The following is a 43,463-nucleotide window of genomic DNA, read 5'->3' on the forward strand; positions in this document are numbered from 1 at the left end:
CCCGCGCCCGGGGCTCCCGCGCCCGGGGCTCCCGCGCCCGGGGCTCCCGCGCCCGGGGCTCCCGCGCCCGGGGCTCCCGCGCCCGGGGCTCCCGCTCCCGGAAGCGCCCCGGCCCTCCAGGACGGGCTTTTGAGGCCCCTCGGAGCACCGGGCGCTATAGGGTCGAAGCATGGGCAGACACCCCGACCTCCTGCCGTCCCCGAGCACCCCGGCCGGCCGTGAAGGCCTCGCCGCGATCCTCGCCCGGCCCGACCGCGCGGTCGTCGCTCTCGACTTCGACGGCACGCTCGCCGACATCGTCCCGGACCCCGAACAGGCCCGTGCCCACCCCGGCGCCGTCCCCGCGCTCGCCGCACTCGCCCCCAAGGTCGCCTCGGTCGCCGTGATCACCGGACGTCCGGCCGCCGTCGCGGTCCGCCACGGCGGCTTCGCCGGAGTGCCGGGCCTCGACCACCTCGTCGTCCTCGGGCACTACGGCGCCGAGCGCTGGGACGCCGTCACCGGCACCGTCCACGCCCCCGCCCCGCACCCCGGAGTCGCCGCCGTCCGCGCGGAACTGCCCGGAGTGCTCCAGGAGTTCAACTCCTGGCACGGCACATGGGTGGAGGAGAAGGGGCAGGCGGTCGCCGTCCACACCCGCCGCGCCGCGGACCCGCAGGCCGCCTTCGAGTCGTTGCGCGGGCCCCTCGGGGAGCTGGCGGCCCGGCACGGTCTGATCGTCGAACCGGGGCGCCTGGTGCTGGAGTTGCGCCCGCCCGGCATGGACAAGGGGGTCGCGCTGGCGGAGTACGTACGGGAGCTGGACGCCGAGTCCGTGCTCTACGCGGGCGATGACCTCGGCGACCTCGCGGCGTACGCGGCCGTGGAGAGGCTGCGCACCGAGGGCGCGGACGGCATCCCCGGTCTGCTGGTGTGCAGCGGCAGCGCCGAGGTGCCCGAACTGGCCGAGCGGGCGGACCTGTCGCTGCCGGGGCCGGAGGCCGTCGTCGGCTATCTGGCGGCCTTGGCGCAGCGCCTGTAGCCGGGGGGGCGCGGTGCCGTACCCGGCTCAGCCGCGCAGCGCCTCCAACTGGTCCAGGAACCACTGCTGCGGCGGCAGCGCGGTCGCCGCGGCGGCCAGCCGCTCGGTGCGTCCGGCCCGTTCGCCGCTCTCCATCGACAGTGCCTCGTGCAGGGCGTCGGCCGTGGCGGTCACGTCGTACGGGTTCACCACGATCGCGTCGGCGCCCAGCTCCTCGTACGCCCCCGCCTCCCGGGACAGCACCAGCGCGCAGCCGTGGTCGGAGACGACGGGGACCTCCTTGGCGACCAGGTTCATGCCGTCGCGGATCGGGTTGACCAGGGCCACGTCCGCCAGCCGGTAGGCGGCCAGCGAGCGTGCGAAGTCGTCCTTGACGTGGAGGACGACCGGGGTCCAGCCGGGGGTGCCGTGGGCGGCGTTGATCTCGTCGGCCAGGGTCTGCACCGCCGCCGTGTACTCCCGGTACACCGCGAGGTCCTGCCGGGAGGGGTAGGCGAAGGCGACGTGGACGACCCGCTCGCGCCACTCGGGGCGTTCGTCGAGCAGGGCGCGGTAGGCGTGCAGGCCGCGGACGATGTTCTTGGAGAGTTCCGTACGGTCCACCCGGACGATCGTCCGGCGGTCGCCGTCGCCGCCCACCTGCTCCCGCAGCGCGGCCATCCGTTCGTCCACGTCCGCCTCGTGCGCCCGCCGCCGCAGGAAGTCCGCGTCCGCGCCGAGTCCGTGCACCCCGATGCGGGTGCGGCCCGTGCCGCCCAGGATCTCCGTACAGCAGCCGACGAAGGCGTCCGCCCAGCGCCGGGTCAGGAACGCCGCGCGGTCGGCGCCCAGGATGCCGCGCAGCAGCTGCTCGCCGATGTCGTCGGGCAGCAGGCGGAAGTAGTCGACGGGGGCCCACGGGGTGTGCGAGAAGTGGCCGATGCGCAGGTCGGGGCGGAGTTCCCGGAGCAGGCCGGGGACCAGCGCAAGGTGGTAGTCCTGCACCAGGACGGCGGCGCCCCGCCCCGCCTCCTCGGCGAGCGCCTCGGCGAAGGCCCGGTTGTACGCCTCGTACGAGGCCCACTGGCGCCGGAACTCCGCGTCGAAGACCGGCTCGACGGGGGTCTGGTAGAGCAGGTGGTGGACGAACCAGAGCACGGAGTTCGCGATGCCGTTGTACGCGTCGGCGTGCACGTCGGCGTCGATGTCGAGCATCCGTACGCCCGGCTCGGCGACCCCGCGCCGGACCGCCTCGCGGTCGCCGTCGCCCAGGGCCGCGCACACCCACAGCTTGTCGTCGACGGCGCTCAGACCGGAGACGAGACCGCCCCCGCCCCGCTTCGACGCGAGCGAGCCGTCCTCGCTCAGCGAGTACGACACCGGGCCGCGGTTGGACGCGACGAGAACCTGGGCAGCGTGCTCGGAGACCATGTAGCGGAACCTAGCCCTTCCGGGAAGCCGTCAAACGCGAATCGCCGGGCGGGGCGCCACTGTGCCCACTCCGGGCGCTCACCGTGCCCACTCCCGCGCGCCGCTCACCCTGCCCGCTCTCCGGTGCGTCACCCCGCGTCACCCCGCGTCACCCCGCGTCAAGCCGCGCGGTGCGAGGTGTACTCCGCGATCTCCCGCATCGGCGGTCGTTCCTCCGTGTCCACCGCATGGGTGTGCGGGACGAAGCCGTTCTCGCCCCGTTCGAACTGGGTGAGCGCGGGCCGCACCAGATGTCCCCGGGAGAGCCGCAGTTGCGCGGTGCGGTAGATCGCCGCCGCCATCCGGCCCAGCGCCTGACCGTCCTGGTGGCGGTGCTTGCGGACGCCGACGTCGACCTGGGCCAGCGCGTCCAGGCCCACGGTGTGCAGCGCGTCCACGAGCAGCCCCAACTCCACCCCGTAACCGACCGGGAAGGGCAGCCGCTCCAGCAGGGAGCGCCGCACCGCGTACTCGCCGCCCAGCGGCTGGACGAATCCGGCCAGCTGCGGCCAGTGCAGATTGAGCAGCGGGCGCGCCACCAGTTCCGTGACCCGTCCCCCTTGACCTGCGGTGTCGCCCAGGGGGCGGTCGTACATCGCCTTGACGAACTGCACGGACGGGTCGGTGAGCAGAGGGCCGACGATGCCGGAGACGAAGTCCGCGGAGAAGTCCTTGAGATCGGCGTCGACGAAGCAGACGATCTCGCCGCTCGTCACCATGAGTGAGCGCCACAGGACCTCGCCCTTGCCGGGCAGGGCCGGTATCCGGGGGAGGATCTCGTCCCGGTGGACCACCCGGGCGCCGGCGTGGCGGGCGGCCTCGGCGGTGGCGTCCGTGGAGCCGGAATCGATCACTACCAGCTCATCGACGAGCCGGACCTTCTCCATCAGCTCGCGCCGGATCGTCGACACGATCGCCCCGACCGTCGCCTCCTCGTTCAACGCGGGCAGGACGACACTCACGCTCGCCCGGCGCGGATCCCCGGCGCGAGCGGTGATGAGACGGTCCAGCGGGCGGTCGGCTGCCGACCAGGAACGCCTGGTCAGCCAGCGTTCCACCTCTTCCAGCACGGTCGATACTCCCTGTGTGTGATCCATCTCGCGGTTCGGACGACTATCTCAACGGTCCGGTGCTTCGGTTACAGTCTTGAACAACGCGGATGACCGTCGCATGTCGGGGTCCGTCCGCCAATAAACGCCTGGATCGAAGATTCCAGTGCCACAGCGCTCATCCAGAGGGACTGAGGGAACGGCCCGTTGAAGTCCCGGCAACCCTCCCGCCGACCGTCGAGGTCTTGGTGGGGAAGGTGCCAATTCCGTCTTGCGGCGAAATGCGCCGCAAGGAAGATGAGGAGAAAGGGACCTCCGCCATCATGGCTGTTCAGGCTGTTGCTACATCCACCGATTCTTCTGTTTCGTCCGTGGATCTCGGTCCCGCCGCAGCACTTTCCTGCCGCGAGTGCGGCGAGCGTTTCGCCCTCGGCCCCCTCTTCGCCTGTGCGTCCTGTTTCGGACCGCTCGAAGTGGCGTACGACCTGCCGACCGGCACTCCCGACGAGCTGAAGAAGCGCATCGAGGCCGGGCCGAACAACATCTGGCGCTACGCGCCGCTGCTGCCGGTCCCCGCCGACGTCGCGGACAAGCCCAACATCAACCCCGGCTTCACCAAGCTGGTCAAGGCCGACAACCTCGCCCGTGAGCTGGGTGTCACCGGCGGCCTGTACGTCAAGGACGACTCCGGCAACCCGACGCACTCCTTCAAGGACCGCGTCGTGGCCATCGCCGTCGAGGCCGCCCGTGCCTTCGGCTTCACCACCCTGTCCTGCTCCTCCACCGGCAACCTCGCCGGCGCGGTGGGCGCCGCCGCCGCCCGCGCCGGCTTCCGCTCCTGCGTGTTCATCCCGCACGACCTGGAGCAGGGCAAGGTCGTCATGGCCGCGGTGTACGGCGGTGAACTGGTCGGCATCGAGGGCAACTACGACGACGTCAACCGCTTCTGCTCGGAGCTCATCGGCGACCCGCTCGGCGAGGGCTGGGGCTTCGTCAACGTCAACCTGCGGCCGTACTACGGCGAGGGTTCCAAGACGCTGGCGTACGAGATCTGCGAGCAGCTCGGCTGGCGGCTGCCCGACCAGATCGTCATCCCGATCGCGTCCGGCTCGCAGCTGACCAAGATCGACAAGGGCCTCCAGGAGCTGATCAAGCTCGGCCTGGTCGAGGACAGGCCGTACAAGATCTTCGGCGCCCAGGCCGAGGGATGCTCCCCGGTCTCCACCGCCTTCAAGGCCGGCCACGACGTGGTGCGGCCCCAGAAGCCGAACACGATCGCCAAGTCCCTGGCGATCGGCAACCCGGCCGACGGCCCGTACGTCCTGGACATCGCCCGCCGTACCGGTGGTGCCGTCGAGGACGTCAACGACGAGCAGGTCGTCGACGCGATCAAGCTGCTGGCCCGTACCGAGGGCATCTTCGCCGAGACGGCGGGCGGGGTGACGGTCGGTGTGACGAAGAAGCTGATCGAGGCCGGGCTGCTCGACCCGACGCTGACCACCGTTGTCCTGAACACCGGCGACGGCCTCAAGACGCTGGACGCGGTGGCCGCGACCTCGCAGGCGACCGCGACCATCCGGCCGAGCCTGGACGCGTTCCGCGAAGCCGGCCTCGCCGCCGCCCTCTGACCACCCCGAGACCGAAGGAAGGCACCCCTATGAGCGTCAAGGTCCGTATCCCCACCATTCTCCGCACCTACACGGACGGCCAGGCCGAGGTCGCGGCGGAGGGCACGATCCTCTCCGAGGTTATCGAGTCCCTGGAGGCGAACCACCCGGGTATCGCCGCCCGCGTCCTGGACGACCAGGGCAAGCTGCGCCGCTTCGTGAACGTGTACGTCAACGACGACGACGTGCGCTTCGAGGGCGGCCTGGAGGCCGCCACCCCGGACGGCGCCGGCATCTCGATCATCCCGGCCGTCGCCGGAGGCTGACGACTTCGCCGTGTGACCCCTGTTGCCCCCTCCGCGAGAGAAGCGGAGGGGGCAATTCTGCATGGTTGAGCACGGTACAGTTGGGGAAGCCCCCTCCGCTGCCCGTGTCGCCCGCATATGAGAATGCGCCCGGCCGCGATAAGAAGCAGCCAATATGGTTGAGCACCTTGCGTCATAAGTGCCCTTTGTCGGGCCCGACTTGCCCGGGAATCCCATGTATTCCTCATATTCGCGTGTTCAGCCATGCCCAGAATTCTCGTCCGATTGACCTGTTGCAGAGGGCAGTTGGACAGATACATTCGGCCGCGGTCGACGCGCTACGGCGCACACAACCTCTCCTGTCGGAGGGTGAGTTCTGACCCGGGCCCGCGAAGTGCGGTCCTGTGCAAGGGCCAGTAATAGGGGAGTTAGGCATGGCTCAGGGCACCGTCAAGTGGTTCAACGCGGAGAAGGGGTACGGCTTCATCGCGGTCGACGGTGGTGCGGATGTTTTCGTCCACTACAGCGCGATCCAGATGGACGGGTACCGCACCCTCGAAGAGGGTCAGCGAGTTGAATTCGAGATCTCGCAGGGCCAGAAGGGGCCGCAGGCGGACATGGTCAAGCTCGCCGTCGGCTGAGCTCGGCGCGGTCGGCCAACGACACCACTCACGCACTGAGGGCCCGTACCCCCTGGGGTACGGGCCCTCAGCGCGTCCGCGTCCCGCCCGGTGCTCCGGGGGCGCGTGAGCCCCCCCGTTCCGGGCCCGCGGGGTGTCCACAAACCGTGGCACCTGCTTGCACTCGCAGGGGTCGAGTGCTAATCATTGGCGTTAGCACTCTCCAGGTGAGAGTGACAGAAACTTGGACCGGGCCGGTGAGGCCCGCAGGCGCGGTGGGGCAAGGAACCACCGGGCAGGCAGGCCGTCCGTCGCGGGCGCCACTCGGTCCGGAGAAATCCACCCCTGTCCGGGAGGACCACTTCACATGGCCAAGATCATCGCGTTCGACGAGGAGGCACGGCGCGGTCTCGAGCGCGGGATGAACCAGCTCGCCGACGCCGTCAAGGTCACCCTCGGCCCCAAGGGCCGTAACGTCGTCCTCGAGAAGAAGTGGGGCGCGCCCACGATCACCAACGATGGTGTTTCCATCGCCAAGGAGATCGAGCTCGAGGACCCGTACGAGAAGATCGGTGCGGAGCTGGTCAAGGAGGTCGCCAAGAAGACGGACGACGTCGCCGGCGACGGTACGACCACCGCCACCGTTCTCGCTCAGGCGCTCGTCCGCGAGGGCCTGCGCAACGTTGCCGCCGGTGCCAACCCGATGGCGCTCAAGCGGGGCATCGAGAAGGCCGTCGAGGCCGTCTCCGCCGCTCTGCTGGAGCAGGCCAAGGACGTGGAGACCAAGGAGCAGATCGCTTCGACCGCCTCCATCTCCGCCGCCGACACCGAGATCGGCGCCAAGATCGCCGAGGCGATGGACAAGGTCGGCAAGGAAGGCGTCATCACCGTCGAGGAGTCCCAGACCTTCGGGCTGGAGCTTGAGCTCACCGAGGGTATGCGCTTCGACAAGGGCTACATCTCGGCGTACTTCGCCACCGACATGGAGCGTATGGAGGCGTCGCTCGACGACCCGTACATCCTGATCGTCAACTCGAAGATCGCCAGCGTCAAGGACCTGATCCCGCTGCTGGAGAAGGTCATGCAGTCGGGCAAGCCCCTGCTGATCATCGCCGAGGACGTCGAGGGCGAGGCCCTGTCGACCCTGGTCGTCAACAAGATCAAGGGCACGTTCAAGTCCGTCGCCGTCAAGGCTCCGGGCTTCGGCGACCGCCGCAAGGCCATGCTCGCGGACATCGCCATCCTCACCGGTGGCACCGTGATCTCCGAGGAGGTCGGTCTCAAGCTGGAGAACGCCGGCCTGGACCTGCTCGGCCGCGCCCGCAAGGTCGTCATCACCAAGGACGAGACCACGATCGTCGACGGTGCCGGTGACAGCGACCAGGTTCAGGGTCGCGTCAACCAGATCCGTGCCGAGATCGAGAACTCCGACTCGGACTACGACCGCGAGAAGCTCCAGGAGCGCCTCGCGAAGCTGGCCGGCGGCGTGGCCGTCATCAAGGCCGGTGCCGCGACCGAGGTCGAGCTCAAGGAGCGCAAGCACCGCATCGAGGACGCGGTGCGCAACGCCAAGGCCGCCGTCGAGGAGGGCATCGTCGCCGGTGGTGGCGTGGCGCTGCTCCAGGCCTCGGCCGTCTTCGAGAAGCTCGACCTGACCGGTGACGAGGCCACGGGCGCCAACGCCGTGAAGCTCGCGCTGGAGGCCCCGCTCAAGCAGATCGCCGTCAACGGTGGTCTTGAGGGTGGCGTCGTCGTGGAGAAGGTCCGCAACCTGCCGATCGGTCACGGCCTCAACGCCGCGACCGGCGAGTACGTCGACATGATCGCCGAGGGCATTCTCGACCCGGCGAAGGTCACGCGCTCCGCCCTGCAGAACGCCGCGTCCATCGCCGCGCTCTTCCTCACCACCGAGGCCGTCATCGCCGACAAGCCGGAGAAGGCCTCCGCGGCCGCTCCGGGCGGCATGCCGGGCGGTGACATGGACTTCTGATCCTTCCCGGGAAACCGGAGGATCGGACCTGTCCGACATACCGAGGGCGGCATCCCCTGCGAAGGGGGTGCCGCCCTCGGGCGTTCCCGGCTGCCGCCGCACGCCGGGTGCGGCGGGTCGGGCGCCGCCGAAGCGGCGCGCCACGCGCACGACCGGGGCGTGTCGGTGGCCCGCTGGTCGTCCGGCTGCCCGACGTCTCGATGATGATGTCCATCCAGCCGGCCTTCCCGGCCGAACTGCGCGCCTCCCTCGCGTACGTGGAACAGGACTCCCCGGTTCTCGCCGGGACCCTCAGGGAGAACCTGCTCTTCGCCGCTCCCCGGGCCACGGGCCAGGGCGGCAGAGCCCCACGGCTCCTACGGGAGTGCCGTGCTGACCGCGTCGACCGCCATCATCCACATGGGCTGGCCACCTGTTCCGAAGGCCGCCGACAGCGCGTATCCGATCGCCGCGTCGAGCGGTTCGATCGGGGCCCCCGCCCGCCACTCGGCGATCACCCGCCTGTCGCCGTCCGACGAGAAGTCGCCGAGGTGCTTCCCGTCGCGGGTCAGCCGGCTGCTGGGGATGGAGTCGGGAACCAGCCGGTAGGACGTGCCCGCGTGGGTGACATCGACCCGGTAGGAACGGCGGCTGAGCCTGCCCTTGGCGGGCAGGACCGTCGCGTCGTGGCCGTCCACCGTGAGCGTGAGGTGTGCGGGGTCACGGGTGCCGATGACGATGTGGTCATCGACCTCGGCGCCGGGTGCGCGGGTGAGGGTGATGCGAGGAATGTTCTCGCCGCTGACGACCAGTGTCCCGCCGTGCTCGCCTTCGAGTTCGACGGATATCTCCCCGTAGCGGTCGTCGTCGGTCGCGGAGGATGCCGGGGCGTCGGCGTCGGGCACGGGGGCGGCGTCGGGCAGGGGGGGCGGCGTCGGGCATCGGGGTTCTCGGTCCTTCGGTCGTACGGCTTGGGCGGGCGCGGTCAGCGGGCGGCGCGCATCCGGCCGGCGCGCGTCCGGGCCCCATCGGTGCGCCCTCTCCGACCGGGGGACCATTCTCCTCAACTCCGCGGACTGGGGGGATGGGGTGGGGCAACGGGCCTCCCATCCACGGTGGGGAGCGCCCGGATCTCGACACTTGGGCTCCGGGACGTCTCCGTGCGCCCGGCCCCGGTTTGGCAACTCACCGTGACATATGTGTGTTTGCTGGAACTGCGCCTCTTCCGGGCTCGCCGCGCGTTGGACACGCTGGGTAGGCATTTTCGTCACTCAGCGTGGAAGGTGTGCAGCATGGATTCGATGGAGCGGCGCAAAGCGGCGGCGGAGAGGGTACGGATGGCGGAGGACGCGGTGGAGCGGCTGAAGGGGGGTCTCGCCGGGGTCGGTGTGACGCTGCCCTCGCTGCGGATCGACCCCGTGTCGTGCGCCGGGAACGAACCGGTTCCGCTGGTCGATCTCGGCCGCTGCAACCTCGACACGGCCTTGCGGCTGTGCAGGGTGCTGGCGGAGAAGGAGAGCGGGTATGACGAGTGAGGACAACGAGCCGTGTACGCCCGAACCGGGGTCGTTCGCGGTGGACGCCCGCGACGGGCGGGTGGGCCGCGTGATGGGCCGGGTCGGACCGTACGTACAACTGAGGCCGCCGGGCGGTGGCGCGGAGTGGGACTGTCCGCCGGAGGTGGTCCGGCCGGCGCCTCCGGGTGTGGTGCTGCGGGCCCGGGTGACGGAGATCAACAGGGAGGGGCAGCTGCCGCGTTGAGAGCGGGGGCGCCGGCCCGGTGGTCGATAGGCTGCCGCCGTGATGACCGGTGCGGGACAGCGGGCGGGTGCGCGGGCAGCGCGTCGCCTGGCGGAGATCGGCGGCTTTGTGATGCGGCCGGGACTGAGCGAAAGGGAGTTCGGCCGCATCGAAGCGGAGTACGGAATCGAGTTCGCCGACGACCACCGGGCCTTCCTGGCCGCAGGGCTGCCCGTCGGGTCCGCGTCCCCTCCGGAAGAGGGCGCGTCCGCGCGTCAACCCTGGGTGGACTGGCGCGACGGTGATCCGGCGGACATCCGCGACCGGTTGTCGTGGCCGGTCGAGGGGCTGCTGTTCTCGGTGGAGCACGGCTGGTGGCACGGGGACGCCTGGGGACCTCGTCCGCCGGAACCGGAGCGCGCCGTGGCCGTCGCCCGTGGCGAGCTGGCCACGGTGCCGCAGCTGATTCCCGTGTACTCCCACCGGTACCTTCCGCCGGGCCGGGGGGTGTACGGCCACCCGGTCCTGTCGGTGTCCGGCGCCGACATCATTTGCTACGGGCGTGACCTGTGGGACTACGTGGCCCGTGAGTTCGTGGGGTGGGACGCGGCGGAGGGCGACGCCTCGGACGTATCGCCGAGTGTCCCGTTCTGGACGGACCTGGTGAGTTGACGGGGCGACCCATGACCAGCGGCAGCGGCAGCGGGAGTGGGAACGGCAGCGGGAGTGGGAACGGGAACGGGAACGGGAATGCCCGAGGCCGGGTGGCGTTGTGGGCGGCGGGCGCCGTATGCGCGGTGATCCCGCTCGCGCTGCATGTGGTGGGCGGCTACTTCGTGCTCTGCGCGCTGCTGACCGGGTCGGAGGGCCCATGGGACCGGTCCGTGACCGACACGGTACGGACGTGGGGCACGCTGGCCGTGGTGACCGAGCTGCTCGGGGCGGCGGCGACAGTGGCGTTCGTGGGGATGCGGCGCTTGCGGCGCTGGTGGTTCGGGGTGCCCGCCGTGCTGATTCCGGTCGCGGTGGTGCGCATGGTGTTCGCGCCTGTGCCGTGAGCCCGGTGAGCCGGGCGGGACGGGGTGGGCGTCGGGTTTCTCTGTGGACATGCCGGACGGCGGGCCCGGCCCTTCTTCAGGGTCGGACCCGCCGTCCGGGGTGACACGAAACAGGCCGATGGATCACATGATGCGGAAGGCGTCGTAGTAACCGCCGACCTGTGCGTGATAGCCGGGATCGGCCGTGTGCTTGTGCCGGTCGAACTCCGGTGCGTCCTTGATCTGTTCCTTGGTCAGGTCCACGAAGACCTTCCGGTCCTCCGTGTCTATGTGCGTGACCGTGCCCGCGGGGAGCAGGATGTCCTTGCCGAAGATCCACACTCCGGTGTCGACCACGAGATAGGCGGATCCGGCATCGTCGGAGTGCTTGTCGACCTTGCCGATACCTCCGTCGGTCGCCTCGACCGAATATCCGGTCAGATCGGCCCCGGCGGTGTGTCCGCTCGAAGGCCGGTAACCCCACAGGGTGTCGCTCATGAAAAGGCTCCTTTCCGGACGGTCCATTTCGGCGTGAGAGCCCCAGGGGAATGATGTTGAACGGCTCTCGATTTATCGGGTGCCCGGGTCCGGGGGTCGCATGCGTGATTTCTCGTGATCCATGCGATCCGGGTTCACCCGCGTCTTTGCCGGTGAGGCGCGCCTACCAGCGGTACCACCGGCCGCGCCTGCCGCCGCTCGCGGCCGGGCGGACGATGAAACCTATCGCCCAGACCACCAGCACGATGATGGCGATCCACCACAGTGCCTTGAGCGCGAAACCGGCACCGAAGAGAATCAGGGCGAGCAGAAGAACGAGTAGCAGGGGAACCATGTGTATCAACCTCCGAAACACCGGGTGCCCTCGAAGACGTTCCCCAAACGCTCACCGTGCATGAGCCCGGTAGTGGCCCCCTGAATGAAGTGGACGGTGCGCTCGGCCCCACGCTCTTGGGATCGGAAGGAGCGGATGCTTTCCGTCGCTCCGGCGAGCCCCACCGGGCCACCGGCATCGCGAAGGCCACCCTCGTCCCTAAGGGCTGTCCCGCAATTCCTGGCGGGCGCACGACGACAGCTACGGCACCTCGCCACGTTGTCGAAACGCCCGAATGCATCCAGTATGCGGGCGCCTCTCCGCCTTGCGATGCACCGCATCCGACGCCGCGCGCTGATCCACCAGGAATTGCGGGACAGCCCTTAGCCGCGTCTCGACCACCAGGATTACGGGCAGCCCATAAGGAGAATGCTCAGCGTCGCCGTTCGTCAGAACCGAATCCCCGGCCCGATCCGGGGTTCATGTTGAAAGCACGTACGTCATTGCGTATCTGCTGCGCCCGCTTCGTCGCGTCCTGCTCGATGAGCAGCCCCTCGATGTTCTCCGTACTTTTTCCTCGATTGCGTCGCGCAAGGATGAAGACGCACCATCCGGCCAGGCCGCCCATTCCGACCAGAAGCCATGTGTACGTTCCCATTCTTTCCCCCCATTTCGTTTTGCTATTCATTTTGCTGGTGGAGGTGGCATATTTGTCACATGGTATCCCTTGGCGGTTGCTGACAAAAGCGCGCCTGCGGGATGATTTTTGGCCAGTTGGCCGAACATATTTAGACATGGGAATGGGAAGGGGGTCGATTTCTTGGTGCGGCAACGACACGGCGTGGCGTGGTGCCCGACCGTGGATCGCGTACGAGGACTTGTCGGCGCTCCCGTCAGCGAAGCCATCCATGGGATTCGCCGGACTCATGCCGGGATGAAGCCCGGCCACCAGGGCGGGACGTTGGCCGGGCACAGCGGGGCGGGATAGAAGTCCGGCATTCCGAGCCATGTGATGAGGAACCAGGTGAACCACAGGGTGAAGATGAGCCCTGCGGCCAGCGCCGCCCCACGATGACGTCTTCCGAGGGTGTTGAGCAGGATCGCCCACGGAACCGCAGCGGCGATCCACAGCAGAGGCGCGAGGAACAGCAAAGTCATGCTGTTGGCCGCTGCTCCGCTGCCGATGTCACAAGCAGCCCATGCCCTTCCCATCGCGGCAATGGTCACCACCGTGGTCAGCCCGCCGGCGAGGACCCCAAAGCCAGTTCCTCCGAACCAGTGGCGCGGGGGACCCGACGGCTCTGCTCCCACGATCGTCTCCCCCGCCTCGCCGTAGACGCGGAGAGTACCAACGCTCTGAAGCAGCCCGCCGGGCCTGGCCTGCCCGACCGGCGGTGGCCTGCCCGACCGGCGGTGGGCCGGTGCCGGATCCCTCTGTTCGCGCGGGGGCGGGAACCGTCCACGCACGCCGGGGACCGGTCGAGTTCGCCGGCCGCGTTCCGCTCCGCAGGCGGAACCGGTGGAGCAGGCCGAGGGCATCGGCCTTCCGCCACCGAAAGCGTGTCGCTCCGCCGTATCGCCGCCGGTCAGCGGAGTCCCGGGCCGGCGGCGACGCCGTGACCGTGTGAAACGCCAACGGCACCGGGCCGCGCGGTGAGCGCGACCCGGTGCCGTTGACGTACGGGGGTCGATCAGACCCCGGCGGGTTCCTTCGCCGGGGAGCCGGGGCCCGTCTCGGGGCCGGGGCCGGGGCCGGGGGACGTGGCCGGGGAGGTGGCGGGTCCGCCCGTGGCGGTGACCGTGGACGCGGCGGGCTCCTGGGAGACGTTGAACTCCGTCAGCAGGTCCTTGCTGAAGCCGAAGAAGTACGTGGCGACGAAGCCGGCGACGTACCCGACGAGCAGGCCGCCCGCGTAGATCGCGATCGTCGAGCCCAGGCCGTGGTTGCCGTCGAGCAGCGGGAACAGGGCCCAGCCGGACGGGCCGATGGCCGTGGAACCGACCGTGTCGCCGAGCTGGTTGAACAGGCCGACGAAGCCGCCGCCGAACGCGCCGCCGACGCACGCCGTGATGAACGGGCGGCCCAGCGGCAGCGAGACGCCGTAGATCAGGGGTTCGCCGACGCCGAGCAGGCCGGCGGGGAGGGCGGACTTGATGGTGCGGCGGATCGACTCGTTGCGCGGGAGGCGGAAGTAGACGGCCATCGCCGCACCGACCTGGCCCGCACCGGCCATCGCGAGGATCGGGAGCAGGACCGTGTAGCCCTGCTGCTCGATCAGGGTGGTGTGGATCGGGATCAGAGCCTGGTGCAGGCCCAGCATCACCAGCGGCAGGAAGAGACCACCGAGGACGAAGCCCGCGCCCGCACCGCCGTTGGACAGCAGCCAGTCGGCGAACGTACCGATGGCGGAGGACACCTCACCGGCCACGTACATCAGGCCGAAGATCGTGACCAGACCGGAGACCAGCACCGTCAGGGTCGGGGTGACCAGGACGTCCAGGGCCTCCGGCACCCAGCGGCGGCACCACTTCTCCACGTACACCGCGAGCACCGCCGCGCCCAGCGCGCCGAGCACACCGCCCTGCCCGGGGGAGAGGGTCTGACCGAACGCGTCGATGTTCGCGACGCCCGGGAAGACGATGATCGCCGCGACCGCACCGCCCAGGATCGGCGTACCGCCGAACTCCTTCGCCGTGTTGTAGCCGACGAACACCGCGATCAGAGCCATGAAGCCGGAGGCAATCGCGGCGAGCGCGGGGGTGACGGAGGGCAGCCATTCCAGGTTGACCAGGAGACCGTTGAGGCCGGCGATGATGCCGCAGCCGATGAGGGCCGGGATCAGCGGGACGAAGATGTTCGCGATCTTCCGCAGGAAGAGCTTGAACGGTGTGGCGTTCTTCGCCTTCTGCTGCGCCTTGATCGCGGCGCCCTGCGCGGCGAGTTCATCGGCGGAGACGGGGCCGGTCGCGGGGGCGGGCTCCGGGGCGGCGGCCCGGCCCTCCTCGACCAGTTGCTCGAACTCCGGGGTGACACGGGCGACCGTGCCCGGACCGAGGACGATCTGGTACGTGTCGTCGTCGACCACCCCCATGACGGCGGGGAGCGCCTTCAGGGCCTCGTCGTCGACGAGGGAACGATCGTGCAGACCGAGGCGGAGCCGGGTCATGCAGTGGGCGATGGAGCTGACGTTCGCGGCGCCACCGACGAGCGGCAGGATCGCGGCGGCAGTGGCGCGGTTCTTGTCTTCTGTGGCCATGGTGCGTGGTGCCTTGCTGTGCGGGGGTGCGGGAGTGGTGCCGGGTGGGTCAGGTGGTGCGTACGGCCGCGAGGGCGGCGCGGAGGTGACCGTTCGAGTCGGTCAGGAGCGTGGCGGCGGTGGGCCCGTCGACCCGGCCGAGGATGGTGAGGATCGCGTTCTTCACCTCGCCGCCGGTGGCGGCGAGCGCGGCCTCGATCTCCGGGTCGGAGGCGCCGGTGGCCAGCGAGACGATGCGGCGGGAACGGGCCCGCAGCTTCTCGTTGGAGGCGCGGACGTCGACCATCAGATTCCCGTACGTCTTGCCGAGCCGGATCATCGTGATCGTCGAGATCATGTTGAGGACGAGCTTCTGCGCCGTACCGGCCTTGAGGCGGGTGGAGCCGGTCAGCAGCTCGGGGCCGACGACGACCTCCAGGCCGTGTTCGGCGGCGGCGCCGAGGGCCGAACCGGCGTTGCAGGACAGGCCGATGGTCAGGGCGCCCAGGGCGCGGGCGTGCTCGACGGCGCCGATCGCGTACGGGGTGCGGCCGGAGGCGGAGATGCCGACCACCGTGTCGTCCGGGGTCAGCCGCAGCGCGTCCAGGTCGGCGGCGGCCAGCTCCTTGCTGTCCTCGGCGCCCTCGACGGCCTTGACCATCGCGGACGGGCCGCCCGCGATCAGACCGACGACCTCGGACGGATCGGTGTTGAAGGTGGGCGGGCACTCGCTGGCGTCCAGGACACCGAGGCGGCCCGCGGTTCCGGCGCCCGCGTAGATGAGCCGGCCGCCGCGTGCCATGCGCTCGGCGGTGGCGTCGATCGCGGCGGAGATCTCCGGCAGCCGTTCGGCGACGGCGGCGGGGACGGTGTTGTCCTCGCCGTTCATGATCCGCGCGAGTTCGGCCGTGGGCAGCTGGTCGATCTCGGCGAGCTCGGGGCGGAAGGCCTCGGTGGTGAGGGTGGCCAGTTCCGCGCGCAGCTCGCCGTAGCCGTCGGGTGAGGCGTTGGTGTTGGCGCCGGTGGTGGAGGTCATGGAGAGCGGCTCTGCTTTCTCGGTCTCGTACGGTTCAGCGGGTGCGGGGGTTGTGGCGGTGGGCGAGGGCCTCGTAGGAGGCGGCGAGTGCGGGGGCGGCTGTCTCGTACGTCCGCTGGGCGACCCCTATGAACAGGCAGTCCACGACGAGGAGCTGGCTGGTGCGGCTCGACATGGCGGCCGGTCGCAGCTCGCTCTCGCGGGCCGTGGACGTGGTCAGTACGTGGTCCGCGTACTGCGTGACCGGGCCGTCGGGCCGTCCGGTGATCGCGACGGTGGTCGCCCCGTGGTCGAAGGCGACCCGGAGCGGCTCGATGACGTCACTGGTCGATCCGGAGTGCGTGATCGCGATGGCCACGTCGCCGGAGCGGAGCTGCACGGCGTTGGTCACCGCGAGGTGCGGGTCCATGTGGGCGTGGGCGATCAGCCCGATACGCAGCAGTTTCTGCGCCAGGTCCTGGCCGACGAGGGAGGACGCCCCGACTCCGTAGATGTCGATGCGGCGGGCGCCCGACGCGGCGGCGACGGCGGCGCCCAGCTGTACGGTGTCCAGCCCGGCGGCGGTGTCGGCGAGGGTCTGCTGCTCGTCGTAGGCGAGCTTGGCGACCACGTCCGCGATCGGGTCGTCGACCGCGATGTCCGCGGTGACGGACGGCGCCCGGCCCGACTCCTGGTGCGCGGCGAGCCCGGCGAGCGCGAGGCGCAGGTCCCGGTAGCCGGGGTATCCGAGGAGCCGCGCGGTGCGGACCACGGTGGCCTCGCTGGTGCCGGTGAGCTCGGCGAGACCGGTGACGGTGAGGGCGGCGCATCCCGCCGGGTCACCCGCGACGGCTTCGGCGACGTGCTGCATGGAGCGGGTCATGGAGGGCGCGAGGGTCCGGACCTTGGCGGCGAGGGCCGCGGGGGCGGGCGGAGAGTCGCCGCTGAAAATTTCCTTCACTTCACTAGTCACTCTTGAAAGATATTTTCACCCCTCTGCTCCGTCAACCCCCCATTGGTCCCTTCCTCCGGCGGGACCTTGGTCACATGGCGGCGGCGGTGGGGCACGTCGCGTCGGCGGGGTGGGCGGGGGTGAGGGATGTCGCTGCGTCCGCCGGTCCGGGCGCGCGGATTGGTGGATCGGCGGGATTTAGAGGAACCCGGTCCGGTTCTGTTCGGTGGCGATGCCGTCGCGACTGCGCGTGGCGGAATGTGTCACCCCGCCGACGAGCCCGCACGGCTTCGTCGCACTCGACTCGCCGGGCGCGCGGCGTCCTCCGTTGCTGTCGGGCGCCGGGACGTAACCCGTGTCGGGGGACAATGGCTGCATGGAGCTGAACCCCCTGGAGCAGGCACTGCACACCGCACGCGCGCTGGTGATGGCCGATCTCGCCGCGGGCGATGTCGCCGAGGCCGAGATCGTCTCGCTCGTCGAGGACGCGGTGACCCATCGGCGCTGGTGGGTGGAGCAGTGGCCCGAGGGGGCGGAGTTCGTCGTCGGGCTGATCGCTCAGGATGTGCAGGACGCGCTGCTGGAGCGGTACGGGCGGTGGCCGCTGTGTCCCGTGTGTGTGGAGGACGGGCCGCACGCGCTGGATGTCGAGCCGGAGCTGGGGCCCGACCCGCACTGGGTGTGCACCAAGGCGACCGTGATGGTGGCGCCCGTGGGGGCGCTGAGCGGGGTGTCGCGGCGGTGACCGTCTATATCGACCCGCCGGACTGGCCGGGGCACGGGCGGCTCTGGTCGCACCTGGTCAGCGATGTGTCCTTCGAGGAACTGCACGCCTTCGCCGCCGTGATCGGCTGCCCGCCCCGCGCCTTCGAGCGGGACCACTACGACCTGCCCGAAGCCCGGTACGCGGATGCCGTGCGGGCCGGGGCGCGGGAGATCGGCTCCAAGGAACTGGTGCGGCGCCTCACTGCCGCGGGGCTGCGCAGGCCGAAGGGGCGGCCGGCTCCGGAGTAGCGGGGGTCACGTTCTTCGCCACCAGCAGGGACGACCGGGAGCCGGCGCGCTGGAGCCGGAGCGAGACGACCACCGCCGCCAGGGCCAGGACCGTCATCGCCGCGCCCGCCCAGGCCGTGGCCTCGTAGCCGAAGTCCGCGTCGATCACCGTGCCGCCCAGCCACGGGCCGCTCGTGTTGCCCAGGTTGAACGCGGCCGTCGTCGTCGCACCGGCCAGCGTCGGGGCCGCGCCCGCCACGTTGAACATCCGGGCGTTGAGCGCGGGGGCCGTGAAGAACGCCGAGAGGCCGAGGAGGAAGGCCAGCGCGACCACCATGATCTGGCTGGAGGCGAACAGGGCCAGCGCCACCAGGAACACCGTCGACGCCGTCACCCCGCCCAGCAGCACCCCGAACAGGTGCGCGTCCGCGACCCGGCCGCCGATCGTCGTACCGATCACCGCGCCGATCCCGAACAGGCCGAGGATCCACGGCACCCAGCCCGATTCCAGGCCCGCCACATCCGTCAGCAGCGGCGCGAGGTAGCTGAAGGCGCAGAACACGCCGCCCGCCGCCAGCGCCGTGATCACGATCGACAGCCAGACCTGCCGGTCCCGGTAGATCGACAGCTCCTGCTTCAGCTCCGGCTTCCGGTCCGGCAGCGGGATGTGCGGGATCCGCGTCGCGACGCCGACCAGCGCCACCGCGGACGCCGCGCCCACCGCCCAGAACGCCGACCGCCAGCCCAGGTGCTCACCGAGGAACGCCCCGAGCGGTACGCCCAGGACGTTCGCGATCGAGAGCCCGCCGATCATCACGGCCATCGCCCGCGCACGCGCGTTCACCGGCACCATCGCGATGGCCACCGCCGCCCCGACCGCCCAGAAGCCCGCGCACGCGAACGCGCTCACCACCCGTGAGACGAACAGCACCTCGTACGTCGGAGCCAGCGCACCCGCGATCTGCCCGAGGCCGAAGACCGAGATCAGGGTGATCAGCGTCGTCTTGCGCGGCAGCCGGAGCGTGCCCACGGCGAGCAGCGGGGCGCCGATCACCATGCCGATCGCGAAGGCCGATATGAGAAGTCCGGCACGGGGAATGGACACGTTCATGTCGTCGGCGATGGGCGGCAGCAGCCCGGACAGCATGAACTCGCTGGTGCCGAGGGCGAAGACCGAGAGGCCGAGAATGTATACGGCCAGCGGCATAGGGGCGCGGCGGGAGGCAGAGTCGGGCATGACAGGGCCCAACGCCGGTCATGCCCGTTACATTCCCGCCCGTCTTCCCCCTCGGACACCTCTTGTGTGGGCTCGGACACGTCCCGCGCGGACGGCGGATCCGGTGTGGGCTCGGACACGTCCCGCGCGGACAGCGGATCCCGTGTGGGCTCGGATCCGTCCTACGCGGACAGCAGATCCAGCTCCGTCGTCAGGTTCTGCCGCGCCCTCGGCTCCCACTCCGCCGTCCCGTGAGGCGTACGGAACAGCCTCGGCAGCTCCAGCAGCTGTCGCAGCACCGCCGCGCGGCCCTCCCGGAACGCGTCGTCCGGCACGAACCCGTACTCCTCGCGCACCTGCGCCGCGTACGTCCCGTACTCCTTCGGGCCGCCCGCCAGGACCGCCAGGTCCGCGTCGCACAGCACCTCGCCGTTGCGGTCGCCGGGCGCCGGGTCGTGGGTGACCGTGAGCCGGACCAGCCGGGCGACCTCCGCCGTGACAGGCTCGGGGACGCCCGCCTCGGACAGCGCGCGCTCGGCGAGCACGGCGCTGCGCTCCTCGTTCTCCGTGCGGTCCGGCCGGTACACCGCGTCGTGGAACCAGGCCGCCAGGCGTACCGCCGCCGGGTCCTCCGCGTGGCCGGCGAGCGTGTCGACGCGGTCCAGGACCGCCGTCAGATGGGCGGTCGTGTGGTACCGGCGCTGCGGTTCCGCCCAGCGGGCCAGGAGGTTGTCGGCGTACGGCAGCGGATCGGGGCCCGGAGCCCCGGACCGGGCGGCGGTGAGCGTCTCCCGCCAGCGGTCGCGCAGCGCGGCGGTACGGGCGTCCTCGTCGGATCCGGGCGGCGTCGTGTCGGTCATGGGCCCGACCCTAGAGGGTGTCCTGCGGCCGGGCCCGGGGAGCGTGCGCGTGGATCAGTCGGTCGGCATGTTCTTCGGTTCGTCCACGCAGGAAAGCGAGGAGATCTCGTCCTCCGTGGGGTGTGCCTCGTCCCGTTCGCTCTTGGGGAGCTGCGGCAGATTGTTCTCGACGTCACGGTCCCAGTCGGGTCCGCTCACATAGTGCTTCAGGGCGTCGCGCAGCTTCTCGCAGTCCTTGCGGTGCTTCTTGAGCATCGCGATGCCGTAGTCGTTGGGCTCGCCGAACTTGATCTCCGGCACGACCTTGAGTCTGCCCCGGTAGTGCTCCATGAATCCGTACAGGATCAGCTGGTCCGTGGAGACGGCGGACACATGCCCGTCCAGCAGCGCCCGCACACAGGTGCGGGCGTCGGTCTCCCTGCGCAGCCGGATGTTCTCGTACGCCTTGCCGCTCAGCTCGGTGTCGGAGGTCGTGCCCTTCCACACACAGACCTGCTTGCCGTCGAGGTCGGACAGTTCCTGGATGCCGGTGTCGCTCTCCGCGACGAGGACGCCCTGCTGGGTGGAGGCGTACGGGCCCACGAAGTCGAGTCCTTCACCGCCCTTCCCCTCGGTCTGCATGCGCTTCGGAGTGATCGAGAACGTGGCGGCGACCAGATGGATGTCCCCGTCGTGCAGGTCCCTCGTCCGGTTCTTGGACTGGACGGGGATCGGGCGCGGCGAGTCGTACCCGAGATCCCGGAACAGGGCGTTGACGACCGTGATGTCCAGGCCGTTGAACTCCCCGTCGTGCGGGGAGTAGCTCGTACCCGGCTGATCGCTCTTCGAGCCGACCCGGGTGTCGTCGTTCAGGATGGAATCGGTGCCGCAGCCCGAGAGGCTCAGGGCGAGGAGCGCCGCGGGGACAAGTGCCAACTGTCGGTACCGTGCTGCTCCGGCCATGGGGTCCCCCAGGTGTCGTGTGTGCTTCAGCCGTTGTGCAGGGTGCCGAGCGCCTTCTCCAGACGCATGGGGCACCGTGAATCGCTCGTCACGTCCAGGGTGAATTCCACCGGGGTGCCCCGGGTGCCCAGTGTGAAGTCCCGTTCGGAGCGGGCGGGTACGGACTCCATGCGCGGGGTGACGCTCGCCGTCCGCGCGGTGATGGTCGCCGTAGCCCGGTGGACACAGGCCGGTTTGGCGGGGTTCTCCTCGCTGATCGTCAGGGCGAGGCGCAGCCGGTCGCGGCGGTCCTCGGCGGCCGGTGCCGCGACGATCAGGGTCAGCGTCCGCCTCTGCACCCCGTCGAGCGGTTGTGCGCCCACGATCTCGATGTTCACGGCCACCTGGCTGTTGTCGGCCAGGGCTTCGAAGCTCACCCAGCTCAGCAGGGAGAACAGGAGCGAGGCCAGCGGCACCCACAGCAGCCGGGGGCCGGGACTCCTCACCGGCCCGTTCCCGGCCCCGTTCCTCCGCCCGTTCCCGTTCCTCCGCCCGCTCTTCCGCCCGTTCCCCGTCCCGGCCGCGTTCTTCCGCCCGTTCCCGGCACCGTTCTTCCGCCGTTCCGCGCCGCCGGGGCGGGTGAGGTGGCGTACGGCGCCGAGCGCGGCGGCCGTCAGGAACAGCAGGAACAGCGTGAACCAGCCCGCCTGGCCCTCGAAACCGCCGGAGGGCCAGCCCAGCACCGCGTACACCACCACGAAGCAGACCGGCACGAGGAGCAGCCAGCCGGCGACGGGCGAGGCGCCCATGCCGATGATGTTCTGCGTGAGGGAGTCGATGTGGGTGGCCGCGATGCTCTGGGGGCCGGTGGACCGCGCGGAGTTGTGCGGGGGGCTCTCGTGGCCCGGGGTGGTCATCCCCGGTCCTGCGGTGGCTGTTCCCCGCCCACGACGACGGTGTTGATGTTGTTGGCCGCGATGGAGTAACGGCCCTGTGCGATGGCCTTGTTGTGCGTGATGTGCGTAACGGGGGCGGGAGCGGGGACCCCGGAGACCCGGTGCACATGGCCCACGAGGTGGTCGGCGTCCAGCTCTCGGGAGGGGCCGCGCAGCCAGGCGGTCACGGCCCGCGCGAGTGTGCGCCGCTCCTCCTCGTCGAGGCTGTCCAGCAGCGCGTCCAGCTCATCGGCGCGTTCGGCATCGAGCCCGCCGTCCGTGCCGTCGGCTCCCTCCGAGGACGCGCCCACCGGATCAGTGGCTTGTTCACCCCCTGTCTCCCGGTTCCTGGAGACGAGACGGCGGAAGAATCCCTCACCCGCGGTCACGGTCTGATCGGCGATGCGGTCGGAGGCCGAGACCAGCACGGCGGAACCGAACATGGTCGCCGCGCTGGTGAAAGCCGGTGCAAGTGCTGTGGCAACGCTGATCAGTTCTGACACCTGGCACCCCGTGTGTGTTCAGTGGTCTGTCAACAGGGCCATGGTAAATCCGCGTTCACGCAGTGGGCAGAGTGTTGTGAGCCAACCCGGGAGTCCGTACGCGACGCGTGGGGTCAGTGGCCCGGCGCGGTGTCCAGCGCCAGGGCGGCGAACGTGGCCAGCCAGTGGTCCGAACTGAAGTCGCCGGACGAGACCGTGGGAAGCCCCACCGTCAGATGCGCCGCGGCCGAGCCGGTCAGCGCGGTGCGCTCCGGGCCCTCGGGCAGCGCCGCGGCGATCGTCCGCAGAGCCGCCGCCCGGCTCAGGGTGAGGCCCAGCAGATGGCCGATCTGCGGGTCCGCGTGGTCGGAGACCACCGGCGGGGTGAGCAGCGAGGACGTCGCCAGACCCGGCAGGAAGGCGGCCAGCCAGGCGCGGAACTCCTCGGCGGGCAGCACCCTGCGCACCGTGTCCGCCTCGGTCAGGGCCGGGGAGAGGAAGTCCTGGCCGGACGGCTCCCAGTGGGTGGGCGCGTCATGGTCCTCGGTGAACCAGTCGCGTACCCGGTCCGCCACCGCGTCGAGCACCGGCGCGGCCAGGCCGGCGCGCTCTCCCGCGTCCAGGATCAGGCCCAGGCCGAACGCGCTGTTGCCGTGGACACCGTGCCGGATCGGGTACGTCGCCCGGGGCAGCCAGCCGGTGAGCAGTTCGCCGACCGCGTCCACGGCGGGGGCGAGGGCGTCGGCCCAGCGGTCGCCGTCCGGGGTGGCGAGCGCCCGGCACTCCGCGGCCAGCGCCACGAGCCACGCCCAGCCGTAGGGGCGCTCGAAGTGCGGCCGGCCGCGCAGGTAGGCCGCCTCCACGGTGAGGTTCGCCGGGGTGAGGTGGGTGTTGAGCACCTCGTGGATACGGGTGGTGACGGTGGCCGGGAGCTCATCGGTGGACGCGAAACGGCGCAGGAGGCGGACGAGCAGCCAGTGCATGTGCACCGTGGAGTGCCAGTCGTAACCCCCGTAGAACGCGGGGTGGAGGGCGCGGGGCGCGACCAGTTCCTCGGGGCCCGCGTACAGGTGCGCCGGGGCGTTGGGGTATTCGCGTACGACATTGGCGAGGGCCAGTTCGGCGAACGGGACGGCGTACGCGGCGGGGATGGCGACGGGGAGCGCGGGAGGCATCGGGGTCACTCCAGGGGTGTATGGGCGCGGAGGGGTCGGGCGAGGGGCGGACGAGGGGTGTGCGAAGGGTGGGCGGCGAGGAGGCCGACGGCGAGAGGTGGACGGCGAGAGGTGGACGGCGAAGAGGCGGACCAGGGGGCGTACGCGGGGGTGGACGTGGGGTGACGGCGGCTCAGAAGGCGAAGAGCGCCATGATCGCGATGTTGCAGACCAGCAGCGCCGCGGCCGTGGGGAGCTGGGCCTTGATCGGGCCGTACTGGTCCTTGAGCTCCAGGAGAGCGGCGGGCACCAGGTTGAAGTTGGCGGCCATGGGCGTGACCAGCGTGCCGCAGAAGCCGCAGAGCATGCCGATCGCGAGGACGGCGGGCGCGTTGCCGTTCATCTGCTCGATCAGGACCGGCCAGCCGATCGCCGCGGTCATCACCGGGAAGGCCGCGAACGCGTTGCCCATCACGATGGTGAACAGCGCCATGCCGCAGCAGTAGACGATCACGGCCACCAGCTGCTGCCCTTCGGGCAGGACCGCCTCACTGATCCTGCGCACCTGCTCGCCGACGCCCGCGGACTGGAAGATCGAGCCGAGCACCGCGAGGAGCTGAGGCAGGATCAGCGCCCAGCCCATCGATTCGAGCATGTTGCGGCCCGAGTGCAGGGGCACGGCGACATTGCGCTCGCGGAGCACCACCATGCCGACGACCAGGGCGGCGATGGCGCCGATGCCGAGGCCGAGGATGGTCTCGTACCCCGGTTCCAGGACCGGCTCGCCGCCGATCTTCCAGTTCTTCACGAGCGTCGCGCAGATCATCGCGACGACCGGGATCGTGAGGGCCGGGAGGAACAGCTTGTTGCCGAAGCGGGCGGCCGTCTCGGCGCGCTTCTCGCGTGAAGGGGTGTGCGGCTCGCCCTTGCCGGTGAGGCCGAAGCCGCCCAGCACGATCAGGACCAGGACGACGACGCCGAGGGGTTCGGCGGGCAGGGACTTGTCGACGACCCCGATGGAGTAGAAGAACGCCGCGCCCAGCAGGCCCCAGAATCCGGCCGAGCCGAAGCGCTTGGGGTTGGTGCGGTCCATCGCCATCTGCGCGGCCATGACGAGGAAGACCCCGCCGACCAGCCAGAAGAAGTACTCGGACTTGATCACTTGGCGTCCTCCGTCCGGCGGGCGGCGTGCGCCGACACTTCGTTCTCGGCGGCGGCGACGGCCAGTTCGCGCTCCAGTTGGCGATCCAGGTTGAGCAGCCGTCCGCCGTGGATGAGGAAGGCGCAGATCGCGGACGGGATGGCCCACAGCGCCAGGTGCAGGGGTTCGAGGTGCTGGCCGTAGGTCGAGTTCACGAACCCGGTGATCAGCAGGATCGAGCCGATGGCGATGAAGCAGTCCTCGCCGAAGAAGACCCCGATGGTGTCCGCGCCGGAGGCGTGCGAGCGGACCTTCTCGCGCAGCTTCTCCGGCAGCGGGCCGCCCGCCTTCGCCTCGGCGGCGGCCTCGGCCATGGGGGCGATCAGCGGGCGCACGCTCTGCGCGGGGCCGCCGATGCTGGTGAGGCCGACGGAGGCGGTGAGCTGGCGGATCAGCAGGTACAGAGCGAGGAAGCGGCCGGTGGTCAGCTTCCCGAGCCTGCCGATCAGGGTGCGGGCCTGCTCCTGGAGTCCGTAGCGCTCCAGGAGCCCGATCACGGGCAGCGTGATGACGAAGACGGTCACGGAACGCGCGGAGGCGAAACTCTCGCCGAAGGTGGCCAGCACCTCCTGCGGGGAGAGCTTGCCCAGCAGTCCGGTGACGATGCCGGCGACACCCACCACGAGGAGGGGATTGCGGCGGGTGGCGAATCCGAGGATCACCACGAGCACGCCGAGGAGAACGATCACGCGTCGGCCTTCTTCCGCGCATGGACGTGCGGGCATGGGAGAGCGCACGGTCCTGATCAGACGGGGTATCGCGGAGACGTTAAGCGATTGTTCAACAAGCCCACAAGAGTGTGGGGGGCATGGATCGGAAAGCCGGGGGTGCGCTCGGCATCCGCCCGGGTGGGTGGTACGTGCGGGCGGAAAGGGGGGAGCGAAGGGGTGGGGGGGCGAGGGGGTGAGGGGGTGAGGGGTGCACGAGGCCGGGGGCGGGCCGGAGGGGCCGGGGGTGGTACGCCGGAGGGGTGTGCCGACCGGGCGGCGGCGGCCGGGACCTGCCGGGCCGTGAGCTGTTCTGTCGCCGGGGCGGGGCGGGGCGGGGCGGGGCGGGGCGGGGCGGGGCGGGGCCGGGGCCTACTGGGCCGTGAGCCGTTCCGCGTATGCCTCCGCGAGCTGGCGGCGGGAGTCCTCCAGGTAGAAGGCGAGCAGCCGCTCGGCGCCCGCCGCGTCGCCCGCCGCGAGCTTGTCCGTGATCTCTCTGTTGCGGGTCAGATAGGGCTCGTGGAAGCGGCGCGGGTCGGCCATCACATGGAAGGCCAGCCGCAGCTCGGCCAGGACGTTGCGCATCAGCTCGTCGGTGCGCGGGCTGCCGGCCAGCCCGGCCAGGGCCTGGTGGAAGCGGATGTTCGCGGTCGAGCAGGCCGCCCAGTCGTCAGCCAGCGCGGCCTGCTCCCCGGTGGCCACGGCGGCTTCGACGTCCGTCACGTCGTACGGCGGCTCGCCCAGCGCGCGCAGGGCCGCGCACTCGACCAGCAGGCGTACGCGGTAGATGTCCACCAGATCGTCGACGGCCAGTATGCGGACGAAGACGCCCTTGTTCAGGCGGTGTTCCAGGAGGCGTTCGTGGGAGAGCAGCCGGAACGCCTCGCGCAGGGTGTTCCTGGAGACGGCGAGCGCACCGGCGATGGACTCCTCGGAGAGCCGGCTGCCCGGCGGGAAGTAGCCCTGCGAGATCCGGTCGCGCAGGATGGCGGCGACGCGTTCGGCGGTGCCGGAACGGGACAGGGAGGCGCTGTCGGCGGCCAGTTCGGAGAGATCCGGTGTGCCGGTCCGCCCCGCCGTTCCCGCCCCTGCCCCTGACGTCGCCCCTGCCATGCCCCGCCCCTGCTCGTCGCCGTGTGTCCGCTGTGTGGTGTGGTGCGTGTGCTGTGTACGCCCAGTGAACCGTACGGGCGTCCCGTTTCCCGGACCGGGCCTTGCCAGGTTGTTGAACAATCGCTAGCGTGCGCCCGTGATGATGGATCTCAACGCGGATCTCGGTGAAGGCTTCGGGCACTGGACCCTCACCGATGACGACGCGCTCCTCGCGTGTGTGACCAGCGCCAATGTGGCCTGCGGCTTCCACGCGGGCGACGCCTCCGTGATGCGGCGGGTCTGCGACGCGGCGGCCGAGGGCGGCGTACGGATCGGGGCCCAGGTCTCGTACCGGGACCTGGCCGGGTTCGGGCGTCGCTCGATGGATGTGCCGGCCCCCGAGCTGACCGCCGAGATCGCCTACCAGATCGGCGCCCTGCGGGTCTTCGCGGAGGCGGCCGGTTCCACGGTCTCGTACGTCAAACCGCACGGAGCCCTCTACAACCGCGCGGTCTGGGACGACGACCAGGCCGCGGCCGTCGTCGAGGGCGTCCGGCTCGCGGGCGGCGGCGGTCTCGCCGTCCTCGGCCTGCCCGGCTCCCGGCTGCTCGCCCACGCCGAGGCCGCGGGGCTGCCCGCCGTCGAGGAAGCCTTCGCCGACCGCGCGTACACCCCGCGGGGCACCCTGGTCCCGCGCGGTGAACCCGGTGCGGTGGTGCACGACGCGGACGAGGTCGTACGCCGCAGTGTCGGCATGGCCGTCGAGCGGGCGGTGACCGGAGCCGACGGCAGCCGGATACCGGTCGCGGCGCGTTCGCTGTGCGTCCACGGGGACACCCCGGGCGCGGCGGCACTCGCGCGCCGGGTGCGGACCGCGCTGGAAGAGGCGGGCGTCGCGGTGCGGGCCTTCGCGTGAACGGGGCACGTGAGGTGCCCGGGGCGCGCGAGGCGTCCGGGGTGCAGGCGGCTCCCGGGGCGCGCGAGATGTCCGGGGTGCGGGTGCTTCCCGCCGGGCGGCGGGCGCTCCTGGTCGAACTGGCCTGCGGCGAACACGCCGAGGCCTTCCACGCGGAGCTGCTCCGCCGCCGCGCCCTCGGTGAACTCCCCGCCGTCCGCGAGATCGTCCCCGGCGCCCGTACGGTGCTCCTCGACGGCATCGCGGACCGCACGGGCGACGCCCTGGCCCGGTTCGCCCGCGACCTCGCCTCCTGGCCGATACCGCCGCTGCGCCGCGACACGGGCGAGGCGGTGGAGATCCCCGTCGTCTACGACGGCCCGGACCTCGCCGAGGTCGCGGCGGTCTGGGGCGTCGCCGTGGACGAGGTCGCGCGTATCCACTCCCGTACCGAGTTCCGGGTGGCCTTCTGCGGGTTCGCGCCCGGCTTCGGCTATCTCACGGGGCTGCCCGAGCAGTTGCACGTGCCCCGGCGCACGACCCCGCGCACCAAGGTTCCGGCCGGGGCGCTGGCCCTCGCCGGGCCCTATACCGGGGTCTACCCGCGCCCCTCGCCCGGCGGTTGGCAGCTCATCGGCCGGATGCCGGAGCCGGGCGCCCTGTGGGACCCGGCCCGCGAACCGGCCGCCCTCCTGGGGCCGGGCACACGCGTGAGGTTCGTCCCGGCGGGGAGCGCGGCGGAGCGTACGGCCGCGGCGACGACGGCGGAGCGTGCGGCTGTGGGAACGACGGCGGAGCGTACGCCCGCGGCAACGACGGCGGACCGTACGGCGGAGACATGCCCATGACCCTTCACACGCTCGAAGTGATCCGTGCCGGTGCCCTGACCACCGTGCAGGACGAGGGGCGGACGGGCTGGGCGCACCTCGGTGTGGGGCGGGCCGGAGCCCTGGACGCGCCCGCCGCCCGGCTGGTCAACCGGCTGGCCGGCAACCCGCCCGGCGCGGCCGTCCTGGAGACCACGGTCACCGGCTGCGCGGTCCGCCCGGCCCGGTCCGTGGTGGCCGTCGTCGGCGGTGCGTCGTGCCGGGTGACGGTCGACGGCAGGCCGGTGGCCTGGGGCGGCCCCGTCCGCGTACCGGCGGGTGCGGTCCTCGACGTGGGGCCCGCGCTGACCGGGCTGCGCGGCTATCTGGCGTTCGCGGGCGGCCTGGTGCCGGAACCGGTGCTGGGCAGCCGCTCGGCCGACCTGCTCTCGGGGCTCGGGCCCGCGCCCCTGCGCGACGGGGACGTACTCCCGCTGGGCCTCCCGCCCGGCCCCCCGGCGGCGTACGGGCTCCCGCTCCCCGACGCCGTGCCCTGGCCCGCCGCCCCCACCGAGCTGGTGCTCCCCGTGCGTCCGGGCCCCCGCCACACGTGGTTCACCGAAGCCGCGCTGCGTACGCTCACCACCGCCGCGTACCGGGTCTCGCCGCACAGCAACCGCATCGGCCTGCGCACCGAGGGGCCGGCCCTGGAGCGGGCCCGCGAGGGGGAGCTGCCCAGCGAGGGGCTGGTGCTCGGGGCGATCCAGGTGCCGCCGGACGGGCGGCCCGTGGTGTTCCTCAACGACCATCCGACGACCGGGGGTTACCCGGTCGTCGGGGTCGTGCCGGAACCCGCGCTCCCGGCGGCGGCGCAGGCCGTGCCGGGAACGCGGGTCCGGTTCGTCGTGGGCGGATAGCCCTGGGCGGAAAGCCCGCGGCGCCCGGGAGTCCCGGACGCTCGGGCCCCTCCCGACCGCCCGGGACTCCCGACCGTTCAGGAGGCCTTGAAGCCTCGCAGTCGCAGCGAGTTGCCGACCACGAAGACCGAGGAGAAGGCCATCGCGGCCCCCGCGATCATCGGGTTGAGCAGTCCGGCCGCGGCCAGCGGGAGGGCCCCGACGTTGTAGGCGAAGGCCCAGAACAGGTTCGTCCGGATGGTGCCGAGCGTCCGGCGCGAGAGCCGGATGGCGTCGGCGGCGGCCCGCAGGTCGCCCCGTACCAGCGTCAGGTCACCGGCCTCGATCGCGGCGTCGGTGCCGGTTCCCATGGCCAGGCCCAGGTCGGCCTGGGCCAGTGCGGCGGCGTCGTTGACGCCGTCGCCGACCATGGCGACCGAACGGCCCTCGGCCTGGAGGCGCTTGACGACGTCGACCTTGTCCTCCGGCATGACCTCGGCGTACACCTCGTCGATGCCGACCTCGGCGGCGACCGCTTCCGCCACGGCCCGGTTGTCGCCGGTCAGCAGGATCGGGGTGAGTCCCAGGGCCCGCAGTCGCACGATGGCTTCCGCGCTGGTGTCCTTCACCGCGTCCGCCACCTCCAGGACCGCCCGCGCCTCGCCGTCCCAGGCGACCGCTATCGCCGTACGGCCCGCGGCCTCGGCCTGCGACTTCAGGCGCTCCAGCTCCACGGGGAGGTGGATCTCCCACTCCGCGAGGAGCTTCTCGCGGCCCACCAGTACCGCGTGGCCCTCGACGATGCCCTGGACTCCGAGTCCGGGGACGTTCGTGAAGTCCTCGGGGGTGGGGAGTGTGCCGACCTCGTTCGTGGCGCCGGTGGCGACGGCTTGGGCGATGGGGTGTTCGGAGGCGTGTTCGAGGGCTCCGGCGATGCGGAGGACGTCGTGCCGGTCGGTGCCGTCGGCGGTGTGGATGTCGAGGAGGGTCATCCTGCCGGTGGTGACGGTGCCGGTCTTGTCGAGGACGATGGTGTCGACGCGGCGGGTGGTTTCGAGGACTTCGGGGCCCTTGATGAGGATGCCGAGCTGGGCGCCGCGTCCGGTGCCGACCATGAGGGCGGTGGGGGTGGCGAGCCCGAGGGCGCAGGGGCAGGCGATGATCAGTACGGCGACGGCGGCCGTGAACGCGGCGGTGAGGCCCGCCCCGTTGCCGAGCCAGAAGCCGAGCGTACCGAGCGCGAGGGCGATCACGACGGGGACGAACACGGCGGAGATCCGGTCGGCGAGGCGCTGCGCGGCGGCCTTGCCGTTCTGGGCGTCCTCGACGAGCTTGGCCATCCGGGCGAGCTGGGTGTCGGCGCCGACCCGGGTCGCCTCGACGACCAGCCGGCCGCCCGCGTTGAGCGTGGCCCCGGTGACGGAGTCGCCGACGCCGACCTCGACGGGGACGGACTCGCCGGTGAGCATGGAGGCGTCGACGGCCGAGGCGCCCTCGACGACGGTGCCGTCGGTGGCGATCTTCTCGCCGGGACGGACCACGAAACGGTCACCGGTCTGGAGGTCGGCGGTCGGCACGGTCATCTCGCGCCCGTCGCGCAGGACGGTGACCTCCTTGGCACCCAGCTCCAGGAGCGCCTTGAGCGCGGCGCCCGCCTTCCGCTTGGAGCGGGCCTCGAAGTAGCGCCCGGCCAGGATGAACGCGGTCACTCCGGCGGCGGCTTCGAGATAGATGTTCCCGGCGCCGTCGCTGCGGCCGATGGTGAGCTCGAACGGGTGGGTCATGCCGACCATGCCCGCGGTGCCGAAGAACAGGGCCCACAGCGACCACAGGAACGCGGCCGAGGTGCCGACGGAGATCAGGGTGTCCATCGTGGCCGCGCCGTGCTTGGCGTTGGTCCAGGCGGCGCGGTGGAAGGGCCAGGCGGCGTAGGTGACGACGGGGGCGGTGAGGGTGAGGGAGAGCCACTGCCAGTAGTCGAACTGGAGGGCGGGGATCATCGACATCGCGATGACCGGCACGGCGAGGAGCACGGCGGTCAGGAGCCGCTGCCGCAGTGGCCGCAGCGCGTCGTCCTCGGCCGCCTCCGCGTCCCCGGGGCCGCCGGCGGTGTTTCCGGGGCCCTGTGCGCGCGGTGCGGGTTCCTGCGCGGTGTATCCGGTGGCCTCGACGGTGGCGATCAGGTCCTGTACGGAGATGTCCTCGCCCCGGTAGCTGACCTTGGCCTTCTCGGTGGCGTAGTTGACGGTCGCCTCGACGCCGTCCATCCGGTTCAGCTTCTTCTCGATGCGGGCCGCGCACGAGGCGCAGGTCATGCCACCGATGGCGAGCTCGACCTCGGCGGCGGTGCCGCCTGCGGTGCCGGCGGCCGTGGTGCCGGCTGCGGTTGCGTGGTGCGCGGACACGGGTTCCTCCCTGAGTGGCGTTTATACCCCTAGGGGGTATGCGGTGCTGATTCATGTATACCCCCCACCCCTATGAAAAGCAAGGGATTCCCGCCGCTCGTCTCACCCGTCTGCGGCGAGCGCTCGCGTATGTTCGCGATCACGCGTTCACATGGAGAGCTGCGCCCTCAGGTGGCTGACCCGTAGGCTGACTATTGGACTAGACCTATAGCTGGTTTCTGGAGGAATGGGGATCCATGAGCAACCGTGCAGTCCTGGAGGTGATCGCTCTCGACGCCGATGACGCGGTCGCCGCTCAGGCGGGTGGTGCGGACCGCCTCGAACTGGTCACCGACATGGCCGCTGACGGCCTGACCCCGTCCCGGGAGACCTTCGCGGCGATCCGGTCCGCCGTGGACATTCCCCTGCGCGTGATGCTCAGGGTGGCGGACGGGTTCGCCGTCGGTGACATCGACGTACTGCTGGAGAAGACCCGCGAGATGCGGGCGGAGGGTGCCGAGGAGTTCGTCTTCGGCTTCCTCGACGAGGACGGGTATCCCGATCTCGTGGCCGTCGAGCGGATTCTCGCCGAGCTGGACGGCTGCCGGTGGACCTTCCACCGGGCGATCGACCGGGCTCCGGACCGCGACGCCCTGCGCAAGCAACTCGCGGATCTGCCCGGCCTCGACACGTACCTCACGGCAGGTTCGCCGGCCGGGGTCGACGAGGGCATCCCGACGCTCCTCGCCGAGGCGGCGCGCACGCGCGAGCCGGGCTACGAGCCGCAGATCCTGGTCGGCGGCGGCCTGCACCTGCACCACCTGCCGCAGCTCCTCGCGGCGGGCATCGACGCGGTACACATCGGGGGTGCGGCCCGCCCGCGCGGCTGGTCGCATCCGGTGGACGCGGCGGCGGTACGGGAGTGGCGCGAGGCCCTGGACGGCTGACGGGCGGCCGGGGGAGGCGGTGACCGGGTCACCGCCTGCTCCGGCGGTGACGCGCCCCGCCCGGCCCTGCCCGGCGGTGACCCGGCCCGCCCCGCTCCGGCGGTGACCCGGCCGGGCGCGTACGGCAGCTCCGCCGTAACACCGACCGCAGGTCCTCCGGCCCCCGCCGACCGCGAGCCTTCCGCCGCCGCCCCGCCCACCGCAGGTCCTCCGGCGCCCCCGCCGCAGCACCTACCGCAGGGCCGCCGGCAGTTCCGCCGCGTGGACGACGGTCAGCCCCGACACGGCTCGGGTGAGCGCCACGTACAGGCGGCGGAGGCCCGTCCGTTCGTCCGGCTCGCCGTCCACCACCGCCGCGGGCTCGTCGAGCACGACGTAGTCGTACTCCAGGCCCTTGGCCAGCGACGCCGGCACCAGCGTCAGCCGGGACTCGGCGCTGGTCTCCTCACCGGGGGACAGCCAGGAGTGACCCGCCCCGGCCAGCGCCTCGGCCAGCGCCGGAATCCGTGCGTCGGCGGCGATCAGGCCGATCGACCCCTCGTGGCCCAGCGACTCCTCGCACGCCGCGACCACCGCCGCGTCCAGGGCGTCCGGGCCCGCGGTCTCCCGCACGAGGAGCGACCCCGGGGACTCACGCACCGACTCGACCGGCGCCAGGCCCGGGGAGATCTCCGGCAGCAGCCGCGAGGCGTACGCGATCACCTCGCGCGGCACACGGAAGCCCGCCGTCAGCTCCTCGACCACCGCGTCCGCCTTGCCGAGGTGGAACAGCGCCTGCTCCCAGCTCTGCGTCGACCAGGGAGTCGTCCCCTGCGCGAGATCGCCGAGCACGGTCGCCGAACCGGTCGAGCAGCGGCGCCCCACCGCCCGGTACTGCATCGGGGACAGGTCCTGCGCCTCGTCGAGGACGACGTGGCCGAGCGAGTGCGTACGGGCCACCAGGTCATGGGCCTCGTCGATCAGCACCGCGTCCGCCGCCGACCACTTCACGGACCTCACGCTCCGGGCGGGCTTCGCCCACAGGATCTGCTTCTGCTCGTCGGCGGTGAGCAGGTCCTGCGCGTGAGCGGCCAGGAACTCCGCGTCCGACAGCAGCCGCAGCACCAGCTTCGCCGGGTCCACCGCGGGCCAGATCGCCTTCACGGCGGCCTTCACCGCGGGATTGCGGGCCACCGCGTTCTGCACCCGGTCGTCCGGCGCCTCACCGGCCTCCTCCATCCGTACGAGGACGGCGTGCGCGATCCGCTGCGGCAGCGCCTCATGGGCGGAGCCGTAGCGCATGTCGCGGGCCAGCAGCTCATCGACCATCTCCGCCAGCTCGTACGCCGGCACGCGCCAGCGGCGCGACCCGCGCACCACCACGACCGGCTCGGCCGGGGGCGTCACATGCGAACGTATGGCCCGCCGCAGCACCGGTGCCATCCGGGCGTCGCCCTTGATGACGGCCGCCGCCGCCTCGTCCGTGCCCCGGACCTCGACCTGTGCCGTGACCAGGTCGTCGACGGTGGCCTGTTTCACCTCCAGCTCGCCCAGGGCGGGGAGGACCTGCTCGATGTAGTGGAGGAAGGACCGGTTCGGCCCGATGACGAGCGTGCCGGTACGGGCCAGCCGCTCGCGGTGGGCGTACAGCAGATACGCGACACGGTGCAGGCCGACGGCGGTCTTGCCGGTGCCGGGACCTCCCTGGACGCAGACCGTGCCGCCCAGGTCGCCGCGGACGATCTCGTCCTGCTCGGGCTGGATCGTGGCCACGATGTCACGCATCGGCCCGACGCGTGGCCGCTCGATCTCGGCCTGGAGGAGCCGGCTGGTGCGGGCGGTCTCCTCCGGGTCGGTGAGGTGTTCGTCCTCGTACGCGGTCAGCTCGCCGCCGGTGTAGCCGAAGCGGCGGCGCAGCCCGACGTCCTGGGGATTCTTCGGGGACGCCTGGTAGTACGGCTGGGAGACGGGCGCCCGCCAGTCGATGACCATCGGGTCTCCGGCGGCGTCGTGCACATGGCGCCGTCCGATGTAGAACTGCTCGCCCTCCGCGCCCTCGGCCAGCTCGCCGCCGACCGCGTGCAGATAGTCGAGGCGGCCGAAGAACAGCGGGGTGTGGGAGAGGTCGGCGAGCGCTTTGATGCGGTCGTCGATCTGGGCCTGGAGCACGACGGCGTTGACCCAGTTCGCGGTGACATCGCGGATGTCGAGGGCCTGGACGTCCTCGCGCATGGCGCGCAGGGCCGCCCGGGACGCGGCGAGGTGGGCTCGTTCGTGTGCCAGGGGGTCGGTGGTGGAATCGCTTTCTGCTACGTGCGCGGGCACGGTGATGCCTCCGGCTCTTCAACGCAGGGCGGCGGACCGCGCACTCCGGTGACACGGGAGTCGACGCGGTCCGCTCTCAAGGGCGTTCGCACAGGGGTACGCGCGGCTTGCGCGTACGAGTGCGGCTCATGGGCTGTCGGCCGGTTTCCGTCCGGCCGACGGCGCTCCCCCGGCTGCCGGCGAGAGGCCGGTACCACGGTGCGGGAGGCGGGCAGACGGAGGAGTGTATCGATCACCGGCCGTTCCGTCGAAACGGGATCCCGTACGGCCGCGGGACGGAAGGGCATCGGCCGGTGGGCGTACGGCGGTCCGGCGACCCGTAGGGGACGCCGTGCGACCGGAGGCCTACCCGCCGGCCCCGCCGGTTCCGACCGTGGACCGACGCGTCCGCGGGGGCGCCCGGAGCACCATGGACACATGAGCACAGTCACCCTGAACCCACGCAGGACCGGCCCCGCGCACGGCGCGACCGCGGCCACCGGTCACCACCGGCCCCACCGCGTCGGCGACGCGCTGCGCGCCCTCAAGGTCTTCACGCGGACGGCGTTCGGCGTCGTCGTCCTGGGGGAGTACGCGGAGGAGGCGGGCGTACGGTGCACCCGATGAGTACGCCGTACCGGGGACGCGCCGGGGCCCCGCCGCCTCGCCGTACCCGGGAAGCACCGAGGTCCCCCGCCGCCTCGCCGTACCCGGGAAGCACCGAGGCCCCCCGCCGCCCCCGTCAGCCCTCGTACGCCGCCTCAGCTGTCGGTCAGCAGCTCGTCCGCGTCGATGATCCGGTACGCGTACCCCTGCTCGGCCAGGAACCGCTGGCGGTGCGCCGCGAAGTCCTGGTCGATCGTGTCGCGGGCGACCACCGAGTAGAACCGCGCCTCGTGCCCGTCGGCCTTCGGCCGCAGCACCCGGCCCAGCCGCTGCGCCTCCTCCTGACGTGACCCGAACGTCCCCGACACCTGAATGGCGACGGTGGCCTCGGGCAGGTCGATGGAGAAGTTGGCGACCTTCGACACGACGAGCACGCTGATCTCACCCTGCCGGAAGGAGTCGAAGAGCTTCTCGCGCTGCGCGTTGCTCGTCTCCCCCTTGATGACCGGCGCGTCCAGATGCTCGCCCAGCTCGTCGAGCTGATCGATGTACTGCCCGATGACGAGGGTCTGCTCGCCCTGGTGCTTGCGCACCAGTGCCTCCGTCACCCTGCGCTTGGTCGCGGTGGTGGCGCAGAACCGGTACTTCTCCTCGGCCTCGGCGGTCGCGTACGCGAGCCGCTCCGAGTCCGTGAGGTTGACCCGGACCTCGACGCAGTCGGCGGGCGCGATGTAGCCCTGCGCCTCGATCTCCTTCCACGGGGCGTCGAACCGCTTGGGTCCGATGAGCGAGAACACGTCCGACTCGCGGCCGTCCTCCCGCACCAGCGTCGCGGTGAGCCCGAGCCGCCGCCGGGCCTGGAGGTCGGCGGTGAACTTGAACACGGGCGCGGGCAGCAGATGCACCTCGTCGTAGATGACGAGGCCCCAGTCGCGCGAGTCGAAGAGCTCCAGGTGCGGGTACACGCCCTTGCGCCGCGTCGTGAGCACCTGGTACGTGGCGATGGTGACCGGCCGGATCTCCTTGCGGGTACCGCTGTACTCGCCGATCTCCTCCTCGGTCAGCGAGGTCCGCTTCACCAGCTCGTGCTTCCACTGCCGGGCCGAGACGGTGTTGGTGACCAGGATCAGCGTGGTCGCCTTGGCCTCGGCCATGGCCCCGGCGCCGACCAGCGTCTTCCCGGCGCCGCAGGGCAGGACGACGACCCCGGACCCGCCGTGCCAGAACCCGTCGACGGCCTGCCGCTGGTAGGGCCGCAGCGCCCAGCCGTCCTGGTCCAGCTCGATGGGGTGCGCCTCGCCGTCCACGTACCCGGCGAGGTCCTCGGCCGGCCAGCCCAGCTTCAGCAGCGTCTGCTTGATCTGCCCCCGCTCGGAGGGGTGCACGGCCACGGTGTCCGGATCGATCCGGGCCCCGACCAGCGGCGCGACCTTCTTCGAGCGGAGGATCTCCTCCAGCACGGGCCGGTCGGTGCTGGTCAGCACCAGACCGTGCACCGGATGCTTGGACAGGGTGAGGCGCCCGTACCGCGCCATCGTCTCGGCGATGTCGACGAGCAGGGCGTGCGGCACGGGGTAGCGGGAGTACTCCACCAGCGCGTCGACGACCTGCTCGGCGTCGTGCCCGGCGGCGCGGGCGTTCCACAGCCCGAGCGGGGTGAGCCGGTACGTGTGGATGTGCTCGGGCGCACGCTCCAGCTCCGCGAAGGGCGCGATCACCCGGCGGCAGGCCTCGGCCTGCTCGTGATCGACTTCGAGGAGCAGCGTCTTGTCACTCTGGACGATGAGGGGTCCGGTCACGCGCTTCGGCCCTTTCTGCGGGGGTGCGGCTCGCTGCTGCGGCCAAACGTCCAGTGTGCCGCATGCGGGGTGAGCGGTGGGTGGCTCACGCCACAGAGCCCGTCCGCCGCCCGTCCGGCGGGTGCGCGGCACGTGGGGAGGGGTCCAGTGACACCGGCCGCTTCGAGACCCGTCCGAAGCCCGCGCCGACGGTCGCGGACGACAACGGACCAGGGCGCCGTCCGGTCCGGGAGCGCCGTCGCACCGGGGCACATCGTCGTCCTCGATCACGCTGTCCGGTGGTTGACTCGGACGGGTGTCATCTCTATGCAATGCCGTTTCACGGGCACTATCGTCGGATCATGACGACATGAGCCATGGAAAGACATTGTTCGATACTTGGAGAGGCTGGCATGCTGCTGCGGTTCCAGGTCACGAATCATGCGTCGCTGCTGGAGGAACAGGAGCTGTCCCTCGTCGCCGCCGACCGCCATCCGGAGCGGGCCGAATTCCCCTCCCCGAGCGCGGGTGAGTTCGCGGTCCCCGTCGCCGCGATCTACGGCACCAACGCATCGGGGAAGTCGAACGTCATCGATTCCCTCGGCTGGATGCGATCTGCCGTTCTCTCCTCATTCCGCCGCTGGGACCCCAGCGGCGGAGTTCCACGCCGCCCCTTCCTGCTCGGTCATGGCGCCGCGGAACGTCCCAGTTCCTTCGCGGTCGACTTCGTTGTCGGTGGAGTGCACCACCAGTTCGGGTTCTCGGTCGATGACGAGCGGGTGACCGAGGAGTGGCTGTACTACTACCCGGAGGGCCGGCAACGCCGTCTGTACGAACGTGGGACGGCCGGCCCGATCACCTTCGGCAGATGGCTCACCGGCCGGCGGAAGCTGATCGCCGAACTGCTCAGGCCGAACAGCTTGTACCTGTCCGTCGCGGCGGCACAGGGGCACGACCAGCTCAGCGAGGTCTTCCAATGGTTCAGGTCCGGTTTGCGGATGGCCACCGACCATGACTTCGCCCGCCGCCTGGACCTCACGGTCGGGCTCTGCCTGGAGGGGCGGGACGGCCGGGGGAACCAGCCGGTGCTGGATCTGCTCCGCTTCGCCGATCTCGGCGTGTCCGGACTGGAGATCCAGGACTGGGACGAATCCATCCGTGAGGACCACCAGCGGATCACCCGGGCGCTCCGCGAAGCGCTCGGGGACAAGGTCCGTGTCCAGGACGACGCGAAGCAGCGGGTCCGGGTGGAGCACCGGACCGCGGAGGGTGTGTTCCCGCTCGACCTCGCGTACGAGTCGAGTGGCACGCGTACATGGATCGGCCTCATCGGCCCGGTCATCACCACGCTGGCCGAGGGCGGTGTGCTGTGCGTGGACGAACTCGATGCCCGGCTGCACCCCTATCTCGTCGATGCCCTCGTGGGCATGTTCCAGTCCCCCGAGACCAACAGCAGGGGGGCGCAGCTGGTCTTCAGCACGCATGAGGCGGCGCTGCTCGGACGCAACGTTCGCACCGAACTCTTCAGGGACCAGGTCTGGTTCACCGAGAAGGACCCACGGACGCTGGCAACGAGGCTGTTTCCGCTGACCGAGTTCTCCGTCCGTCACTCGGCCGACAACCTGGAAAGGCGCTATCTGCAGGGTCGCTACGGGGCGGTGCCGCATTTGGACGACGACCTGCTGCGGGATGTGGCCGCGGCGTTCGGGCTTGGGGGTGGGCGTGAAGCGGGGAAAGCCGCTGAAGCGGACGAAGGGCGTACGCCCGGAGCAGCGTAGGTTTCTCATCTACTGCGAAGGGGAGCGTACCGAGGACCAGTACTTCAAGGGCTTGCGCTCCGACCTGCGGACTCTGCCCGTGTCCATCTGCCTCGGCGGTGAGCATGGGGAGCCGCAGTCACTGGTCCGCGCGGCGATCGAGCACAAGGAGCGAGCCCCCCGCTCCCCGCAGGACCGGCACACGGCGTACGACGAGGTCTGGTGTGTGATCGATGTCGAGGCGCCGATTCCGCACGACGGTCTGGACAAGGCCTTGGAACTTGCCCGACGGCACGGTGTCGAGGTGGCCCTCACCAACCCGTGCTTCGAGTTGTGGATCATGCTCCATTTCGTGGACGTCACGAGATACAGCACGTCGGGCGATGCGCAGAGAGCGCTGGAGAAGCTCGGCGCCTGCGGATACTCCATGTCCCGCAAGCACCTGGCGTACGACAGCCTGCGCGATGGCTTCGGGCAGGCCAAGGAACGCGCGGAGGTGCTGAGGCGTCGTACTGCCAAGGGGCACCGTCAGAACCCTTGGACGGATGTGGACCGGCTGGTGGACATGTTGAAAGCGGCCCGGCGCGGGTGAGGACGCCGGGCGGCCGGCTCCGAACGGCAGGCCCTACGGCTTCGCGTCGTCGGCGAGTTCGGCCACGCCCGTGATGCGGTGCAGGGGATAGGTGCGGACCTCGTCGGCCGTGTGGTCGTACGCCGTCACGAAGCCGCCCTCCACCCTGACCGGGGCGATCACCCGTTGGCTGGCGGCGCCGTCCGCGTTGACGTAGCCGATCCAGACCGCCGAGCCCGTCATGGCGGCGGCCTGGACCGTGGCCAGGGTCTCCGCCGACGTCGTACGGGGCAGGGACCCGGCGGAGGCGGGGGTCTCGGGGCCCTCTCCGGTGTCCTTGCGGACGACCGTGGCGGCCGTGTCCCCGGCCCGGATCGCCCGGACCGCCGCGCCCAGCAGGGTCTCGTCCGGGACCGGCGGGCCCTCGGGCACGGGTACGGGCGCCGAGCGGGGCGGGGTGCGGCGGGCGCCCGCCCGGGTGATCAGGACGTCGCCCTCGGCGGACTCGGCGGCCGGGGCGTAGCCCATCTCGCGCAGCCCTTCGAGCAGGGACGCCGGGTCGGCCTGGGCGGCCAGCACGGTCGGCGCGAGCCGGCGCAGCCGCAGCGTGGCCGAGCGCTTGTCGGCGAGGATCTCGTTCAGTACGGCCTCGTCGTCGCAGCGCACGTACGCCGAGGCGGAGCCGATCCGCAGATGGCCGTGGCGGCGGGCCACGTCGTCGATGAGGTAGCTCAGCGGCTGCGGCACCGGCGTACGGCTGTGCGCGGCCAGGAACGCGTGCAGGTCGGCGGCGGCCTGCCCGGCGTCCAGCGCCCGGCGCACGGAACCGGGAGTGAAGCGGTAGACCGTGGCCCCGCCCTTGGACTCGACGTCCGCGAGGACCGACAGCATCTCGGCCAGCGGGCGTTCCAGCGGGCCCGGGGCGACGGCCGTCAGGTCGGCCTGGAGCAGCACATGGCTGAGGGGTTCCGGCAGGAGCGGGGCGAGGAGGGCGGCGGCCGCGCCGGGCCCGTCGGCCAGCAGCGCGCGGGCCTGCGAGGAGAGGGCGCCCCGGCCCGTGATGCCCAGCAGCTCCGCCTCGTTGACCGTCCACAGGGCGATCCGGGACCGCAGGTCGGAGGTGTCCCCGGGGGCGGAGGACGAGGCCTCGGCGGGCCTGGGAGCCCCCGGCATCCCGGCGCCCCGCGCACCCCCGCGCAGCGGGCGCTCCCAGCGCAGCCGGGCCAGCAGCGTCACGGGGTCGGGCGCCGTGCCCGGCGGCAGCGCGGCGAACAGGGCCAGCACCCGGTGGCGTACCTCCGGCGCGGCCGAGCGGTCCAGTTCGGGGCCGAGTGCGGACAGCGCCCGGCCCTTGGCGTCCTGGCCGCCGACCAGACCGGCGGTACGGGTGGCGGCGAGCCAGGCGGTGGCGAGCCGTGCCCAGCGGTCCTGGGCGGGGAGTTCGAGCCAGTCGTCATACGCGGGCGTCGCCGCGTACCGTTCGTCGCTCTCCCCGTCGGCGGCCAGCAGTCCGGCCGCGTGGGCGAGTTCGACCCAGAACGCGGCGACCGGCTCCGTCACGTCCATCGCGTTCGCGGCCCGCTTCAGCTCACGCACGCTGAGCCCGCCCGCGCGCAGGATCGCCGGGCCGCCGCCGTTCCAGAGCTTCAGCAGGTCCTCGATGGTGGACAGGGCCGTGAACGCCTGACCCGCCGCCGCTCTGTCCACAGCCTGGGGATCCCGCTCGGCCGCCGCGGCGACGACCGGCGGCACCGGCTCCGGTACGCGGTGGGCGCGCCCGGCCCGCAGATGCAGCGCCGCCTCGCGGGGCAGTACGACGGTGCGCGTCGACACCGGCAGCAGCAGGCCGCGGTCGCGCAGCCACCGGACCGGCGGCGTGGGGTTCGGTGTGATCTCCCCGTACGGCGGCCCCCACACCAGCCGGTCCAGCACGGACAGCGCCTCGACCGGGGCGGTGTCCAGCAGGGCCGCCATCCTGGTCCGGTCCGTGAACAGACCGGCCAGCGCGGTGACGGCCGAGACCGGGTCGTGCGTGGCGGGCAGCCCGACCGCGGTCAGGATCTCCTGGAGCCGGCCGGGCGACATGCCGGCGGTCGCCTCGGCGACCGTCGGGCCGAGGCCGGTGGGGGAGGGGTGCTGCGGGGACGGGGCGAGCAGTTCCCTGGCCGTGCGGACCAGGCGCAGCCGGTCGTCCTCGCCCCAGACGAGGGCCTGTTCGCGCAGCGTCGCCAGGGCGGCGGGCAGCGCGGCGGTGATCGCGCTCCCCGCGTCGTCGCGCTGGTCCCCGTCGTCCTGGCCGTCCCCCGTGAGCAGGGACAGCAGCGTGCCGTACGGGGCCGGGTCCGGTGCCACGGCCAGTGCCTCCGCGGTCTGGAGCGCGAACCGGTCCAGGTGTTCCAGCGCGCGGACGACGGAGGCACGGGTGCCCGCTCTCGTCGCGAGCTGGGTGATGTCGTTCGGCACGGGGCTGAGGAGGTCGGGGCGGGCACGCAGCAGCCCGGCCAGCGATTCGTCGGCGCGGGCGCGCAGAGCTTCGGCGAGCGTGCGCGGTGGTGTGGTCGTCCCCATCCGTCCCACGGTAGCCGCTGGAACGCTACCGTCGGGGCAGGGCCGGTAGAGGGGAACCATCGAGTGGGGATCGAGAGCGACCAGCTCGTCTACGACTATCTGAGCCGGGTCGGGGACCTGGCCCAGCAACAACAGCTGCCCTCGGGTGCCCGGATGCGGCTCGTCTCGACGCTTCGGGGCGAGATCGACCGGCAGCGCCACCAGGACGGCACGGGCACCCCGGCGGCGGTGCGGCGCATCATCGGCAGGCTCGGTACGCCGGACGAACTGGTGGCCGCGGCGGCCGAGTCGGGCGACGGATCGGTGCCGCTGCCGTCGGCGCGGAGCGCGGAGCGCGGAGCGGGCGGCGGGGCCGGCGGCGGGCAGTGGCGCAACCTCCCCCGGCCCCGGAGCGGGCTGCTCCGCAAGGAGCCGAAAGACAGTTCCCGGCGGGGCGCGTCGGAAGTGCCCGAGAGCCCGGGAGAGGGCCGGGAGCGCGAGGAGAGCCGGGGAAGCCGGGAGAACCGGGGAAGCCGGGGAAGCCGGAAGGGGAGCGGGGGCGCGGCGGACGCGGCTGCGGCCGAGGACACCCCCGCCCCGGCACACGACTGGCCGGACCCCTCCGCGCCCCATGTCCTGGGCCTCGAACAGCAGGGCCCGTCCGGCGGCGAACCCGACTGGTGGCGCATCGCGCCGGGGTCGTTCGGCGACGGCGAGCGCGTACCGGGATTCGTCGGGGGTGTGGAGATCCCCGAGATCTTCAGGCCGCCGAGGCCGCCGAAGCCCCGGCGCGATCCGGACGCGGACGAGGAGGCCGACGACCGCGACGACCGCGACGACGTCGACGGCGGGAAGAGCGAGAACGGCGAGGACCGTGAGGGCGGGTCCGGGGCCGACAAGGGCGGGGAGCAGCCCGCGAAGGGCGCCCGCGTACGCCTCGGGCTGCCGAGGCTGCGCCGCCGCAAGGCAGCCGCCACCGCACCGGAGCCCGCCGCCGCGACGAAGACCGCCCGCTTCGCGCATCCGTTGCTGCTCCTGGCCGCCGCGCTGCTGGTCGGCGGCGCGGTGACGGGCTCCTGGCTGGCACTCGCGGGCGGCTGGCTCCTCGCGTACAGCTCGCGCACCCTGTCCCGGGCCGAGGCGAAGTGGGCCGCGATGGGGCTGCCGGGTGTGGTCGTGGCAGCCACCGTGGTGTGGGTGTGGGGCCGGATGGAGGGGCGCTGGGGGGAGCCCATCGCGGAGGGCGGCATGGGGGACGTCCTGGTGGGCGCCTGGCCGGTGGTGCTCCGGGTGGCGGCCGTCGCCTCGGCGCTGTACCTGGTGTGGCGGGCGCGAGGACGTGCGGCCTGAGCGGAACCGTGCGGCCTGAGCGGGACCGGGCGGCCGGTCCCGCTGGGGCGTCACCGGGCGCGCCCCGACCCGCGCGCGCCCGCGCCCGGGTACGCGCACGCACCGGCACCCGGCCCCGGGACACGCACCGCGCCCGGCACCGGCACCGCGCCCGCACTCGGGTACGCGCACGCACCGGCACCCGGCCCGCACTGGGGTACGCACCCGGCACCCCGCCCGCACCCGGGTACGCGCGCGCACCGGCACCCGGCACCCGTCACCGTCACCGCGC

Annotated in this window: 42 protein-coding genes and 1 riboswitch; of the genes, 19 read left to right on the forward strand and 23 right to left on the reverse strand. The window is 71.7% G+C overall.

The genetic code is table 11. The annotated features are described in order from the left end of the window. The first annotated feature begins 169 nt into the window (after positions 1 to 169). Positions 170 to 1,021, forward strand: a complete 852-nt coding sequence (gene otsB / locus ABT170_RS39045; RefSeq protein ID WP_329942112.1) for a trehalose-phosphatase — start codon at positions 170 to 172, stop codon at positions 1,019 to 1,021. Between the two features lie 27 nt (positions 1,022 to 1,048). Here the strand turns inward: otsB and ABT170_RS39050 are convergent, their stop codons facing one another. Together ABT170_RS39050 and ABT170_RS39055 are read right to left on the reverse strand one after the other, a co-directional pair. After that, entirely contained in the window at positions 1,049 to 2,431 is a 1,383-nt protein-coding gene (locus ABT170_RS39050; protein WP_329942111.1) for an alpha,alpha-trehalose-phosphate synthase (UDP-forming), read from the reverse strand. 158 nt (positions 2,432 to 2,589) lie between these two features. Further along, a complete protein-coding gene (locus ABT170_RS39055) occupies positions 2,590 to 3,540 on the reverse strand; it encodes a glucosyl-3-phosphoglycerate synthase (RefSeq protein WP_329942247.1) in 951 nt (316 codons plus the stop codon). 154 nt (positions 3,541 to 3,694) lie between these two features. Continuing rightward, a riboswitch (SAM riboswitch) is annotated at positions 3,695 to 3,823 on the forward strand. A gap of 19 nt (positions 3,824 to 3,842) precedes the next feature. Between ABT170_RS39055 and thrC the strand changes: the two genes are divergently transcribed. The 4 genes from thrC to groL all read left to right on the forward strand — a co-directional run bounded on the left by thrC (position 3,843) and on the right by groL (position 8,041). Next, complete coding sequence (thrC, locus tag ABT170_RS39060; RefSeq protein ID WP_329942110.1) at positions 3,843 to 5,147, forward strand: threonine synthase; 1,305 nt, start codon at positions 3,843 to 3,845, stop codon at positions 5,145 to 5,147. A 29-nt stretch (positions 5,148 to 5,176) separates the two neighbouring features. Further along, positions 5,177 to 5,452, forward strand: coding sequence for a MoaD/ThiS family protein (locus ABT170_RS39065; protein ID WP_266932110.1), 276 nt, complete (start codon positions 5,177 to 5,179; stop codon positions 5,450 to 5,452). 413 nt (positions 5,453 to 5,865) lie between these two features. Then, on the forward strand, positions 5,866 to 6,072 hold the full coding sequence (locus tag ABT170_RS39070) for a cold-shock protein (protein ID WP_003967346.1): 207 nt from the start codon (positions 5,866 to 5,868) through the stop codon (positions 6,070 to 6,072). A 346-nt stretch (positions 6,073 to 6,418) separates the two neighbouring features. Continuing rightward, positions 6,419 to 8,041, forward strand: a complete 1,623-nt coding sequence (gene groL, locus ABT170_RS39075; RefSeq protein ID WP_266932109.1) for a chaperonin GroEL — start codon at positions 6,419 to 6,421, stop codon at positions 8,039 to 8,041. Positions 8,042 to 8,397: 356 nt separating this feature from the next. Here groL and ABT170_RS39080 read toward each other — a convergent pair whose 3' ends face one another. Continuing rightward, positions 8,398 to 8,925, reverse strand: a complete 528-nt coding sequence (locus tag ABT170_RS39080; protein WP_351875759.1) for a hypothetical protein — start codon at positions 8,923 to 8,925, stop codon at positions 8,398 to 8,400. A gap of 387 nt (positions 8,926 to 9,312) precedes the next feature. Between ABT170_RS39080 and ABT170_RS39085 the strand changes: the two genes are divergently transcribed. From ABT170_RS39085 to ABT170_RS39100, 4 genes are read left to right on the forward strand one after another with little or no spacing between them, the layout of a single operon-like run. Then, a complete protein-coding gene (locus ABT170_RS39085) occupies positions 9,313 to 9,555 on the forward strand; it encodes a hypothetical protein (RefSeq protein ID WP_329942108.1) in 243 nt (80 codons plus the stop codon). After that, positions 9,545 to 9,781 carry a hypothetical protein gene (locus ABT170_RS39090; RefSeq protein ID WP_329942107.1) on the forward strand — a complete coding sequence of 79 codons (237 nt, stop codon included), beginning with the start codon at positions 9,545 to 9,547 and terminating at the stop codon, positions 9,779 to 9,781. The genes ABT170_RS39085 and ABT170_RS39090 overlap by 11 nt, the downstream gene beginning before the upstream one ends. Positions 9,782 to 9,823: 42 nt before the next feature. Continuing rightward, positions 9,824 to 10,432: a hypothetical protein gene (locus ABT170_RS39095; RefSeq protein WP_351875811.1), complete on the forward strand. Its 609-nt coding sequence runs from the start codon at positions 9,824 to 9,826 to the stop codon at positions 10,430 to 10,432. An 11-nt stretch (positions 10,433 to 10,443) separates the two neighbouring features. Beyond that, a complete protein-coding gene (locus ABT170_RS39100; protein ID WP_351875762.1) occupies positions 10,444 to 10,818 on the forward strand; it encodes a hypothetical protein in 375 nt (124 codons plus the stop codon). A gap of 123 nt (positions 10,819 to 10,941) precedes the next feature. Here the strand turns inward: ABT170_RS39100 and ABT170_RS39105 are convergent, their stop codons facing one another. From ABT170_RS39105 to ABT170_RS39135, 7 genes are all read right to left on the reverse strand, one after another. Next, a complete protein-coding gene (locus tag ABT170_RS39105; RefSeq protein WP_329942105.1) occupies positions 10,942 to 11,295 on the reverse strand; it encodes a PRC-barrel domain-containing protein in 354 nt (117 codons plus the stop codon). A gap of 163 nt (positions 11,296 to 11,458) precedes the next feature. After that, complete coding sequence (locus ABT170_RS39110) at positions 11,459 to 11,629, reverse strand: hydrophobic protein (protein WP_329942104.1); 171 nt, start codon at positions 11,627 to 11,629, stop codon at positions 11,459 to 11,461. Between the two features lie 412 nt (positions 11,630 to 12,041). Beyond that, complete coding sequence (locus tag ABT170_RS39115) at positions 12,042 to 12,266, reverse strand: hypothetical protein (protein ID WP_329942103.1); 225 nt, start codon at positions 12,264 to 12,266, stop codon at positions 12,042 to 12,044. A gap of 266 nt (positions 12,267 to 12,532) precedes the next feature. Beyond that, positions 12,533 to 12,766 carry a hypothetical protein gene (locus ABT170_RS39120; protein WP_351875767.1) on the reverse strand — a complete coding sequence of 78 codons (234 nt, stop codon included), beginning with the start codon at positions 12,764 to 12,766 and terminating at the stop codon, positions 12,533 to 12,535. Positions 12,767 to 13,299: 533 nt separating this feature from the next. Beyond that, entirely contained in the window at positions 13,300 to 14,865 is a 1,566-nt protein-coding gene (locus ABT170_RS39125) for a PTS transporter subunit EIIC (RefSeq protein ID WP_351875770.1), read from the reverse strand. Positions 14,866 to 14,914: 49 nt separating this feature from the next. Then, the gene (murQ, locus tag ABT170_RS39130) at positions 14,915 to 15,880 is read right to left on the reverse strand and encodes an N-acetylmuramic acid 6-phosphate etherase (RefSeq protein WP_329942100.1); all 966 of its coding nucleotides are present in this window, start codon (positions 15,878 to 15,880) and stop codon (positions 14,915 to 14,917) included. Between the two features lie 34 nt (positions 15,881 to 15,914). Next, positions 15,915 to 16,832, reverse strand: a complete 918-nt coding sequence (locus tag ABT170_RS39135; protein WP_351875773.1) for a MurR/RpiR family transcriptional regulator — start codon at positions 16,830 to 16,832, stop codon at positions 15,915 to 15,917. Positions 16,833 to 17,187: 355 nt separating this feature from the next. Between ABT170_RS39135 and ABT170_RS39140 the strand changes: the two genes are divergently transcribed. Together ABT170_RS39140 and ABT170_RS39145 are read left to right on the forward strand one after the other, a co-directional pair. Beyond that, entirely contained in the window at positions 17,188 to 17,556 is a 369-nt protein-coding gene (locus ABT170_RS39140) for a DUF8819 family protein (RefSeq protein ID WP_266932071.1), read from the forward strand. Continuing rightward, positions 17,553 to 17,825, forward strand: a complete 273-nt coding sequence (locus ABT170_RS39145; protein WP_266932070.1) for a DUF4031 domain-containing protein — start codon at positions 17,553 to 17,555, stop codon at positions 17,823 to 17,825. Before ABT170_RS39140 ends, ABT170_RS39145 begins: the two co-directional genes overlap by 4 nt. Here ABT170_RS39145 and ABT170_RS39150 read toward each other — a convergent pair. From ABT170_RS39150 to ABT170_RS39190, 9 genes are all read right to left on the reverse strand, one after another. Further along, positions 17,776 to 19,011, reverse strand: a complete 1,236-nt coding sequence (locus tag ABT170_RS39150; protein ID WP_329942098.1) for a Cmx/CmrA family chloramphenicol efflux MFS transporter — start codon at positions 19,009 to 19,011, stop codon at positions 17,776 to 17,778. The two genes, ABT170_RS39145 and ABT170_RS39150, sit on opposite strands and share 50 nt — an antisense overlap. A 191-nt stretch (positions 19,012 to 19,202) precedes the next feature. Beyond that, positions 19,203 to 19,880: an HD domain-containing protein gene (locus ABT170_RS39155; RefSeq protein ID WP_329942097.1), complete on the reverse strand. Its 678-nt coding sequence runs from the start codon at positions 19,878 to 19,880 to the stop codon at positions 19,203 to 19,205. Between the two features lie 54 nt (positions 19,881 to 19,934). After that, the gene (locus ABT170_RS39160; RefSeq protein ID WP_329942096.1) at positions 19,935 to 20,795 is read right to left on the reverse strand and encodes a transporter substrate-binding domain-containing protein; all 861 of its coding nucleotides are present in this window, start codon (positions 20,793 to 20,795) and stop codon (positions 19,935 to 19,937) included. A 53-nt stretch (positions 20,796 to 20,848) separates the two neighbouring features. After that, on the reverse strand, positions 20,849 to 21,718 hold the full coding sequence (locus ABT170_RS39165) for a hypothetical protein (RefSeq protein ID WP_351875778.1): 870 nt from the start codon (positions 21,716 to 21,718) through the stop codon (positions 20,849 to 20,851). After that, on the reverse strand, positions 21,715 to 22,179 hold the full coding sequence (locus ABT170_RS39170) for a hypothetical protein (RefSeq protein ID WP_351875781.1): 465 nt from the start codon (positions 22,177 to 22,179) through the stop codon (positions 21,715 to 21,717). The genes ABT170_RS39165 and ABT170_RS39170 overlap by 4 nt, the downstream gene beginning before the upstream one ends. A 173-nt stretch (positions 22,180 to 22,352) precedes the next feature. Next, positions 22,353 to 23,393: a DUF2891 domain-containing protein gene (locus tag ABT170_RS39175; protein WP_351875814.1), complete on the reverse strand. Its 1,041-nt coding sequence runs from the start codon at positions 23,391 to 23,393 to the stop codon at positions 22,353 to 22,355. Positions 23,394 to 23,565: 172 nt separating this feature from the next. Further along, a complete protein-coding gene (locus ABT170_RS39180; protein ID WP_351875784.1) occupies positions 23,566 to 24,534 on the reverse strand; it encodes a DUF979 domain-containing protein in 969 nt (322 codons plus the stop codon). After that, positions 24,531 to 25,262: a DUF969 domain-containing protein gene (locus ABT170_RS39185; protein ID WP_329942090.1), complete on the reverse strand. Its 732-nt coding sequence runs from the start codon at positions 25,260 to 25,262 to the stop codon at positions 24,531 to 24,533. The genes ABT170_RS39180 and ABT170_RS39185 overlap by 4 nt, the downstream gene beginning before the upstream one ends. Before the next feature lie 390 nt (positions 25,263 to 25,652). After that, on the reverse strand, positions 25,653 to 26,393 hold the full coding sequence (locus ABT170_RS39190; protein WP_329942089.1) for a GntR family transcriptional regulator: 741 nt from the start codon (positions 26,391 to 26,393) through the stop codon (positions 25,653 to 25,655). A gap of 142 nt (positions 26,394 to 26,535) precedes the next feature. Between ABT170_RS39190 and ABT170_RS39195 the strand changes: the two genes are divergently transcribed. The 3 genes from ABT170_RS39195 to ABT170_RS39205 all read left to right on the forward strand — a co-directional run bounded on the left by ABT170_RS39195 (position 26,536) and on the right by ABT170_RS39205 (position 28,990). Beyond that, positions 26,536 to 27,288, forward strand: coding sequence for a LamB/YcsF family protein (locus ABT170_RS39195; RefSeq protein ID WP_329942244.1), 753 nt, complete (start codon positions 26,536 to 26,538; stop codon positions 27,286 to 27,288). A gap of 68 nt (positions 27,289 to 27,356) precedes the next feature. After that, positions 27,357 to 28,115, forward strand: coding sequence for a 5-oxoprolinase subunit B family protein (locus tag ABT170_RS39200; protein WP_351875817.1), 759 nt, complete (start codon positions 27,357 to 27,359; stop codon positions 28,113 to 28,115). After that, the gene (locus ABT170_RS39205) at positions 28,112 to 28,990 is read left to right on the forward strand and encodes a 5-oxoprolinase subunit C family protein (protein ID WP_351875787.1); all 879 of its coding nucleotides are present in this window, start codon (positions 28,112 to 28,114) and stop codon (positions 28,988 to 28,990) included. The genes ABT170_RS39200 and ABT170_RS39205 overlap by 4 nt, the downstream gene beginning before the upstream one ends. Positions 28,991 to 29,067: 77 nt before the next feature. On the opposite strand, the gene ABT170_RS39210 is transcribed toward ABT170_RS39205, so the two are convergent. Continuing rightward, entirely contained in the window at positions 29,068 to 31,374 is a 2,307-nt protein-coding gene (locus ABT170_RS39210) for a heavy metal translocating P-type ATPase (protein ID WP_351875790.1), read from the reverse strand. Positions 31,375 to 31,610: 236 nt separating this feature from the next. Between ABT170_RS39210 and ABT170_RS39215 the strand changes: the two genes are divergently transcribed. Further along, a complete protein-coding gene (locus ABT170_RS39215; protein WP_329941107.1) occupies positions 31,611 to 32,300 on the forward strand; it encodes a copper homeostasis protein CutC in 690 nt (229 codons plus the stop codon). Positions 32,301 to 32,531: 231 nt separating this feature from the next. On the opposite strand, the gene ABT170_RS39220 is transcribed toward ABT170_RS39215, so the two are convergent. Then, positions 32,532 to 34,604 (reverse strand): HelD family protein, encoded by a 2,073-nt coding sequence (locus tag ABT170_RS39220; RefSeq protein WP_351875794.1) that lies wholly within the window; start codon positions 34,602 to 34,604, stop codon positions 32,532 to 32,534. 417 nt (positions 34,605 to 35,021) lie between these two features. On the opposite strand from ABT170_RS39220, the gene ABT170_RS39225 reads away from it, so the two are divergent. After that, positions 35,022 to 35,210 carry a hypothetical protein gene (locus ABT170_RS39225; RefSeq protein WP_351875797.1) on the forward strand — a complete coding sequence of 63 codons (189 nt, stop codon included), beginning with the start codon at positions 35,022 to 35,024 and terminating at the stop codon, positions 35,208 to 35,210. Between the two features lie 134 nt (positions 35,211 to 35,344). Here the strand turns inward: ABT170_RS39225 and ABT170_RS39230 are convergent, their stop codons facing one another. Further along, positions 35,345 to 36,988: a DNA repair helicase XPB gene (locus ABT170_RS39230; RefSeq protein WP_351875800.1), complete on the reverse strand. Its 1,644-nt coding sequence runs from the start codon at positions 36,986 to 36,988 to the stop codon at positions 35,345 to 35,347. A gap of 392 nt (positions 36,989 to 37,380) precedes the next feature. On the opposite strand from ABT170_RS39230, the gene ABT170_RS39235 reads away from it, so the two are divergent. Beyond that, on the forward strand, positions 37,381 to 38,745 hold the full coding sequence (locus ABT170_RS39235) for an AAA family ATPase (RefSeq protein ID WP_329941104.1): 1,365 nt from the start codon (positions 37,381 to 37,383) through the stop codon (positions 38,743 to 38,745). Further along, positions 38,690 to 39,316 (forward strand): RloB family protein, encoded by a 627-nt coding sequence (locus ABT170_RS39240; RefSeq protein WP_351875803.1) that lies wholly within the window; start codon positions 38,690 to 38,692, stop codon positions 39,314 to 39,316. Before ABT170_RS39235 ends, ABT170_RS39240 begins: the two co-directional genes overlap by 56 nt. Before the next feature lie 33 nt (positions 39,317 to 39,349). Here ABT170_RS39240 and ABT170_RS39245 read toward each other — a convergent pair whose 3' ends face one another. Beyond that, complete coding sequence (locus ABT170_RS39245) at positions 39,350 to 41,863, reverse strand: helicase-associated domain-containing protein (RefSeq protein WP_329941102.1); 2,514 nt, start codon at positions 41,861 to 41,863, stop codon at positions 39,350 to 39,352. 63 nt (positions 41,864 to 41,926) lie between these two features. On the opposite strand from ABT170_RS39245, the gene ABT170_RS39250 reads away from it, so the two are divergent. Beyond that, positions 41,927 to 43,192: a hypothetical protein gene (locus tag ABT170_RS39250; protein WP_351875807.1), complete on the forward strand. Its 1,266-nt coding sequence runs from the start codon at positions 41,927 to 41,929 to the stop codon at positions 43,190 to 43,192. The last annotated feature ends 271 nt before the right edge of the window (positions 43,193 to 43,463 follow it).

The organism is Streptomyces sp. NPDC001787 (assembly GCF_040297465.1).
Lineage (GTDB): Bacteria > Actinomycetota > Actinomycetes > Streptomycetales > Streptomycetaceae > Streptomyces.

What these genes read in the sequence shown, in the direction of transcription:
- ABT170_RS39170 (WP_351875781.1), bottom strand. Translation starts at nt 22,179, where the DNA reads ATGTTCGGTTCCGCCGTGCTGGTCTCGGCCTCCGACCGCATCGCCGAT.
- ABT170_RS39245 (WP_329941102.1), bottom strand. Translation starts at nt 41,863, where the DNA reads ATGGGGACGACCACACCACCGCGCACGCTCGCCGAAGCTCTGCGCGCC.
- ABT170_RS39190 (WP_329942089.1), bottom strand. Translation starts at nt 26,393, where the DNA reads ATGGCAGGGGCGACGTCAGGGGCAGGGGCGGGAACGGCGGGGCGGACC.
- murQ (WP_329942100.1), bottom strand. Translation starts at nt 15,880, where the DNA reads ATGACCTCCACCACCGGCGCCAACACCAACGCCTCACCCGACGGCTAC.
- ABT170_RS39090 (WP_329942107.1), top strand. Translation starts at nt 9,545, where the DNA reads ATGACGAGTGAGGACAACGAGCCGTGTACGCCCGAACCGGGGTCGTTC.
- ABT170_RS39070 (WP_003967346.1), top strand. Translation starts at nt 5,866, where the DNA reads ATGGCTCAGGGCACCGTCAAGTGGTTCAACGCGGAGAAGGGGTACGGC.
- ABT170_RS39120 (WP_351875767.1), bottom strand. Translation starts at nt 12,766, where the DNA reads ATGACTTTGCTGTTCCTCGCGCCTCTGCTGTGGATCGCCGCTGCGGTT.
- ABT170_RS39155 (WP_329942097.1), bottom strand. Translation starts at nt 19,880, where the DNA reads ATGACCGACACGACGCCGCCCGGATCCGACGAGGACGCCCGTACCGCC.
- thrC (WP_329942110.1), top strand. Translation starts at nt 3,843, where the DNA reads ATGGCTGTTCAGGCTGTTGCTACATCCACCGATTCTTCTGTTTCGTCC.
- ABT170_RS39100 (WP_351875762.1), top strand. Translation starts at nt 10,444, where the DNA reads ATGACCAGCGGCAGCGGCAGCGGGAGTGGGAACGGCAGCGGGAGTGGG.
- ABT170_RS39235 (WP_329941104.1), top strand. Translation starts at nt 37,381, where the DNA reads ATGCTGCTGCGGTTCCAGGTCACGAATCATGCGTCGCTGCTGGAGGAA.
- ABT170_RS39200 (WP_351875817.1), top strand. Translation starts at nt 27,357, where the DNA reads ATGTCCGGGGTGCGGGTGCTTCCCGCCGGGCGGCGGGCGCTCCTGGTC.
- ABT170_RS39085 (WP_329942108.1), top strand. Translation starts at nt 9,313, where the DNA reads ATGGATTCGATGGAGCGGCGCAAAGCGGCGGCGGAGAGGGTACGGATG.
- ABT170_RS39175 (WP_351875814.1), bottom strand. Translation starts at nt 23,393, where the DNA reads ATGCCTCCCGCGCTCCCCGTCGCCATCCCCGCCGCGTACGCCGTCCCG.
- ABT170_RS39215 (WP_329941107.1), top strand. Translation starts at nt 31,611, where the DNA reads ATGAGCAACCGTGCAGTCCTGGAGGTGATCGCTCTCGACGCCGATGAC.
- ABT170_RS39065 (WP_266932110.1), top strand. Translation starts at nt 5,177, where the DNA reads ATGAGCGTCAAGGTCCGTATCCCCACCATTCTCCGCACCTACACGGAC.
- groL (WP_266932109.1), top strand. Translation starts at nt 6,419, where the DNA reads ATGGCCAAGATCATCGCGTTCGACGAGGAGGCACGGCGCGGTCTCGAG.
- otsB (WP_329942112.1), top strand. Translation starts at nt 170, where the DNA reads ATGGGCAGACACCCCGACCTCCTGCCGTCCCCGAGCACCCCGGCCGGC.
- ABT170_RS39110 (WP_329942104.1), bottom strand. Translation starts at nt 11,629, where the DNA reads ATGGTTCCCCTGCTACTCGTTCTTCTGCTCGCCCTGATTCTCTTCGGT.
- ABT170_RS39195 (WP_329942244.1), top strand. Translation starts at nt 26,536, where the DNA reads ATGGATCTCAACGCGGATCTCGGTGAAGGCTTCGGGCACTGGACCCTC.
- ABT170_RS39105 (WP_329942105.1), bottom strand. Translation starts at nt 11,295, where the DNA reads ATGAGCGACACCCTGTGGGGTTACCGGCCTTCGAGCGGACACACCGCC.
- ABT170_RS39205 (WP_351875787.1), top strand. Translation starts at nt 28,112, where the DNA reads ATGACCCTTCACACGCTCGAAGTGATCCGTGCCGGTGCCCTGACCACC.
- ABT170_RS39115 (WP_329942103.1), bottom strand. Translation starts at nt 12,266, where the DNA reads ATGGGAACGTACACATGGCTTCTGGTCGGAATGGGCGGCCTGGCCGGA.
- ABT170_RS39165 (WP_351875778.1), bottom strand. Translation starts at nt 21,718, where the DNA reads ATGACCACCCCGGGCCACGAGAGCCCCCCGCACAACTCCGCGCGGTCC.
- ABT170_RS39140 (WP_266932071.1), top strand. Translation starts at nt 17,188, where the DNA reads ATGGAGCTGAACCCCCTGGAGCAGGCACTGCACACCGCACGCGCGCTG.
- ABT170_RS39095 (WP_351875811.1), top strand. Translation starts at nt 9,824, where the DNA reads ATGACCGGTGCGGGACAGCGGGCGGGTGCGCGGGCAGCGCGTCGCCTG.
- ABT170_RS39050 (WP_329942111.1), bottom strand. Translation starts at nt 2,431, where the DNA reads ATGGTCTCCGAGCACGCTGCCCAGGTTCTCGTCGCGTCCAACCGCGGC.
- ABT170_RS39125 (WP_351875770.1), bottom strand. Translation starts at nt 14,865, where the DNA reads ATGGCCACAGAAGACAAGAACCGCGCCACTGCCGCCGCGATCCTGCCG.
- ABT170_RS39225 (WP_351875797.1), top strand. Translation starts at nt 35,022, where the DNA reads ATGAGCACAGTCACCCTGAACCCACGCAGGACCGGCCCCGCGCACGGC.
- ABT170_RS39150 (WP_329942098.1), bottom strand. Translation starts at nt 19,011, where the DNA reads ATGCCGCTGGCCGTATACATTCTCGGCCTCTCGGTCTTCGCCCTCGGC.